The following is a 54,290-nucleotide window of genomic DNA, read 5'->3' as shown; positions in this document are numbered from 1 at the left end:
CGCTGCCACGACGCGCCCGCCTGTCGTCACCTCCGCCGCCTCCGGCCGAGACAGGTTTGAAGCCCGCTCCCGAACCTCTGGAAGCGCCTCAAGCGGGTGTCGCACCCCGAAGCGCAAGCCGACCAGTTCTACCGTCCGTCCCGGCTCGCCGCCGTGCAGGTAAACCCGTCGGTGAGCCTCCGCGAAGCGGTCGCCGAGGTCGGCGGCGGTGAGCGACGGGAGGTGGCCCGGGTCCACTGCGACGGGGATCTCAAAAGCCTGGCCAACGAAGCGCATGTCGATCTCCAGCGTGTGCTCCAGCGCACCCTCCAGCCCCATGGAGGCGAAAGCGCGCCCCGCGGCTTCCCGGAAGCGCCCGTGCTCGGCCAGCAGCGCGCCCGGTGCGTCGTTGTCGAGGGGCATGCGGCGGGTTACGCCCTGGGCCATGGCATAGTCCGCGGAGAGCAGTCCGAGAGCCGAGATGACACCGGGGTTCGGCGGGACCAGGATCTCCCGGATGCCGAGTTCCTCGGCGATCTCGGCCGCGAGCAGCGGGCCGGCGCCACCGAAGGGCAGGAGCGCATAGTCGCGGGGATCCCTGCCGCGCTCGGTCGAGACCAGCTGGATCGCGCGTACGATGTTCGCGACTGCGAGCCGGATCGCCGCGGCCGCGGCTTCCCGGACATTCATGCCGAGCCGCCCGGCGATGCTCTCGAAAGCCTTGTGCGCGGCATTGGCGTCAAGCTTCATGCCTCCGCCCAGAAAGGCGTCGGGCCGAATGGTGCCGCGGACCACATGGGCGTCGGTCACCGTCGGCTGGGTGCCACCGCGTCCATAGCAGGCCGGCCCGGGATCCGCACCGGCGCTGCGTGGGCCGACGCGGAGCATGCCACCGTCGTCGATCCATACGAGGCTGCCGCCGCCAGCACCCACGGTGTTGATGTCGAGCACGGGTGTCCGGATCGGCAGGCCGTCGACTTCGGTCTCCGGCGCCAAGGAGGGCAGGCCGTCGCGAACCAGCGCGACGTCGGTTGAGGTGCCTCCCATGTCGAAGGTGATCAGGTTGCCGCGCTCGGACCGACCGGCCTGCCGGATGGCCCCCACCACGCCTGCGGCGGGCCCGCTCAGCAGAGCGCTGATGGCGTTGCTACGCATGGCAACCGCCGGTATGCGGCCGCCATTGGATTGCATAACACTGAAATGACCAGAGAAACCGGCCTTGCCCAGCGCGGCCTCGAAGCGGTCCAGGTACCCATCGATCACAGGCTGAACGTAGGCAGACAGGGCGGTGGTCGAGGCGCGTTCGAATTCGCGGAACTCGGGGGCGACCTCGTGGCTGCATGCGATGCGCACGCCAGGGATGGCATCGGCGATGATCGCGCGGAGGCGCTTCTCGTGCACCGGTTCGGCATAGGCGGAGAGGAGGCAGATGGCCACCGCTCCGTAGCCGCCGGCGCGGAGCGCCGGAATCAGGTCACGCCGGACAGTCTCCTCATCCAGTGCGAGGAGGACCTCTCCTCCTGAGCCAATGCGCTCCACCACTTCGAAGCAGTCCCGCCGCCGGACGGGCGGGACGGGCTTCCGGTAATGCAGGTCGTAGATCTGGCGGCGGTCGTGCCGCTGCATGAACAGGATGTCACGGAACCCGGCGGTGGCGATGAAGGCGATCTCCGCGCCACGCCGCTCCAGGATGGCGTTGGTGGCGACGGTCGAGCCATGCACCAGGTCCGTCACCGCTCCTGGAGCGATCCCTGCGACCTCCAGCGCATTGAAGGCGCCGATGTCGGGGCTGCGCGGTGTCGACGGAACTTTGACCACACGCACTTCGCCTCGTTCGACCGCCACGAGATCCGTGAAGGTGCCCCCGACTTCGATGCCGACCCGCATGCTCTCTACTCGCCTCTGTTCGAGGAAAGCTTAACCATCTAAGGTGGCCATGCAACAAGAGTGAAAATTAGGCCTGAAATTTTCAATGCGTGATGAGACCATGGCTTCCCCGTCTGAATCTCAGGACCTGGGCACAACGGACAGCGAGGACCGTGCCACTTCCGTCGGGCGCAAGCTGCGCGCGATGCGTCAGCGCCGCGGCTGGACGCTGGCCGAGCTATCCACCCGCTGCGGTCTTTCCCTGGGTATGCTGAGCCAAGTCGAGCGCGGTCTGTCATCGCCCTCGATCCGCTCGCTGCAGAAGCTGGCAGGCATCTTCGGCATTCCGGTCGGCTGGTTCTTCAGCGATCCCGAACCTGCGGGAGCGGGACCCAACTGGGTGCTCCGGCGCCCTCAGCGGCGGGTGCTGGACCTGCCGGCGAAGGGAATCACGAAGGAACTGCTGGTCCCAGAGGGGGACGGCAGCATGGAGCTGATGATGATCACCGTGGAACCGGGTGGCTCCTCTGGCGAAGCGCCGTATTCTCACACCGGTGAGGACGCCGGCACGGTGATTGAGGGGATGCTGGAGTTGGAGGTCGACGGCGTCTGTTCCCTGCTGCAGACCGGGGACTCCTTCCGCTTCGCGAGTACCTTGCCTCACCGCTTCAGCAATCCAGGGACTCTTCGCTGTGTGGTGGTCTGGGCCGTGACGCCGCCGCTCTATTGACGACCGAAGTGCCAGAGCACGCAGGGAAAGCCGGCTCGAGCGGTGAGCGCCAGTGATCTCCGAACGGCGGCATCATCGCGTCATGCCCATCGTTCCGGGTGATCCGCGTGAACGCAGGACAGCAAGCTTCAGGACACTGATCCATGACCCCTTTGCCGCCTAGTCTCTATGCCGCAACCGCCCGCTCCGCCCCAGCGACGCCGCCGCTCGACGGCGACCGTCAGACGGACGTCGTGGTGATCGGCGCGGGGTTCACAGGCCTTTCGACGGCCCTGCACCTCGCGGAGCGCGGTGTCCGGGTCACCGTGCTGGAGGCCAATGAGCCGGGCTGGGGAGCGTCGGGACGCAATGGTGGGCAGGTCAATCCCGGCCTGAAGCCCGATCCCGACGAGGTGGAGGCAGCGTTCGGTCCAGACCTCGGTGCCCGCATGGTGCGCTTCGCCTGGAGCGCGCCGGAAGCCACCTTTTCATTGATCCGGCGCTGGCAGATCGACTGCGATGCGCGTCAGGGTGGAACTCTGCGCGCGGCGTATCGACCTGGACCGGCCGACGCCCTGCGACGGTCCACCGAGCAAGGCCTGCGCCGGAACTTCCCGGTGACGCTGCTGGACCGGGACGCGGCACGTGAGGCGACGGGGACCGATCGTTACAGCGCGGTGATGCGCGACGCGAGTGGTGGCGATCTCCAACCTCTGGATTACGCACGCGGCCTCGCCGGAGCGGCGATGCGTGCGGGCGCGTCGATCCACGGGAGAACCCGCGTTACCGGAATGCGCCGCGCGGAGGGCCGTTGGCAGGTCAGCGCCGCAACTGGCACTGTGACAGCCGAAACGGTCGTGATGGGCACCAACGGGTACACGGACGACCTGCTGCCGGGCCTGCGGCGCAGCATCGTGCCGGTCTTCAGCTCCATTGTTGCGACGGCCCCGTTGCCTGACGCGATGGCGGCCAGCATCATGCCGATGCGTGCTTCGCTGTACGAGAGCGGCCATATCACCGTCTATCTCCGGGTGGACGCGAACAATCGCCTTCTCATCGGTGGCCGGGGTCCGCAGCGCCCCATCGAGAACGCGACACCGGTTGCCTACCTGATGCGCTACGCCGAACGCCTTTGGCCGCAGGTGACCGGTGTCGCATGGACCCACGCCTGGAATGGTCAGCTGGCGATGACCAAGGATCACTATCCGCACGTCCACCAACCCGCGCCGGGTCTGGTGTGCTGCCTGGGCTACAATGGCCGTGGCGTGGCGTTGTCGACCGCGATGGGCCGGGAGATCGCGCGGCTTGCGATCGGGACACCCGCCACCGAGATCGACATGCCTGTGTCATCGATAAAGCCGATCCCTTTTCACGGGTGCTGGCGCCTCGGCGTCCTGGCAAAGGTTCTGGAAGGGCGCGTGAGAGACCGGTTCGGTCTCTGACAGCGGTTCGCTGAGGCTTCCGCGATGTGAGTTGGCGCAACCTGGGCACTCCAAAGTGCCTTTCAGAACCGCCCTGAAGCATGTCGAGGCGGATGAGGGAGCAGGCGAGCGGCGAGGGCCTGGTGGATGTTGAGCGGCGCACGTAGCCGGTGGCCAGGCGGCGAAAGCGATTGATTCGGGCGAATGCGCGCTCGATGATCTCGGTGCGGCCCTACCGTCCGCCCAAATTCTGAAAGGCGCTGCAGATCCCGCTCTAAAGGCGTATCGCCCGCTCCAAGCTTTCCCCCAACAGCGACGATGGATCCGGAAGGCGGCGACCGCTTCCGCAACCTCGTGGGGTCGTTTCCACCGGTCCGCGATCTGCTCTAGGCTTCTCCGTAAGAAATCCGGAGGCGCCGCCATGAAGCATCCCCTCGTCGCCCTTGTCCTCGCCCTGGTCCTCACACTGGGAATCGGCGCCGCGCAGGCCGAGGCGCAGGCTCCCGCCCCGCTGCCGCCGGTGCGCGAGATCGGCAGCCTGCATGTCGGGGGACGGGTCCGCGCCCTGGATGGCCTGCCGCTGCGCGACATGGTCCCGTCCCCCGGCGCGCCGCCCATCCGCACCGACCCCAACGGCGAGTTCATGGTCGAGGGGATGTACGCGCAGTACGTGAAGCTGGTGGAGCCGCGCGCCCGCCATCCCCTCCTGTTGTGGCATGGCGGCGGCCTGACCGGCGTGACCTGGGAGACGACGCCGGATGGCCGGCCCGGCTGGCAGATGTACTTCCTGCGCCAGGGCCACGATGTCTATGTCAGCGACGCGGTCGAGCGTGGCCGCGCCGGCTGGGCCCGGTTCCCGGAGATCTTTCCCGGCGAGCCCGTCTTCCGCACCATGGGCGAGGGCTGGGGCCTGTTCCGCGTCGGCCCGCAGGAGGGCTGGAGCGCCAACCCCGCCCGCCGCCGCGCCTTCCCGGACACGCTCTTTCCCGTGGCGGCCTGGGATGCCTTCACGCGCCAGTCGGTGCCGCGCTGGACCACGACCGACAGCCAGATCCAGGCGGCGTACAACGACTACGTCCGGGCGGTCTGCCCCTGTGTCATCATCGTGCACAGCCAGGGCGGCAACTTCGCCTTCAACGCGGCCCTCGCGGCGCCGGACAAGGTGCGCGCGGTGATCGCCATCGAGCCCTCCGGCACGCCCGGTCCGGGGACGGACGCGGCAGGCCTGCGGGATGTCCCCCACCTGATCGTCTGGGGCGACCACTTCCAGGACTCGCCGTTCTGGCAGCGCATCCGCGGCAATGTGGAGCGCTGGGCCGGCACCATCCGCGCGGCGGGTGGCCGCGCCGATGTCCTGGACCTGCCGGCCGAGGGCATCCGCGGCAACAGCCACATGCTGATGATGGACCGCAACAGCGACGCCGTGGCGGCGCGCATCCAGGCCTGGATGGAGGCGCGCGGGCTGATGCGCTGAGCGCCGCTGCCGCCGGGCGCCGTCAGTTCGCCGGCGTGGCGAAGAGCGCGTTGGTGTACCAGCTGGGTGAGGGATCGTAGCGGACGCGGTGGCGCAGCCCGGCCCAGTTGACCTTCAGGTACAGGATGGGGATGACGGCGACATCCTCCATCGCGCTGCGCATGGCCTGGGCCGTCAGCGCGTCGCGCCGCGTCCGGTCCATCGTCCGCAGGGCCTCCTGCAGCAGCGCGTCCATCGCCGGGTTGCTGTAGTGCTGGCGGTTGAAGGGTCCCATCCGCAGGGTGGGGTTGCGCGTCGCCACCACCTGCTGGAGCGTGATCGCCGCCAGGTTTGAGGCATAGGTCGTCATGAACATGGCGAAGTCGCGGTTGGTCGCGCGGGTGAAGAAGGTCGCCGTCGGCAGCACCTCCACCCGCGTCTGCACGCCGATCCTGTTCAGCCCCTGCGCCACCGCCTGCAGCACGTCGGTATCGCCGGGGAACCACCCGCTCGGGCCATGCAGGGTCATGCGGAAGCCGTTCGGGTAGCCCGCCTCGGCCAGCAGGGCGCGGGCCCTGGCGACATCATGCGGGATGGGCGGCTGGTCGGGGATGCGGCCGATCGCGATGGGCGGGGCGAACTGCTCGGCCGGCGTGCCCTGGCCCGCCAGCAGCCGGTCGACGACGCCCTGCCGGTTGATGGCCATCGACATGGCCCGTCGCACCCGGACGTCCCGCAGCGGGTTGGGCACCAGCGGGCGGCCTTCGTGATCGGTGACGAAGGGCGCCTCTTCCCGCACCGTGTCCGGGAAGAGATAGGCGGTGCCGTTGCTCTCCGTGCCGAAGACGGCGATGCGCGGATCGGCTTCCAGGCGGGCGACATCCTGGGTCGGCACGGCGTCGATCAGGTCCACATCGCCGGCGCTCAGGGCGGCGACGCGGGAGCCGGCATTGCTCATGAAGCGGATCTGCACCCGCTCCCACGGCGCCGCCTCGCCCCAGAAGGCCGGGTTGCGCGCGGCCTCCAGCCGGTTGCCCTGCTCGTAGGACAGATGCCGGTAGGCGCCGGTGCCGATCATCGCGCGGCCGTTGTTGAAATCCGCCGTGGTCGCCTGCCCGTGCAGGCGCCGGGACAGGATCAGCACGGCGGTGAGTTCCGCATCCAGGAAGGGCGTGGGCTCGCTGGTGGTGACACGGAGCGTCCGGCCATCGACGATCTCGACCCTCGAGACGGTGCGGACGGTGGAGGCGAAGGACCCCGGACTGTTCGGGACATCCGGCAGCCTGGCGAAGGAGAAGGCCACGTCCTCCGGCTGCAGCGGCGTGCCGTCATGGAACCGCACGCCCTCGCGCAGACGGAACTCCCAGGTCAGGTCATCGACGATGCGCCAGGATTCCGCCAGCCGCGGCACGATCTTCCCGGCATTGTCGAAATCGACCATCGGGTCGAAGACCTGCCGCAGGATCGCGTTGTTGCTGTTCGAACGATGGAAATGCGGGTCCATCGCCGTCGGCTCCGACTGCGTCGCGATCGTCAGCGTGTTCTGGCCCTGGGTGTTCTGGCCCTGGGCGGGAGCGGCCAGGAGGCAGCAGGCGAATCCCATGATGAATGCGCGCACCCGCAATCCTCCCGCTCCCGTCGCCCTCATCCTGTTGCAAGGGCTTCGGATCACTGTCCCGTGTCCGCGGCGGCACTGTCAATGCCGGTGGCCGGGCGCCGTTCCCGTTCGCGACGAAGGATGGAAGGCCAATGGAGGATGGAAACCCAGGAGCCAAGGAAACAGGGCTTGCGTCTCGCGCCCGCAATCTCCATGTTGGCGGGGTCAGCTCGTTAGTTCGGCCTGCTCTCCTTGCTCATGACTGAGCGCCGAGCCCGGTGTCCGTCTCCTCGCGAAGTTCGATCCTCCCTGCGATCCCGTGGGGTGGTTTTTCATTTTCATTCATGAATGGACAACACCATGGCTGTCGGTACTGTGAAGTGGTTCAACGCGACCAAGGGTTTCGGCTTCATCCAGCCGGATGACGGCTCCAAGGACGTCTTCCTGCACATCTCGGACGTCCAGCGTTCCGGCCTGCGCGAGCCGCGCGAGGGCGACAAGCTGGAGTACGACCTGCAGAAGGGCCAGCAGGGCAAGGTCTCTGCCGGCAACCTGCGCCAGGCCTGAGGCCTGAAGGTCCGGGACGGCCAGGCCGCCCCGGACCGCTGCCTGCCGCCGCATGGCGGGCCCTGTGGCCCGGCCCCGGCATGGCGACCGGCGCGGCGGACACCCGTGTGATGGCCAGGGGCGAGCGGGCCGCTCCCCGCCGGATTCTTCCGGGAATCCTCCCGCTCCGCGGAGACCCTCCATGCCGCCCCACAGCCTTTCGGTCGGACAGACCGTCGAACTCTTCCCAGGCAAGCTCGAGGCCAGTGCCGCGCGGGGCACCTATACGGTGGTTCGCCTGCTGCCGAATGACGGCGCGGATCGCGAATATCGCGTGCGCAACGTGCAGGATGGGCATGAGCGCGTGGTGCGCGAGAGCCAGCTGCGCGCCGGGGCCCGAAGCCTGTTCCGCGAGCCGAAGCATCCCTGACCGGGCCGTCGGCCGCGATCAGGCGCCCGGGATCAGGTGACGGGACGGAGCGGCGGCCTGCCGGTGTGAACGGCGGGCCCGCGTCATTCCTGTCCGCGCGACCCCCTTTTGCAAAGACCCGTCGCCAGCCAGTCCTGGCAGGAGTGCGTGATGCTCGACAACAAGAAGAAATCCTCCCCCGCCCCGATGGAGCCGCCACCCGAAGCCGAGGTGGAGTATCTGTCCAAGCGGCATCGTGTCTCGCCCGCCATCATTCGTGAGATCATCCGCCGCATCGGCTCCAGCGAGCGCTCGGCGGTGGAGCGCGAGATCCGCAAGGGCATGACCCGCCGCTGAGGCGGGCCCGGCCGGGGCGGATCGCTCCGCCGGATCGGGGCCGCGCCGTTCAGGGGCGCGGATGCCTGATGAAGCAGGTGGCGGAGGCGCTGGCCAGCAGCCGCCCGGACGAATCGCGCAAGGTGCCCTCGGCCGCGCCGATGGAGCGCGACAAGTGCGTGACCAGCGCCTCGGCCACCAGATCCTCATCGACCGGAACCGGCCGCAGCATCTTGATGCCGAGATCGACCGTGGCGTAGCTGAAGCCCGGATCCAGCATGCTGTGCACCGCGCAGCCCGTTACCGAATCGAGCACCGTTGCCGCGAAGCCGCCATGCACCCCTCCCATCGGGTTGAGGTGCCGCCGGTCGGCGCGTGCGTGCAGGATCACCCGGCCCTTCGCGACCTCCATCTCCTTCAGCCCCATCGTCTCGGCCATGGAGGCGCGCGGCAGGGTGCCGGCGGCCGTGGCCTGGAGAAGCTCCAGGCCGGAGAGCGCGGCGGGGTTCATGGACGCCTCCTGGGTTCGCCGCGCCAGTAGACCGGCTTGCCGGCCCCCTGCCAAGAGGGCGGCGCCCCGAACCGATCCCCGGGAGGAGCGGCCCTACTCGTGGGGGGGCTCGTCCGGGGAAGGGGCCGGCGCGGGACGGACACGGACCCGCTCGAGGCGGAAGCCCTGCGCGGCCACCACCTCGAAAGTCAGGCCCCCGGCTTCCACCTGGTCGCCCAGATGCGGCAGGCGGCGCAACCGGTCCATCAGCAGGCCGGAGACGGTGGCATAGCCGCCGGCCGAATCCGCCAGCCGGGTGCCGAGGCGCTGGTCCAGCGCGTGCAGGTCGAGATGCGCATCGACCAGCAGCGCGCCATCCTCCTCCGCCTCCAGCCGGGCGTGGTCGTCATCCTCGTCCTGGAAGTCGCCGGCGATGGCTTCGAAGATGTCGGTCGGCGTCGCCACGCCCTCCAGCGTGCCGTACTCGTCGATCACCAGGGCCATCTGCACGCGCGAGCCGCGCAACTGCTCCATCAGCCGCAGCACGTCGAGCTGGTCGTGCACCAGCAGGGGCGGGCGCACCGAGGCGGTGAAGTCGATCCGGCCCTCCTGCATCAGATCCCGCAACAGATCCTTGGCGAGCGCCACGCCGACGATCTCCTCGATCTGCCCGCGGGCGATCAGGTAGCGCGAATGGCCGGTGCGGAGCATGATCTCGCGGTGCTGCTCGGGCGTGCCGTCCGCGTCCAGCCAGATCACCTCGTTGCGCGGCGTCATGATCGAGCGGACGCTGCGCTCGCCGAGCGCCATGACGCCCTGGACCATGGAGCGTTCCTCCGGCTTGAAGACCTGCTCGGGCGCCTCGCCGTGCGTACCGTCGGGCGCCGCGTTCTCCTCGGCCTGGCCGCCGCCGAGCAGGCGCAGCACCGCCATGGCCGTGCGGTCCCGCAGGTCGCCGGTGGCCAGGCGCTTGGCATGGCCGCGCCGGGCGAGCTGGTTGAAGGCCTCGATCAGCACCGAGAAGCCGATGGCGGCGTAGAGGTAGCCCTTGGGGATATGGAAGCCGAGGCCTTCCGCGATCAGGCTGAAGCCGATCATCAGCAGGAAGCCGAGGCAGAGGATGATGACGGTCGGATGCGCCGAGACGAAGCGCATCAGCGGGCGGGAGGCCGCGATCATCACCACGATGGCGAAGGTCACGGCGATGTACATGATGGAGAGATGCTCCACCATGCCGACCGCCGTGATGACGCTGTCGAGCGAGAAGACCGCGTCGAGCACGACGATCTGCGCGACCACCTGCCAGAAGCTGGCATAGACCCTGGTCTCGCCCTTCGCGCCGTGGCCGCCCTCCAGCCGCTCGTGCAACTCGGTGGTCGCCTTGAACAGCAGGAAGAGGCCGCCGGTGACCAGGATCAGGCCCCGGCCGGTGATCTCCATCCCCGCCACGCTGAACAGCGGCGCCGTCAGCCCGACGATCCAGGAGATGCCCGCGAGCAGGCCGAGGCGCATGAGCAGCGCCAGGGTGAGGCCAATGATGCGGGCCTTGTTGCGCTGCTCGGGCGGCAGCTTGTCGGCCAGGATGGCAATGAAGATCAGGTTGTCGATGCCGAGCACCAGCTCGAGCACGATCAGCGTCCCAAGGCCCAGCCAAGCGGTGGGATCGGCGATCCATTCCATGGTTCAGCGCGGTTCCGTCATAAAGGGAAGGGCGGGATGCGGACGGGCGGCTCAGCCCCGGCCCAGGGCGAGGCGCTGGCGCATCCAGGCGCTGACCAGGGGGCGCAGGCGCTGATAGCCGATCCAGGCGAAGAGCGCGGCGCCGAACAGGGCGGCCAGGGTGAGGGGGTTAGGGTCCGGCCCGATCTGCCGCGCCAGCCAGCCGCCGACGGAGCCCGGCATCAGGATCAGCGGCGCCCAGACCAGGGCGGAGAGAATATTGGCGCTCTGGAAGGCGCTGTTGCGCATGCCGACGACGCCGGCGGCGAGCGGCGTCACGGCGCGCATCGGGCCGATGAAGCGGCCGAAGAAGACCGCCCACCAGCCCCAGCGGCGGAACACGACGACGGACCAGGCGTAGATCCGCCGGCAGGACCGGGGCAGGCGGCGGCGCACGGCATGCGGCCCGACCCAGCGGGCCAGCCAGTAGCCGGCCGCGTCGCCCAGGACGCCGCCGATGACGCAGCCGAGCAGCACCGGCCAGGGCGAGACGAGGCCGCTGCCGAGCAGGGCGCCGATGCCGAGCAGCAGGGCGGTGGAGGGCACCAGGATGCTGACGACCGGAAAGGATTCCAGAAAGGCGATGAGGAAGGTCGCGGGCGCCGCCCAGGCGGCATTCGCGGTCACCCAGGCCCCGAAGGCCGCGCTCCAATCGTCCAGCATGGCTGCTCGGTATCAGCTTCGCGAGGGCCATGCCAATGGTTTCGCTGTGAGCGCCGGGACGCAGGGTCGGCCCTGGGCACGGCGAGGCCTTATTCAACCTGTGATTGCCGATCCGGCCGATGCCGCGGGGCACGGCCGGATCACGGGCCTTTGCGGCGGGCCGGATTATGCCCGGTCGGCTTCCGCATTGCCGGGCCATGAAGAGTGTGCAACATTTCAATTTAATGACACTTGTTCGCCGCGGGAGACAGGCGCGCCTCGGGGGCCCGCTCCACGGCAACGGGAGAGAAATGTTCGGCGCCCCCTCCGGGAGCGCCGGTGCAAGGACTTCACGGCATGCTTGCAGCGCTCGACCTTCAGCTTTTCCAGGCCTTCAATGGCTGGGCGGGCCGAAGCTATGCTTTCGACCGCGCGGTGGTCAGCCTGACCAACATGCATCTGGTCAAGACGGCGCCGCTGATCGCCGCCTTCTGCTGGTACTGGTTCAATCCCGACAGACGGCGCGGCGGGCCGGATGACACGGAGCTGCGCCACAACCGCCATTTCCTGATCTTCTCCAGCCTGGCGGCGGCGGTGCTCGCCTGCGGCCTGTCGCGGCTGGTCCAGAACGTGATGTGGGAACGGCCGAGGCCGATCAACGATCCCACCCTCGGCGCCATCCGCCCGCTCGGGCTAAGCGAGGACTACCTCGCCAACTACAGCTCCTTTCCGAGCGACAACGCGGCGATGACCTTCGCCCTGGCCACGGGGCTGTTCCTCATCGCGCGCGGGCCGGGCATCGCCGCCTTCCTCTGGGCCCTTCTCGTCGCCTGCCTGCCGCGCGTCTTCGCCGGCTTCCACTATCCGAGCGACATCCTGGGCGGCGCGGTGCTGGGCGTGGCCGTGACCCTCCTGGTGGTGCGGCGGGCGTGGCTCCGGCGGCCCTATGAATGGGCCATCGGGCTGCACGACCGGCGCCCCGGCCTGTTCTACGCCGCCGGCTTCATCGCGGCCTACCAGATGACCACCTTCTTCGGCGACCTGCGGGAACTGGGCGAGAAGACCGCGATCTTCCTCCGCGCGACCCTCTGAGCCCGGCCGGGCGGGCGGTCCCCGCCCCCGCGCCTCAGCGGGAAGCGGCGCCGGTCAGGCGGACCAGCCGCTCCATCAGGATGACGTCGTCCCGCTGCAGCCGTGCCATCTCGGCGGCGCTGCCGCCGGCCGGCAGGTAGCCCAGCTCCTCCATCCGCCGCCGCGTCGCCGGCGTGCCCACCGAGGCGACGACGAAGGTGTGGCCATCCGGCGCGCTGCGCGCCACCGCCTCGGAGGCGAGGTTGCCGGCGGCGCCGACGCGGTTCTCGACGACGACCGGCTGCCCCAGCGGGGCGGCGATCGCATCGGCGATGAGCCGGGCGGAGATGTCGGTGCTGCCGCCCGGCGCGAAGCCCACCATCAGGCGAACCGGCCGGCCGGGCGACCAGCGCGCGGGGGAGGCGGGCTGCGCCCGCGCCAGGCCAGACCATGCCAGGGGAGAGCCTGCCAAGGGGGCGAGAGCCAGCGCCCGCGCGGCGTCGCGTCGTTTCATGGGTCGTTTCCTCCTGTCGCGGCTTATGGCGCCGCGACAGGACTATCCGACAGGCGGGCGGTGGGGAGAAGCCCTGCCCCGCCCGGGGACGCTACCCGGGGACGCTCAGGCCTCCGGCGCGTACTTGATGGCGCAGCCGTAGTTGCGCGTCACGGGCTGGGCCACCGGCCGGCCCTCGGCCACCGCCAGCATGGCGTCGCGCGCGAGCGGCTGCGCCTTCGGCACGTCCGCCACCTTGCTGGAGGGGATGCTGTCGATGCCACCCATGTAGCGCAGCACGCCCTCGGCATCGATGACGTACATATGCGGCGTCGTGGTGGCGGCATAGGCGCGGGCGATGCGGCTCATCGGATCGAGCAGCACGGCGGCGGGCGCGGCCTCGCGGCTGGCGGTCAGCGCCCTGGCCTGCTCCGGCGTGACATGCCCCTGCGCGCCCTCGGGCGAGGAGGCGATGGAGAGCCAGGCCACCCCCTTCCCGGCGGCGAGGCGCTGGATCTGCTGCATGTTGCCGCTCTCATAGTGCTTCCGCACGAAGGGGCAGTCGTGGTTGGTCCATTCCAGCACCACCACCTTGCCGCGGTAGTCGGCCAGGCTATGGGTCCTGCCGTCCTGATCCGGCGCCGAGAAGGCGGGGGCCGGGGCGCCGATGCTCGGCGCGGCCAGGGCCTGGCGGGACAGGAAGGGCAGGCTGGCGATGGCGGCGCTGGCCAGGCCGAGACGGGACAGGGCGGCGCGGCGGGGGATCGGCATCGTCATGACGGGTCGTCCTCTCTTCGGGTGCGTCGTCGGTTCGGTGGTGCTCCGGCCGGGATCAGCCCCGGCCGGAGGCGGAAGGTCCGGGCAGGGCCCGCAGCACGATCGCCTCGGTCAGGATCTGCGGCAGCACCTCCGGCTCGCCGCCACCGGGCGGATAGACGAGATAGAGCGGCACGCCCTCGCGCCCATGCCGGCGGAGCTGCGCGGCGATGGCCGGGCCGCCATCGGTCCAGTCGCCCTTCAGATAGGCGATGCCACGCTCCTGGAAGGCCTGGCGCACCGCGGCGCTGTCCAGCGCCACCCGCTCATTGACCTTGCAGGTGATGCACCAGGCGGCGGTCATGTTGACGAAGACCGGCCGCCCCTCGGCGCGCAGCGCGGCCAGCCGCGCCTCGGACCAGGGCTCGGCCGCCTCCGTGGCGGCGGCCGCCGCGGCGGGGGCGGGGCGCGCGCCGAGCTGCGGCAGCAGCGCCAGGGCGCCGAGGAGGGCCAGCGCGGCGCCGCCCCGGCCCAGCCAGTGCCCGCGCCGGCTCCGCGCCTGCTGCGCCGCGCCCAGCGCCCAGGCGCCGAAGCCGATGGCGAGCCCGCCCGCCAGCGCCGCCGCCAGCGCCGCGGGCCCGACCATCTGCGCCAGCACCCAGAGCAGCCAGAGCGCGGCGCCATACATCGGGAAGGCCAGGACCTGCTTCAGCCGCTCCATCCAGAGGCCGGGACGCGGCAGCAGCCGGGCGAGGCCGGGGGCCAGGGCCAGCAGCGCATAGGGCGCCGCCATGCCGAACCCCATGGCGGCGAAGACGGCGAGCGTCGCGGCCGGCGGCATGGCCATGGCGGCGCCGATGGCGGCGGCCATGAAGGGCGCGGTGCAGGGGGTGGCGACCAGCACGGCGAGGCCGCCGGTGGCAAAGCTGCCCAGATGCCCCCCGCGCGCGGCGAGGCCCGATCCGGCGCCCACCGGCCCGCCGATCTGGAACACGCCGGAGAGGTTGAGCCCGACCGCCAGCATCAGCCACCCCATGAGGGCCACGAAGACCGGCGAGGTGAACTGGAAGCCCCAGCCGGCCACGCCGCCGGCGGCGCGCAGCGCGATCATCGCCCCGGCCAGAACCAGGAAGGACAGCACCACCCCGGCGGTGTAGCTGGCGGCATGGCTGCGCACCGTGCCGCGCGCCGCGCCCGAGAGCTTCGCCACGGCCATGGCCTTCATCGCCAGGATCGGGAAGACGCAGGGCATCAGGTTCAGGATCAGCCCGCCCAGCGCCGCCGAGAGCAGCACCTGCCAGAGCGGCCACCCGGCCAGGGCCGGAGCCGCGCCGCCCAGGGCGGCCGGAACCGCGCCGGGCACGGCGGACACCGTGAAGGCGCTGCGCGTCCCCGCGGTGTCGGTGATCGTCACCACCCCCGCGAGCGGCCCCTCGGCCAGCGGCGCCGCGCCGCGCGTCAGGCCGAGGCGCAGCGATCCTTCCGCCACCTCCATCGGCTGCGGCCCGGCATGATCCAGCGCGCCCCATTCGGCGGGGAAGAACCAGGCCGCCTTCACCGTGGCCGGCGAGAGGTCGGGGCCATCCAGCCGCAGCGCGCCCTGCCGGTCCTCGAAGCCCAGGCTGGCGGCCCAGGGGCTGGGGCGGGGCAGGGCGGCCTCGGCCTCCCGGAAGGCGCCGGCCAGGGCGGGGTCGGGGCGCGGCGCCGCCTCCACCGGCAGGTCCAGGCGGAAGACGCCCTCCTCGGGGATGCAGACCTGCTCGCAGACCAGCCAGCTCGCCGTCGCCTCGAGGGTCAGGACATCGCCCGGCCGCAGATCCGCCGGCGGCGTCACCGTCAGCGGCAGCAGCACCTGGTTCTCGTAGCCGTAGTTGACCAGCGGGCCGAAGGGAATGCGGTCCGGCGCCGGCCAGTCGAAGCCGGTGGCGGCGGTGCCCTCCGGCCCCGTCAGCGCCAGCTCCGGCGGCGTGCCGGCATCGCCCGGATTGATCCAGTAGGTGTGCCAGCCGGGCGCCAGCACCTGCTTCAGGCCGAGGCGGAAGGGCTGGCCGGGCGCCACCGCCGAGAGCTCGGCGGCCAGGCTCATGGCGGTGCGCTCGCTGCGGACCGGCGCGCTCTCCAGCGCCAGCGCGGGCGTGCCGAGCGCCAGGAGCGCGGCCAGGGTCAGGGCGGGACGGAACATGACGGGATGGAAAGCCAATTCCGGCCCCGAAGGAAAGGGGCAAGAGGTGACGAAAGGTTGCGCCGCATCGCGACGCCCCTCCCGACGCCTCGTCCCGCCGCCTCTCAGGCGATCAGCACGCTGTCCTCCGACCAGCCCAGGAAGGCCACCGCGCCGGTCTGCGGCGTGTCGGTCCCGTCGGGCCGGTCATAGATCAGCAGCAGGTCCTCGCCCTCCGCGCCGATGGTGAAGCGGCCGGCGCCGGTCAGCGCGCCGCGCAGATAGGCATAGTCCCCGTCATGCAGCAGCGGCGCGCGCCCGCCGCCGGTGCCGGGCCAGGTGATGCCGGCCAGGTGAACCGGCGCCTCGCGCAGCGCCGCCTCCCCGCCGCCGCCGAGGATGACCCGCTCCCCGGCCTGGTAGTCGGTGATGACGTCGATCACGCCGCTGAGCGCGTCGCCCTCGGAAAGCGCGCCGTCGGTGTCGCCATGGGCCAGCAGGACGCTCTGGTTGTGCAGGGCGAAGCGGTCGGCGCCGCTGCCGCCCGTCAGGGTCACGCCGCTCTCGACGAGATGCGTGCGGGCCGGACCGGCGCTGAAGGACATCAGCAGGTCGTTGCCGCTGCCGCCGTCCAGCGTGGTGCGCCGGCTGTGCGAGGTCAGGGTGTCGTTGCCGCTGCCGCCGAAGGCGGCGTTGTCCAGGCCGATCGGGCCGCCCAGGATCAGCGTGTCGTTGCCGCCATCGCCGTAGATGCGGTGGTTGCTGCCGAAGGCCGAGATGCGGTCGTCCCCGGAGCCGCCGAAGGCGATGCCGTGGTGGCTCTCGCCAGGCTGGAACCGGTCGCCCAGGGTCAGCGTGTCATGGCCCTGATCGCCGAGCAGGGCGTTGCGGCCGCCGAGGGCGGTGAGCTGGTCGTCGCCCTGCCCGCCCATCAGCAGGTTGCCCAGCGCCTTCGCGGAGCCGGCGCCGGTGTCGGACAGGACGAGGTCGTTGCCACGGCCGGCGAAGACCACCTTCATCCGGCCCTGGACCTCGATCTCGTCGGCGCCGGCGGTGCCGAGGACGAGCGTGCCGTCCAGCCAGTCCCGCAACGGGTCGAGATCGGGCAGAAGGTCGATGGGGCGGAGCCGGAGAAGCGCCATGTCGGGAATCCTCCTCTGGGCCGGGTCCGCCTTCCATCGGGCGGCGGACCCGGCCGGTGATGAAGAGAATTCTAATTCAGCAATCCATGATTGTGGAAGTCGATAGGAATACAATTACACGTCAAGGTTGTGATGCCGTCATCCCGCCAGGGGAGAGTCCGCCAGGACCTGCAGATGGCCCAGCGAGCAGCGCTCCACCCGCGCCGCGACACCATAGACCTCAGCCAGGAGCGCCGGGGTGAGGGTGGCCTCCGGCGAGCCCTCGGCGTGCACCGTGCCGCCGGCGATGGCGATGACATGATCCGCGAACCGCGCGGCCAGGCCGAGATCGTGCACGACGATGATGGTGACGAGGCCCTTCTCCCAGGTCAGCGCCTGCACCAGCTGCATGACCTGGAGCTGGAAGCGCAGGTCCAGCGCGCTGGTCGGCTCGTCCAGCAGCAGCACCTCGGGCTGCCGCACCAGGGCCTGCGCCAGGCCGGCGAGCTGGCGCTGGCCGCCGGAGAGCCGGTCCAGCCCGGTCAGCGCCAGGTGGCCGATGCCGATCCGCTCCAGCAGGTCCAGCGCCCGCTCCGCCGCCAGCTTGGCGGAGATCAGCCCCTCGCCGCCGGCGGGACTGGCCTTCAGCGCGCTGACCAGCGTCTCGAGCACGGTCAGCGCCACGCCCTGCGGCAGGCTCTGCGGCATGTAGGCGATGTGCCGGGCGCGGCGCTCCAGCCGCTGCCCCACCATCTCCTGGCCGTTCAGCTTCACCGAGCCGCGCGCCGGCAGCAGTCCGGCCAGGCCGCGCAGCAGGGTCGACTTGCCGGCGCCGTTGGGGCCGACCAGGGCGGTGATATGGCCGCCCCGGAGCGGCTTCAGCGACACGTCCTGCAGGATGACGCGACGGCCATAGCCGAGGGTCAGGCGCTCGATCTCCAGCCGCAGGGGCGGGGCGGCGGGCCGCTCCGGCGCGGTCATGCCTGGGTTCTCCCGCGCGCTCACGCGAGGGCTCTCCCGCGCGCTCACGCGCGACGCCCCCGGGTGAAGACCAGCGCGACGAAGACCGGCACGCCGACCAGCGCGGTGACGATGCCGATCGGCACCAGCAGCCCGGGCACCAGCATCTTGCTGGCCAGGGAGGAGAGCGAGAGCAGCAGCGCGCCGCAGAGCGCGCTGGCCGGCAGGAAGAAGCGGTGATCCTCCCCCACCATCAGCCGCGCCGCATGCGGCCCGACCAGCCCGATGAAGCCGATGGTGCCGACGAAGGCGACCGAGACGCCGGAGAGCACGCTGACCCGGAACAACGCCCCGTCGCGCAGCCGGTTGGCATCGACACCGAAGGAGAGCGCCCGCTCCTCGCCCAGCCGCAGGGCGGTGAGCTTCCAGCTCGCCCGGGCGCAGAAGGGGATGGTGACGGCCAGCGCCAGGGCCATGACGCCGATCTTCGGCCAGGTGGCGCGCGCCAGGCTGCCCATGGACCAGAAGACCAGCTGCTGCAGCGCCTGCTCGGTGGCGATGAACTGCAGCAGGGCGACGGCCGCGTTGAAGGCGAAGACGAGCGCGATGCCGAAGAGCACCAGCGCCTCGACCCCCGCCCCGCGCAGCCTCGACAGGCTGCGCAGCAGCAGCACCGAGCCGAAGGCGAAGAGGAAGGCGTTGCCCGGCAGCAGCCAGCTCTGCGGCAGCCAGGGAATGCCGACGCCGATGACGATGGCCAGCGCCGCGCCCAGCGAGGCGGCGGAGGAGACGCCCAGGGTGAAGGGGCTGGCCAGCGGATTGTTCAGCACCGTCTGCATCTCCGCCCCGGCCAGCGCCAGGGCGGCGCCGACCAGCACGGCCATGACCGCGTAGGGCAGCCGCACGTCCCAGACGATGACGGAGACCGGCCCGGTCGCCGAGCCGGGGTCCAGCAGCACGCCCAGCACATCCGAGAGACCCAGGCGCGACGGGCCGGTGGCGACATCGAGCAGCAGCGAGGCCAGCGTCAGCAGCGCCAGCAGCACGAGCAGCGCCGTGCGGCGCCAGAGCAGGGCGCGGTAGCCATCCGAGGCGGTCGCCGTCACGGCGGCGCTCATTGCCGGCTCATCCGGATGGCGCCCGGGCGCGGCGGCGGCACGGGGTCCGGGCGGCGGGGGAGCGGCCGGGTGCGGCGGGGGCTGGGCGGCAAGAGCGCATCCTTCGGAGTGAGGCGGGGCCGGCGGCCTGATGGCGGGAGTCCCGGCAATCCATAATCATTCGCAACCGCCGCACCAAGCCCCATCCGCGGGCGGGGCGGCCGCGCGGCCGGCCCGGTTCAGCCGGCCTGGGGCGGCCGGCGGCCGACCTGCACCGCCAGATCCCGCTGCCGCCCCTCGCGCAGCAGGGTGATGCGGATGGTCTGGCCCGGCGGGGTGATGGCGACGCCGCGCGTCAGGGCGCGCACCGTCTCGACCCGCTCGCCGTTCAGCGCGGTGATGATGTCGCCGGGGCGCAGCCCGGCGCGGGCGGCGGGGCTGTTGCGCTCCAGGCTCTGCACCTGCACGCCGCGGTTGCGCCCGCCCGGCGTCGTCTCGCCGCCGACATCCTGGACCGCCACGCCGAGCCAGCCACGCTCCACCCGCCCGTCGCGCCGCAGCTGGTCGATCACGCCGCGCGCCAGGTCGGAAGGGGTGGCGAAGCCGATGCCGGCCGAGGCGCCGGAGGGCGAGTAGATGGCGGTGTTGATGCCGATCACCTCGCCGGCCGCGTTGAACAGCGGCCCGCCGGAATTGCCCGGGTTGATGGCGGCGTCGGTCTGGATGAAGTCATCGAAGGGTCCGGCGCCGATCTCGCGCCCGCGTGCCGAGACGATGCCGGAGGTGACGGTGCCGCCGAGGCCGAAGGGGTTGCCCGCCGCCAGCACCCACTGGCCCACGCGGATGCTGCCCGAGGCCCCCCAGGGGACGGCGGCGAGCGGCGCGCGCGGCTCGACGCGGAGCAGGGCGAGGTCGGTCAGCTCGTCCGTGCCGACGACCCGGGCCGGCAGCTCGGTGCCATCCTGCAGCGAGACGACGACCCGCGCGGCCTCGCCCACCACATGGTTGTTGGTGACGATATAGCCCGCCGGGTCGATGACGAAGCCGGAGCCCGCCCCCTGCACCTGCTGCCGCCCGCGGCGTTCGCGGAAGTAGCGCTCGAAGGGGGTGCCGCGCAGTTCGGGCGGGATCTGCGTCGTGGTCTGCTCGGTGAGCACGGCGATGTTCACCACCGCCGGCAGCACCCGCTCGGCCAGGTCGGCGAAATCGGGCATCAGGCCGCGCTGGGCCTGGGCCGGCACGCGGGCGCAGGCGGTGAGCAGGGCCAGGCTGGAGAGGCCGGCGAGGACGAGGCGGCGGGAGGCGGCGGGCTGGGGGGTGATCATCGTCTCATCCCTGGTGGCGGGCGCGGTGGGGGCTGCGGCTCTGACGTCACATTGAGCAAGGCCGGGCGTAAGGCAAGCCCGCGCGGGCGTGGCCGCCGCAAACCGCCCGCCTCGAACCACTTGTCTCAGACCGCCGCCCGCTGTCCCGGCTGCTCCGGCCAGTCGTGCCTGGGGTAGCGGCCGCGCATCTCCTTGCGCACCTCGGCCCAGGCGCCGCGCCAGAAGCCGGCGAGGTCGGCGGTGACGGCGATCGGCCGCCCGGCCGGGGAGAGCAGCGCCACCTGCAGCGGGATGCGCCCGCCGGCCAGCGGCGGCAGGCGCTCCAGGCCGAAGAGGTGCTGCGCCCGCGCCTCCAGCCGCGGCACCTCGCCGGTATAGTCGATGGCGGCCGAGCGCCCGCCGGGCAGGTCGAGGCGCGGCGGCAGCTCGGCATCGAGGCGCCGGGTCAGCGGGTGCGGCGGCAGGGCGCGCAGCATCGCCACCACGTCCAGGGCCTTCAGCTGCGACAGCCTGTTCAGCCCGGCGAGCCAGGGGACCAGCCAGGCGCCGCCCTCGCGGGCCAGCGCCTCGTCCGAGACCTCCGGCCAGGGCTCGCCCTCGGCGCGGCGCATCCAGGCGAGGCGGGCGCGGGTCTGCTCGGCGGCCTTGCTCCAGTCCAGGTCGCGCAGGCCGCGCGAAGCCGCCGCCCCGGCCAGGGCCGCCGCCACCGCGTCCGGGTCGGCCTGGGGCAGCGTCGCCTCCTCCAGCACCAGCGGGCCGAGGCGCAGCCGCCGCCGCGCCACCACGGCGTTCGTCCGGGGGTCGAAGGCGGCGCCCTCCTCGCGCACCAGGCGCTCGGGGAAGGCGGCCTCCAGCGCGGCGCGGGTCAGCGGCGCGGCCATGCGGATGCGCGCCTCGGTGCCGGCCAGCTCCAGGTCGGCCACTGCCAGCAGCGGCGCCCTGCCCAGCGGGTCGCTCGCCGGCAGCCGCGCGCCCTGCCCGCCGCTGGCGCCGGCGGCGGACAGGCCGGCGAGGCGGAAGGCGCCGTCCATGCCGCCGCGCTTCGCCGCCACGCGGTCGGGGAAGCCGGCGGCCAGCAGCAGGCCAGGGTCGCCATCCGGCGGCTCGGCGGCGGTGACGCCGAGGCGGCGGCGGTGCAGCGCCAGGGCGCGGCGGATGCGGCCGAGCGCGGCGCGGTCCGCCTGCGGGTCGTCGGCGCCTTCGAGGAGGTCAAGCCGCAGGCGGATATCGGCCGGCGCCTCGCGGCCACGGATCGGGTCGCGCTCCTCCAGCAGGGCGGCGAGGGCGGCGGCCAGCGCGGCCTCGCCCGGCGTGGCGGCGGCGGCCATCATCCGGGCGAGGCGCGGATGCGTGCCCAGCCGCGCCATGCGCCGGCCCATGGGCGTGATGCGGCCCTCGGCGTCCAGCGCATCGAGCTCGCGCAGCAGGGCGCGGGCGGCGGCCATGGCGCCGGCGGGCGGCGGGTCCAGGAAGGCCATCGCCGCCGGATCGGCGCCCCAGGCGGCGCAGTCCAGCGCCAGCCCCGACAGCTCGGATTCCAGGATCTCCGGCCGGTCCGCCGGCGGCAGGCCGCGATGCAGCGCCTCCGACCAGAGCCGGATGGCGAGGCCGGGCGCGGTGCGGCCGGCGCGGCCGGCGCGCTGCTCGGCGCTCGCGCGGGAGATGCGCAGCGTGGCCAGCCGCGACAGCCCGGTCGCGGGATCGAGGCGCGGCGCGCGGCGAAAGCCGCCATCGACGACGATCCGCACCCCCGGCACGGTCAGCGAGGTCTCGGCGATCGAGGTGGCCAGCACCACCTTGCGTCCGCCGCCGGGCCGATGATCCGGGTCCAGCGCCTTGTCCTGCTCGGCGGGCGGCAATTCGCCATGCAGCGGCAGCACGTCGGCGCCGAGGCCGCCCAGCCGCTCCATCGTGCGGCGGATCTCGCCCCAGCCGGGCAGGAAGGCCAGCACATCGCCCGGATGCGCCGCCAGCGCCTCGCGGATGGCCGCGGCCATCGCCTCGGGCAGGTCGCGCGGATCGCGCAGGTCCCGCTGGCGATACCGCACCGTGACGGGGAAGGCGCGGCCCAGGCTCTCGATCACCGGGGCCGGGCCGCCCTCGCCGCCCAGCAGCCGGGCGAAGCCCTCGGCCTCCAGCGTCGCGGACATGGCGAGCAGCCGCAACTCCGGCCGCAGCGCGCGTTGCAGGTCGAGGCAGAGCGCCAGGGCCAGGTCGGTGTCGAGGTTGCGCTCATGCGCCTCGTCGAACAGCACCGCGGCCACGCCCTCGAGGCCCGGGTCGGATTGCAGCCGCCGCACCAGCAGGCCCTCCGTCACCACCTCGATCCGCGTCGCCGCGGAGACGGCGCGGTCCAGCCGGGTGACGACGCCGGCCGTCTGCCCGAGCGGCTCGCCCAGCAGCTCGGCCATGCGGCGGGCGGCGGCACGGGCGGCGACGCGGCGCGGCTCCAGCACCAGGATCCGCTGCCCCGAGGCCCAGGGCTCGTCCAGCAGCCGCAGCGGCACGAGGGTCGTCTTGCCCGCGCCGGGGGGCGCCACCAGCACGGCATTGCCGCCGGCGCGCAGGGCCTCCGCCAGGCGCGGCAGGGCTTCGGAGACCGGAAGTTCGGGCAGGGGGGGCATGGCGGGCGGGCTTACCACGCGCCGCCGTGGCGCCCCAGCCCGGAGCGGCGCCATGCGGCGCGGGAGGGCCTCCCCCCGCTCTTCCGCTCCCCGTCCTGGAGCCCCGCCCTCAAGCCCCCCCCTTCCAGCCCCCCTGGCGCGAGCCTCGCCGAGGCGTCAATCTGTCCGGCCCTCATGGTCTGCCCGCGTGGCCTGCCGGCGGGGAAACACAGAGACTTGGGGACGTAGACACCATGCGCATTCTGCTGGTGGAGGATGATGCCGAGGTCAGCCGCTTCGTGAAGAAGGGGTTGCAGGAGGCCGGGCATACGGTGGAGCACGCGTCCAGCGGGCGCGACGGCCTGTTCCTTGCCGCCGGGGAGAGTTTCGATCTCCTGGTCCTGGACCGCATGCTGCCCGGTGGCGTCGATGGCGTCCGGCTCGTCGAGACGCTGCGGGGCCAGGGCAACCACACGCCCGTGCTGTTCCTCTCGGCCCTGGCCGGGGTGGACGAGCGGGTGAAGGGGCTGAAGGCCGGCGGTGACGACTATCTGGTCAAGCCCTTCGCCTTCGCCGAGCTGCTGGCGCGGGTCGAGGCGCTGGGCCGCCGACCGGCGGTCGACGCGCCGGCGACGCGGCTCAAGGTGGCCGATCTGGAGCTCGACCTGCTGTCCCGCACGGTGACGCGGGCCGGCAAGAAGATCGACATCCAGCCGCGCGAGTTCCGCCTGCTGGAGCACCTGATGCGCCATGCCGGACAGGTGGTGACGCGCACCATGCTGCTGGAGAAGGTCTGGGACTACCATTTCGACCCGCAGACCAACGTGATCGACGTGCATGTCTCCCGCCTGCGCCAGAAGCTGGACAAGGGGCACGACAAGCCGCTGATCCACACCGTGCGCAACGCCGGCTACATGATCCGCGCCGAGGGCTGACGAACGAAACCCAAGGCTTGAAGGTCATGCCGCACAACCGCCGGCGGCCGCAGCATCCGGGGCCGCTCTGGCGGCTGCTGTCCTCCGCCGGCTTCCGCTTCGCGCTGCTGTTCGCCACCCTGTTCCTCGGCGCCTGCCTCGCCTTCGCCGGCGTGCTCTGGTGGGGCACCGCGGGGACGCTGGAGCGGCAGACCGACGCGGCCATCCGCGCCGATGCCTCCGCCCTGCTCGAGCGCTGGCGCGATGCCGGCCCGCAGGCGGTGGCGGAGACCATCGAGGAGCGCCTGGCGCTCGATGCCGAGGCCCAGGCGCTGTACCGGCTGGAGACGCCGCGGGGCGAGCGGCTGGCCGGCAATCTCGCCACCCTGCCCGCCCAGGGGCCCGGCGAGGCGAGCTGGCACAGCCTGACCCTGGAGCATGACGACGACCCGCCCGGCGAGGCGCGGCTCTTCGTGCAGGCGCTGCCCGATGGCAGCCAGCTGGCGGTGGGGCGCGAGGTGGGCGAGAAGCAGCGGCTGCGCGCCCTGCTGACCGAGGGGCTGGCCTGGGCCGCCGGCGCCGCCCTGGTCTTCGCCGTGATCGGGGCGATGCTGATGCGCCGCGCGCTGGAGCGGCGCCTGGCCCCGGCCAGCCTGACCGCGGCCCGCATCGCCAACGGCGACCTGACGCAGCGCGTGCCGATCTCCCTGCATGACGACGAGTTCGACCGGCTCGGCGCCAGCATGAACGCCATGCTCGACCGCATCGCGCATCTCATGGAGGGGGTGCGCGGCGTCTCGGACGCCATCGCCCACGACCTGCGCACGCCGATCTCCCGGGCCCGCAGCGGCCTGGAGGAAACCCTCCTGGGCGAGAGCAGCGACGCCGAGGCGCTGCGCGGCGCGATCGAGCGCGGCATCGCCGACCTCGACAACGTCACCCGGGTGTTCCAGGCGGTGCTGCGCATCGCCGAGGTGGAGGCGGGCGCGCGCCGCGCCGCCTTCGCCCCGCTCGACCTCGCGGCGCTGCTGGCCGACGCGGCGGAGCTCTACGGCGCCTCGGCCGAGGCGCGCGGCCAGACGCTGCACACCGCCTGGCCGGCCAGCCTGCCGATGACCGGCGATCGCGACCTGCTGCTGCAGCTGGTGGCCAATCTGCTGGACAACGCGGTGAAGTTCACCCCGCCGGGTGGCGCCATCAGCCTGACGGCCGAGCCGGACGGGGAGGAGGTGCTGCTGCGCGTGGCCGATGAGGGACCCGGCCTCGCGCCGCAGGACCGGGCCCGGGTGGGCGAGCGCTTCTTCCGCACCGATACCGCCCGCGCCACGCCCGGCTCCGGCCTCGGCCTCTCCCTGGTGCGCGCGGTGGCGACGCTGCATGGCGGGCGGCTGTGGTTCGAGGATGCCGGCGGGCCGCCGGAACAGCCTGGCCTCGCCGTCCTGCTGCGCCTGCCGCTGGACGGGCCCCACCCCGCCACCTCCGGCGCGGTGGCGGCATGACGCTGGCTTCATGCCGCGCCCATCGGCGCGCAGGGCCGGTGGGCGCAGCATGGCGTCATGGTCCCGCGCCTGCCTCTGCTGATGACCGTCTGGCTGGCCGCCGCGCCGGGCGCGCTGGCGGCGGCGGAGCTTCGCCTGCTGCCGGTCAGCCAGGCGGATTGCGAGTCCCTGGCCGGCCGCTTCGACCGCCAGCCCGGCGCCGGGCGGGACGAACCTCGGGACCTGGCGGAGGAGGGGCTGCGGCTGTGCCGCGCCGGCCAGTTCCGCGCCGGGGCGCTGAAGCTGCGGCGCGCCATCCGTGCCGCGCATGCGCCGGCGCCCTCCGTCGACCGGCGCCTGCCCGAGGCCGCCCTGCGGCCGGCGACCGAGCTGCGCTGATCCCACCCCTGCCGGATCGTCACCGTCCAGGGGACCACGACCATGGGCATTGAGCGGACCGCCCCGCTGGCCGGCGCGGCCGCGCTCTGCTCCGGCATCGGCCTGGCCCGCTTCGCCTATGTTCCGGCCTTCCCCGCCATGGTCGCCGCCGGCTGGGTGGATGGCGGCGGCGCCGGCCTGCTCGGCGCGCTGAACCTGACCGGCTACCTGCTGGGGGCGCTGGGCGGGCGGCGCCTCGCCGGACGCCTCGGCGTGCCGGCCGCGCTCGACCTCGGCATGGCGCTGGTGGTGCTGTCCTGCCTGGCCTGCGCCTGGCCGGGTGGCCTGGCCTGGCTCGGACCCTGGCGCGGCCTCGCGGGTTTCGCCGGCGGCGTGCTGATGGCGCTGGCCGGGCCGGCGGTGCAGGCGGTGGTGCCGCCGGCGCGCCGCCCGGCGGCGGCGGGCACCGTGGTCTCCGGCGTCGGCGGGGGGGTGGTCCTGGGCGCCCTGGCGGTACCGGCGCTGCTGCCGCTCGGCGTCTCGTCGATCTGGCTGGGGCTGGGGCTGATGAGCCTGCTGCTCTGGCTGCCCCTGCGCCGCTACTGGCCCGCCCCGCCGGCGGAGGAGGTGGCGGCCGGGCCGGGCGCGGCGGCTCCGCCACGCCGCTGGCCGGGCGTGACCGGGCTGATGGTCGTCTACGGGCTGTCCGCCGCCGGCATGGTGCCGCCGATGATCTATCTCGCCGATCTCGGCATGCGCGGGCGCGGCCTCGGTGCCGCGGCCGTGGCGCTGCTCTGGGCGCTGTTCGGCCTCGGCGCCATGGCGGGCACCCTGCTGGGCGGGCGGATCGCCGGCCGGGCCGGGGGCATGCGGACCCTGGCGCTGTGGATGGGCGTGCAGGCCATCGCCCTCGGGGCCGCCCTGCTGCCCGGTGGCGCGGCCGTGCTGCTGGCGGCGCCGCTCAGCGGCTTCGCGGGCGTCGGCGCCAGCGCGGTGGCGCTGGCGGCCGCCCGCGAGCTGGCGGGGCCGGGGGCGGGCCTGGTCTGGAGCCGCGCGACGGTGCTCTACGCCCTGGCCCAGGCGGCCACCGGCTTCGTCCTGGCGGCCCTGTTCCGCGCCAGCGGGGAGGCGCATGCGGCGGTCTTCGGCGCCGGGCTGGGCCTGTCCCTGCTGGCCCTGCTCGCCGCCGCCCGGCTGGCCCGGAAGCGGGCCTGAAGGCCGCCGGGGCGGCGGAGGGCGCCTCCCGGGATCGGCTGTCTCAGTCGCCGAACAGCCTCCGCAGGTCGCCCACCGGCTGCCAGCGGGGCGACTGGTCCTTGTCCACCAGCACGGCCCGCACGCCCTCGGCGAAATCCGGGTGCTGCGTGATGGTCCGGGTCAGGATCAACTCCTGCTCCAGGCAGGCCGGCAGGTCCTGGGCGGCGCCGCGCCGCAGCAGTTCGATGGTCACCGCCACGCTGGTCGGCGAGACGCGGCGCAGGGTGGCGAGCTGCTCGCGCGCCCAGTCGGTGCCCTCGGCCTCCAGCGCGGCCTCGATGGCGGCGCGGTCGCCGGCGCCGAAGCAGCGCTCGATGGCCGGGCGCAGCGCCGTGACGCGACCCGGCGGCGGCGCCTCGGCGAATTCGTCCACCACGCCGGCCTCGCCCTTCTCCAGCAGGGCCTGGCGCAGCGCCGGCAGCTTCGCGCGCGGCACGAAATGCGTCGCCAGCCCGGCCTCCACCGCCTCGGCGCCCTTCAGCCGCGCGCCGGTCAACGCGATCCACAGACCCATGCCCGGGCTGCCCGGCAGGCGCGGCAGGACATAGCTGGTGCCGACGTCGGGGAAGAGGGCGATCGCCGTCTCCGGCATGGCCAGCAGGGCGTGCTCCGTCACCACCCGGTGGCTGCCATGCACCGAGACGCCGAGGCCGCCGCCCATGCAGATGCCGTCGATCAGGCTGATCCAGGGCTTGGGGAAGGTGGCGATGCCGCTGTTCACCGCGTATTCGCGCGAGAAGAAGGCCTCCACCGCCGCCGTGTCGCCGGCCAGCACGTCGCTCCGCACCTGCCGCACGTCGCCGCCGGCGCAGAAGGCCTTCTCGCCCGCGCCCTCCAGCAGCACCAGCCGCACCGCCGGGTCCTCCCGCCAGGCGCCGATGGCCTCGGCGAAGCCGTCGATCATGGCGAGGTCGAGCGCGTTCAGCGCGCGCGGGCGGTTCATCGTCAGGTGGCCCACGGCGCCCTCGCGGCGGCGGATCAGGCTGGGCTCGGCTGTGCTCATCGGCATGTCTCCTCGGCGGTTTCCTCGCCACAGCTTCGGGGCCGGGGCGGCAGTTGACAACCCGCCCCCCGCCCCGCGATGCAGGACGGGGAAGCCTGGTCGGGGGAATTGGGGAATGGCGGAGGCGCTGGTTCGCTTCGAGGGCGTGCGCAAGGCCTATGGGCCGGCCGCCTCGGGCTATGCGGTGCGGCATCTGGACCTGGAGGTGGCGAAGGGCGAGCTGCTGACGCTGCTCGGCCCCTCCGGCTCCGGCAAGACCACCACGCTGATGATGCTGGCCGGCTTCGAGCTGCCCAGCGAGGGCCGCATCCTGCTGGAGGGGCGCGACATCGCCCGGCTGCCGCCGCACCGGCGCGGCATCGGCGTGGTGTTCCAGTCCTACGCGCTGTTCCCGCACATGTCGGTGGCGGAGAATGTCGCCTTCCCGCTCGAGGTGCGCGGCGTGCCGCGGCCGGAGCGGGCCGAGCGGGTGAAGCGCGCGCTGGCCATGGTGCGGCTGGAGGGATTCGGGGACCGCCGCCCGGCGCAGCTCTCGGGCGGCCAGCAGCAGCGCATCGCGCTGGCCCGCGCCATGGTCTTCGAACCGCCCATCGTGCTGCTGGACGAGCCGCTGGGCGCGCTCGACAAGGCGCTGCGCGAGGAGATGCAGTACGAGATCCGCGGCATCCACCAGCGGCTCGGCGTCACCATGATGTATGTCACGCACGACCAGCAGGAGGCGCTGACGCTGTCGGACCGCATCGCCGTCTTCGAGGGCGGCGAGATCCGCCAGCTGGCCAGCCCGCGCCGCATCTACGAGGAGCCGGCCAATGCCTTCGTCGCCGGCTTCGTCGGCGAGAACAACCGCCTGCCCGGCCGTGTGCTGGCGCGGCAGGAGGGCGCCGTGCGGGTGGCGCTGGATTGCGGCGCCGAGGTGCTGGCGCGGCCGGTGGACTGCGAGGCGCCCGGCAGCCGCTGCGTCGTCGCGGTGCGGCCGGAGCGGGTGGCGGTGGCGCCGGTGGACGCCGAGGATCTGGGCGGGGATGCCCTGCCGGCGCGGCTGCTGGAGGCGATCTTCCAGGGCGACCATGTCCGGCTGCGCCTCTCGCTGGGCAGCGGCGGCGGGGAGATCCTGGCCAAGCGCGTCGTCGGCGGCGCCCGGCTGCCCGAGCCCGGGGAGACGGCGGCGGTGGCCTGGGACGCCGCACACGCCCACGCTTTCGCGGCCTGACCACGCCCCCCCCGCCCGGGGTCCTGGCCGGCTCCCTTCGGGCGCGGCGAAGGCTCGCTTCCGCGGAGTCGAATTGTGACGCGGTGATGCGCGCGCGATGGTCAGGGGGATATCCCCTGGCATGGAGGGCGCGGGATCATGTTCGGATGGCTGATACTGGCTGCCCTGTCCTTGGCCCTGCCTCCGGCCCTGCCCCTGGCCCCGATCGGCGCGCCGCCCGCGCGCGCCGAGGATCGCGCCGGGAATAGCGGGCCGGAACCCCGCCTGTTGGCGGCCATGCCCGCCGCCCGGCCGAGCGAGCCGACGCTGACGCTGTTTCTCCCCGGCGATCCGCACCGCGCGCCTTTTCCGCTGGTCGTGGCGGTTTCGGATTCGCTCGGTCCCGACGGCCGGGCGGACCGCATCACCGCCCTGCTGCTGGCGCGGGGCGTCGCGGTTCTCGATCTCGACCCCTTCATCGTCACCGATGGCCGCGGGCAGGCCCGGCGCCGCGACAGGGTGCCCGAGGCGGTCTCTCAGGCGGCGGACCTCGCCGCCCAGCACCCCGCCATCGACCCGGACAGGGTCGCCCTGCTGGGGTTCGGGGCGGGGGGCCGCGCCGCCTGGCTGGCGCGGCCTGGATCAGACACCATCCCCCGCTTCGTCGCCCGGGCCATTCTCTATCCGGGCTGCCGGGACCTGGTGGCGCAGGGACAGGCCGGCGCACCGGCTGATGCCTCGGCGGGCCTGTTGCTGATGCATGGAAGCCTGGACACGGAGAACGGCACCGAGGCCTGCGCGCGGCTGGTGCAGGGCCTGCCCGACCGGGGGCGGCTGCGGCATGTCAGCCTTCGTGGGGCGGGCTATGCCTGGGATCGTCCGGCGCCGCTGGGGGAGGGCGGCACGCTGCTGCCCGCGCCCGGCGGCGAGGGCCGTGTGCCGGCGGCGCCATGGACCTACATGGCGCGGTGCTCGGCGCGGATGGTGGCCGCCTGGCTGTCCGACGCGCTGGGTGCGCGTGGCGCGGTGGCCGCCGCCGCATGTCCCTGAACGCGCATGACCGGCCCGGGGCGCAGGCGGCGGCGCTGCGGCCGGAGCCTGCCGAATTCGCCTGCGAGGACGGGGTCGGGCTGCGCGGGCATCTCTGGCGCGCCGCCGGCGCCGGAGAGGGCGGCGCCATCCTCGTCAACGCGGCGACCGGCGTCCTGGCCCGCTACTATCACCGCTACGCCCGGTTCCTGGCCGGGCACGGCTTCGATGTCCTGACCTATGACTATCGTGGCATCGGCCTGTCGCGGCCGGAGCGCCTGAAGGGCTGCGGCTACCGCTGGCGCGACTGGGGGATGCAGGATTTCGCCGCCGCCCTGCGCTTCCTGCACGAGGCGACCGGCTGCCCCCGCCCGATGGTGGTGGGCCACAGCATCGGTGGCTTCCTGCCGGGCCTCGCCCCGAATGCGGCGATGATCGGCCGCATGCTGACGGTGGGGGCGCAGTATGCCTGGTGGGGCGATTACGCGCCGGAGCGCCGCCTGCGGCTTCTGCTCAAATGGCACGTCGCCATGCCCGTCGCGACGGCGCTCTGCGGCTACTTCCCCGGCCGCCGCCTCGGGTGGCTGGAGGACCTGCCGGCCGGCGTGGCGCAGGAGTGGAGCTTCCGCGGCCCCTGCTTCACGCGGAGCCACCCGCGCGCGGAGCGCCGCGACATCCTGGCCCGCATGGCCGCTGTGCAGGCACCGATCCTCGCCATCGCCGTGACGGATGACGAACTCGGCACGGTGCCGGCGGTGTGCCGCGCGCTCGGCTACTATACGGGCGCCGCCCGGCGGCTGGCGGTGCTGGACCCCGCCGGCTACGGCCAGACCGCCATCGGCCATTTCAGCCTTTTCCACGACCGGCATGCCGCCGACTTCTGGCCGGACACCCTGGCCTGGCTGCGCCACGGTGTCGATCCCTGGCCTGGTCGGACCATGGGCTTCCGGGCGCCCTGAGGCGCGACCGCGCGCGACGGGGCATCGGGCGCGGCGCCGCCCTCTCAGCCCGCCAGCCCCTCCCGCCGCAGCTCCGCCGTCAGCCGCTCCACGGCGCGGCCGAAGCGCTCCAGCATCTCCTCCACCTCGGCGGCGGCGATGATCAGGGGCGGCGAGAAGGCGATGGAGTCGTTCATCAGCGCGCGCAGGATCAGCCCCTCCTCCTCGGCCATCCGCACCAGGCGCGGACCCACCTTCAGCGCGGGGTCGAAGCTGCGCTTCGCGGCCTTGTCGGCGGCGAATTCGACCGCCGCCACGAGGCCGACGCCGCGCACCTCGCCGACCAGCGGATGGCCGGCGAAGCGCTCGCGCAGGCCGCGCTGCATCAGCGCGCCCATCGTGGCGGCGTGCTCGATGAGGTTCTCCTCGTCATAGATGCGCAGCGTCTCCAGCGCGACCGCGGCGGCGACCGGGTGGCCGGAATAGGTGAAGCCATGGCCCCAGGTGCCGACCTGGTCGCTGCCCTCGGCCAGGGCCTCATAGACGCGCTCGTTCACCATCACCGCCGAGATCGGCAGGAAGGAGGCCGAGAGCGCCTTGGCGCAGGTCAGGATGTCCGGCCGCAGGCCGAAGCTCTGGCTGCCCCAGTAGCGGCCGGTGCGGCCGAAGCCGCAGATCACCTCATCGGCCACCAGCAGCACGTCATGCTTGCGGAGCACCGCCTGGATCTTCTCGAAATAGGTCTCGGGCGGCACGATGCAGCCGCCCGCGCCCATCACCGGCTCAGCGAAGAAGGCGCCGACGGTCTCCGGCCTCTCCGCCTCGATCAACGCGTCCAGCTCGGCGGCGAGGCGGCTCGCGAAATCGGCCTCGCTCTCGCCGGGCTCGGCGAAGTGGTAGTGGTGTGGCGTGCCGACATGCAGGAAGCCCGGCAGCGGCAGGCCGAACAGCCTGTGGTTGGCCGGCAGGCCGGTCAGGCTGGCGGCGGCGGCGGTGATGCCGTGATAGGCGCGCTGCCGGGCGATGATCTTGCGCTTCTGCGGCCGGCCCAGCACGGTGTTGACATACCAGACCATCTTGATCGCGGTGTCGTTCGCCTCCGAGCCGGAATTGGCGAAGAACACCTTGCTCATCGGCACCGGCGCGCGCGCCAGCAGTGCCTCGGCCAGTTCGATATCCGGCATGTTTGAGCGGCCGGTGAAGCTGTGATACCAGGGCAGCCTGCGCATCTGCTCGGTGGCGGCGCGCAGCAGGCGCTCGTTGGAGAAGCCGAGCGAGGCGCACCAGAGCCCGGCCACCGCCTCCAGATACTCCCGGCCGGACTCGTCGCGGATGCGGATGCCCTCGCCGCCGGTGATGATCAGCGGGCCCTGCTCGCGATGCGCCTTGTGATTGGTCATCGGGTGCAGCAGCGAGGCGATATCCCGCGCGGCCGCGGAATTGGCGCCATGGGTGTCGGGCGGGGTCATGCGGGGTCTCTCCTGCGCTTCCACGGCAGGCTAGGCCAGTTCTTCCGCCCTGGCGACGGGGGGGCCATCCGCTCCCCCCCCCCGTCGCTCAGCGGCTCAGCAGCACGTCCGGCAGCCAGGTGACGATGACGGGGAAGACCGTCACCAGCACCACCGTCAGCACCAGCATCAGGAAGAAGGGCAGGGAGGCCCAGGCCACCTCGGTCTGCTCGCGTCCCGTCATGGTCTGCATGACGAAGAGGTTGAAGCCGACCGGCGGGGTGATCTCGGCGATCTCCACCAGCAGCACGATGAAGATGCCGAACCAGATCAGGTCGAAGCCGGCATGCTGCACCATCGGCACAACGATGGAGGTGGTGAGCACGATCATCGAGACGCCGTCGAGCGCCGTGCCCAGCACCACATAGACGGCGGTGAGCATCAGGATCAGGCCATAGGGGCCGAGGTCCATCGCAGCCACGGCCTCGGCCAGCGCGGCGGGGATGCCGGTCAGCGCCATGGCCTTGGTGAGATAGGCGGCGCCGGCCAGGATGAACATGATCATGCAGGAGAGGCGCGTCGCGCCCGACAGGCTCTCGATGAAGCTCTCCCAGGTCAGGCAGCGCGTCACCGCCGCCAGGACCAGCGAGCCGAGCACGCCGAAGGCGGCGGCCTCCGTCGCCGTCGCCCAGCCGACGAACATCGAGCCGATGACGGCGACGATCAGCAGGGCGCAGGGGATGAGCTGGGCCGACTGGCGCAGCTTCTCCCGCAGCGGCATGGACGGTCCCTTGGGCGGCTGCTTCGACGGGTTGAGCAGCGCCCAGACGGCGATATAGGCGCTGAACAGCACCATCACGAGAAGGCCGGGCAGGCAGCCGGCGAGAAAGACGCGCACGATCGAGACCTCGGCCGCCACGGCATAGACCACCATGATGATCGAGGGCGGGATCATGATGCCGAGCGTGCCCGAGGTGGCGAGACTGCCGATCGCCACATCCTCGTCATAGCCGCGCTTCTTCAGCTCCGGCAGGGCGATCTTGGAGACGGTGGCACAGGTCGCGGCGGAGGAGCCGGAGACCGAGCCGAAGATGCCGCAGGCCAGGATGTTGACGTGCAGCAGTCGTCCCGGGATGCGCCGCACCCAGGGCGAGAGGCCGTTGAACAGCTCTTCCGACAGCCGGGTGCGGAACAGGATCTCGCCCATCCAGACGAACATCGGCAGCGCCGCCAGCGTCCAGGAGCCGGTCGATTCCCAGAAGGCGCTGGCGAGGTAGGTGCCGGGCTGCGGGTGCACGAACCAGACGGCGACGAAGCCCACCACCGCCAGCGCCATGCCGATCCAGAGCCCGCCGGCCAGCAGAAGGCCGAGCAGCAGCAGAAGCAGGCCCGAAAGTTCCAGAAGATCCATGGGGTGTCCTCAGACCTCGGCCGAGAAGTCGCCGCGCGCGGCGCGTTCCATCGCGGCGACGACGTAGGCGGGCGTGTTGCCGCGCAGCACGGTCACGAGCTCGTCCAGCACCGCGACCAGCAGCAGCGCCGCTCCGGCCGGCATGGCGAGCTTCGGGATCCAGAGCGGCACCGGCAGCGCACCCTGGGCGAGGTCCTCGATCTCGTAGGAGAAGAGCACATCATCCAGCGTCCAGTAGAAGGCATAGGCGCAGCCGGCTGCCGCCAGCGCCAGCGCCACGCCCTCGGCGACGCGGCGGCGGGGCGGCGACAGCCGGTCGAGCAACAGCCCGACGCGGATCAACTCGCCCCTGCGGAAGGTATGGGCCAGGGCGAAGAAGGTCGTGGAGACGCAGAGATAGGCGCTGATGTCGTCGGCGCCCGGGAACTGGATCGCCAGGCCGCGCAGGATGACCTGCGCCATCATCACCAGGAAGATGCCGAGGAGGGAGAGGGCGGCGAGCGCCGCCGCCATCCGGTAGAGCGCATCGAGCGCCTGTCGCAGCATCTCTGCCGCCTCAGCCGGCGCGATAGGCGGCGATCAGCTTCTGGCCGTCCTCGCCGGTGCGGGAGACCCATTCGTCGGTCATGACGGCGCTGATCTTCTGCAGCCCCTCGATCAGCGCCGGCGTCGGCTGCTCGACCTTCAGGCCCCGCTTCTCCAGCGTGTCCTGCGCGATCTGCGTCGCCTCCTTCGACATCGCGAAGCCACGCTCCTCGGCGGCCGCGGCGGCGTCCTGGATCGCCTTCTGCTGCGCGGCCGGCAGGGCCTCGAAGGCGCGCCGGCCGATAAAGACGTGGTTCTGCGTGTAGGTGAAGTTCACCGGCGTGAAGACGCGCGCGTAGTCCCAGGCCTGCGTGTCCACGCCGGTGGCGGCGCTGGTCACCTGGGCGTTGATGACGCCGGTGGCGAAGGCCTGCGCCACCTCCGCCGACTGCACCAGGGTCGGCGTCGCCTGCAGCAGGGCCGCGAAGCGGTTCGTCATCGCGTTGAAGGCGCGGAAGCGGCTGCCCTTCAGCGCATCCAGGCTCGGCAGCGACTGGTTGCTGTAGAAGCCGCCCGGCGGCCAGGGCACGGCGTAGAGCGGCACCAGGCCGCTGCGCCTGAAGCGCGCCTCGATATAGGGGCGCGCCAGGTTGCGCAGCTTGCGCGCCGCCTCGAAGCTCGGCGCCAGCAGCGGAATGCCGTCCACCTCGAAGAAGGGGTCCTCGTTGCCATAGGCGGAGATCAGGATCTCGCCGAGCTGCACCTGACCCTGCTGCACGCCACGCTTGATCTGTGGCATGGGCAGCAGCGACCCGTTGGTGTGCAACTGGACCTGCAACGCGCCGCCGGTGGCCTTCTGCACCTCCTCCACGAACTGGCGGATGTTGCGGGTGTGGAAGTTGGTGTCCGGGTAGGCCGTGGCGAACTGCCATTTGGCCTGGGCGGACGCCCCGCGCGGGGCCAGGCCGGCCATCGCGGCGCCGGTGGCGGCCAGCAGGAGGCTGCGGCGCGTGGTCGTCATGCTGTGGTCTCCCGTGGTCATTGGGCCAGGATGCGGCGGGAAACTATCCGACCGCCGGCGCGCGGCAGGCAAGGGGCGATGCGGCGGTATTCCACCGCCGCCAGGCCGGCGGCGCCCACCGAAGCGCCATTTCCGGGAGGGATTGCCCGCCCGGCGGCCAGCCGGCGCGGCGGGACGGGCAGCGACCGGGAGCCCGCCGCTCCGCACCCTCTCAACAGGGCCGGCGATCTGCTCTAGGCTCGACTCCGGGCAGGCCGGCGCCGCGCCGGCCGCCCCCATCAGGAAGGGTCCAAAGAATGTTGCGGAGACATCTGGGCGCCATCGGGCTGTTCGCCGCGGGCCTGGCGCTTTTCCCGGCCCTGTCGACCGGCCCGGCCCTGGCGCAGGGGCGCGACCTGACCATCGTCTCCTGGGGCGGCGCCTATCAGGACGCGCAGCGGGAGATCTTCTTCCGCCCCTTCCAGCAGCAGAGCGGCGCGCGCCTCCTGGAGGAGACCTGGGACGGCGGTGTCGGTGTGCTGCGCGCCAAGATCCAGTCCGGCGCCAACAACTGGGACCTCGTTCAGGTGGAGAGCGAGGAGCTCCTGATCGGCTGCGAGGAAGGGCTGTTCGAGAAGATGGACTTCGCCGCCATCGGCGGCCGGGACCGCTACATCCCGCAGGCGGTCAGCGAATGCGGCGTCGGCAACATCCTCTATTCCTTCGTCCTCGCCTATGACCGGGCGCGCACCGCCGAGGGGCCCAAGAGCTGGGCCGAGTTCTTCGACACGAAGCTGTTCCCCGGCAAGCGCGGGCTGCGGCGCGGCCCCAAGACCACGCTGGAGATCGCCCTCCTGGCCGATGGCGTGGCGCCGGGCGAGGTCTACAAGCTGCTCGGCACCAATGCCGGGGTGGACCGCGCCTTCCGCAAGCTGGATTCGATCAAGCAGGACATCGTCTGGTGGGAGCGCGGCAGCCAGCCGGCGCAACTGCTGGCCAGCGGCGAGGTCGCCATGACCAACGCGTACAACGGCCGCATCACCGCCGCCAACCAGAATGACGGCCGCAATTTCGGCATCGCCTGGGCGCAGAATCTCTACACCCTGGATTCCTGGGTCATCATGAAGGACAGCCCGAACAAATCGCGGGCCCAGGCCTTCCTGAAGTTCGTCGGCGAGCCCCGGGTCGCGGCCGAGCTGCCGCCGCGCATTGCCTATGGCCCGACGGTGAAGGGCGCCAACGAGCTGGTCTCCCCGGAGGTGCTGGCCAACCTGCCGACGGCGCCGGCGAATGCCGCCAGCGCGCTCGAGATCAGTGACCGGTTCTGGCTCGACAATCTCGACAAGCTGAGTCAGCGCTTCAACAACTGGCTGTCGCGCTGACCTTGTCCGCGCGCTGGAAGGCGGCGGCGCTGGTCGCGCCGCTGCTGCTGTTCCTCCTGGCGGTCTTCATCCTGCCAATCGGCGCTTTTCTCCTGCGCGCCGTGCAGGAGAGCGATGTCGCGCCCGTGCTGCCGCGCACCGTCTCCGCCCTCGCCGGCTGGGACGGGGCGGGGCTGCCCGGCGACGACGCCTTCGCCGCCGTGATCGAGGATCTGCGCGAGGCGCGCGAGCGCGACCGGGCGGCGGGGGGCGGCGAGATCGCCCGCGCCTCTGCCCGGCTGAACGCCGACTGGCCGGGCTTCCGCAGCCTGCTGCCGATGACGGCGCGCCGTGTCGCGCAGGAGCTTGAGGGCGCCCCGCGCGAGGCCCTCGCCGGCATCAGCGAGGACTGGGCCACGCCCGAGCCCTGGGCCGCGATCCGCCGCGCCGGCGGGCCGGTTTCGGACTTCAACCTGCTCGCCGTGCTCGATCTGAAGCGGGACGCGGCGGGCCACATCGCCGCCGCGCCGCCGGACCAGGCGATCTTCCGCGGCATCCTGTGGCGCACCCTCTGGATCGGCGCCCTGGCGACGCTGCTCTGCCTCGCCATCGGCTATCCGCTGGCCTGGCTGATCGCGACGGCGCCGCCGCGCCTGGTGCCCTGGCTGCTGGCCGGCGTGCTGCTGCCCTTCTGGACCAGCCTGATCGTCCGCACCGCCGCCTGGATGGTGCTGCTGCAGCGCGAGGGCGTGCTGAACGCCGCGCTGCAGGCGCTGCGGCTGACCTCGGAGCCGCTGCCGCTGCTGTTCAACCGGGGCTCGGTGCTGCTGGCCATGGTGCATATCCTGCTGCCGTTCATGGTGCTGCCGATCTATGCCAGCCTGAAGGCGCTGGACTGGCGCCTGCCCCGCGCCGCGCGCTCGCTCGGCGCCTCGCCCTTGCGGGCCTTCCTGCGGGTCTCGCTGCCGCTCTCCCTGCCGGGGGTGGGGGCGGGCTGCCTGCTGGTCTTCATCCAGGCGCTGGGCTTCTACGTGACCCCGGCACTGCTCGGCGGGGCCAATGACCAGATGCTGCCCTATTTCGTCGCCTTCTATGCCTCGCGCACCGTCAACTGGGGCATGGCGGCGGCGCTCTCCTGCCTGATCCTGCTCGCCGTCGCCGTCATCCTGGCGGTCTATGGAAAGCTGATCGGCTTCTCGCGGATGCGTCCCGCATGATGGCGACCTCACGCCTCGCGCTCTGGATCTTCGGCCTGCTGGCGCTGGTCTTCCTGCTGGCGCCGGTGCTGCTGATCCTGCCGCTCTCCTTCTCGGCCGGGTCCTTCCTCTACTATCCGCTGCCCGGCCTGTCCTTCCGCTGGTACGCCGATTTCTGGACCTCCGGCTTCTGGCTGCCGGCGCTGTGGAACAGCCTGCGCCTCGGCACGGTGGCGGCGCTGCTCGCGGGCGTGCTCGGCACCCTGGCCGCCTTCGGCCTCTGGCGCGGCAACTTCCCCGGCCAGCGCCTGGTGATGGCGGTGCTGCTGGCGCCGATGGTGGTGCCGGTGGTCATCGTCGCCGTGGCGCTGCTGCTGGCCTTCGGGCCGCTGGGCCTGACCAACAGCTTCCTCGGCCTGGTGCTGGGTCACGCCGCGCTGGGCGCGCCCTTCGTCCTCGTCACCGTGCTGGCCGCGCTGCAGCAGTTCGACGCGGTGCAGCTCCGCGCCGCCGCCGCCTGCGGCGCCTCGCCGCTGCGGGCCTTCCTGCGCGTCTGCCTGCCGCAGATCATGCCCGGCGTGGCGGCCGGCGCCATCTTCGCCTTCGCCACCTCGCTCGACGAGGTGGTCGTGACGCTCTTTCTCGCCGGTCCGGCGCAGCGCACCCTGCCGCGGCAGATGTTCTCCGGGCTGAACGATTCCATCAGCCTGACCATCATGGCGGCGGCCATGGTGATGGTGCTGCTCTCGGCCCTGCTGCTGCTGGCGGTCACGCTGCTGCGCCGCAAGCGGTAGGCGCGCTCAATGCCCGGTGCCGGAGAGCAGGTTGATGACCAGCACCCCGGCCAGGATGAGCCCGATCCCGGCGAGGGCCGCGGCGTCCAGCCGCTGCCCGAAGCCGATCCAGCCGACCAGCGCGATCAGCACGATGCCGATGCCGGACCAGAGGGCATAGGCGATGCCCATCGGCAGGCCGCGCGTCAGGGCCTGCGCCAGGAACCAGAAGGCGCCGGCATAGCCCACCACCACCACCACCGAGGGCCACGGCCGGGTGAAGCCGCGCGAGGCGTTGAGGGCGGAGGTGGCGATGACCTCGAGCAGGATGGCGAGGCCCAGATACAGGTGCTGCATGCCCCGCTCCTGCCGGCGCCACCCGGGGCGGTCAAGTTGCGGAGGCGGGTGCATCCCCTCCGGCGGCGGCGAGTTACGGCCCTGTCATCCCTGGGAGAAGCACCATGACCCTCGCACCTCCGAGTCTCGGACCGAACCGTCGGGGCGCCCTGGCGCTGGGCGCCGCCCTGCTGGCCGCCGGCACCCTGGCCGCCCCGCGGCGCCTCTTCGCCCAGGCCGCGACCCCGCCGGCCTCCGGCCCCTATTCCCTGCCGGCGCTGCCCTATGCCGCCAATGCGCTGGAGCCGCATATCGACGCCGCCACCATGGAGCTTCATCACGGCAAGCATCACGCGGCCTATGTGACCAATCTGAACAACGCGCTGAAGGACCATGGCCAGCTCGCCGGCATGAAGCTGGAGGAGCTGCTCACCAAGCTTCCCGAGGCGCCGGAGGCGGTGCGCACGGCGCTGCGCAACAACGGCGGCGGCCATGCCAACCACGCCATGTTCTGGCAGATCATGGGCCCCGGTGGCGGCACGCCCTCCGGCGAGCTGGCCCAGGCGATCGACCGCGACCTGGGCGGCCTCGACAAGATGAAGACTGATTTCAACGCCGCCGGCGGACGCGTGTTCGGCTCGGGCTGGGTCTTCGTCACCGTCGACCGCGAGGGCAAGCTGGCCCTGACCTCGCGCCCGAACCAGGACACGCCGCTGATGGACGGCCAGCGGGTGCTGATGGGCAACGACGTCTGGGAGCACGCCTACTACCTGAAGTACAACAACCGCCGGCCCGAATATCTGGCGGCGTGGTGGAACGTGGTGGACTGGGCCAAGGTCGGGCAGCGCTACGCCGCCGCCAAGGCCGGCACGCTGGCGATCTAGGCCGGAGCGGGAACGGGGCGGGATCGGCCCCGGCCGGGTGGTCGGCGCCGATTCCGATGGAACGCCTCAGCCGAGGAAGAAGCGCCAGAGCAAGGGCAGCAGGAGCGCGCTGATCAGCGCGTTCAGCCCCATGGCCATGCCGCTGAAGGCCCCGGCGGTGGCGTTCACCGAGATCGCGCGCGCCGTGCCGATGCCGTGCGCGGCGGTGCCCATGGCCAGGCCCCGGGCGCGCCAGTCCCGCACCCGGGCAAGGTTCAGCATCGCCGGGCCGAGCGTCGCCCCGGTCACGCCCGAGCCCAGCACCACCGCCGCCGTCAGCCCCGGCAGGCCACCGATCTGCTCGGCGATGCCCATGGCCACCGGCATGGTGACGGAGCGGGGCGCCAGGCTGGCGGTCACCTCCGGCGCGGCCCGCAGCAGCAGCGCGAAGGCCACGCCGGAGAAGGCGGCGGCCAGTCCGCCGCAGGCGATCGCCAGCAGCGCGGCGAGGGCGGAGCTGCGCACATGGTGCCATTGCCGGTAGAGCGGCACGGCCAGCGCCACGGTGGCGGGCCCGAGCAGGAAGTGCACGAACTGCGCGCCCTGGAAATAGGCGCGGTAATCCACCCCGGCGGCGAGCAGCAGACCGGCGAGCAGGATGACGGCCAGCAGCACCGGATTGGCCACCGGATGCCAGCGGCACAGCGCGGCGAGGCGCAGCCCGGCCAGCCAGGCGAGGAGGGTGGCGGTCAGCGCCGCCAGCGGATCGCGCGCCAGATAGACCCAGATCTCGGTAAGGTCGACCATCAGCCGAGCCGCCGCATCAGAAGCTGGGCCAGCAGCCCGGTGACGGCGATGCCGATCAGCGTGCCGGCCAGGATCGCCAGGGCCAGCGGCGCCCAGTCCCGCGCCAGTTGCGGCAGGAAGACCACGATGCCGACCCCGGCGGGCACGAAGAGCAGGCCGAGATGGCGCAGCACCGCATCCGCCGTGCCGCCGAGACCGGGCGCGCCGGGATCGGTGCCGCCGGCGCCGGGGGACCAGCGGTCGCGCAGCAGCAACCCGGCGAAGAGCAGGGCCATGCCGAGGACTGGGCCGGGGACGGGCAGGTGCAGCGCGCGGGCCAGCAACTCGCCGAGCAACTGGCAGAGGAGGAGGATGGTCATGCCGCCGATCATGGCGCGGCACTCCATCGCAGGACGGCAGGCGGGCGCAGGACGGCAGGCTGGACAGGCACGGGCAGGCTCCCCGGTTGATGGTGCACTGCGCCTAGACTTCCTCCCCGCCCGCCTGGAACGCCATCCCCGCTTTGCGCGGGGCGGCGTCAAGAAAAACGGCAGGCTCCGGGGGGAGCCTGCCGTGAAGGTGGCCGTGCCGGGGAGGGGCACGGCGTGGTGCCAGGGAGAGTGTGGCACCGGGGAGGAGGACAGGGCCGGGGGGCGGCCCTGGCGCCATCATGGCGGGAACAGCCTGCCATTCCCTTAAGACGCGGCGGGAAATTGGCCGCGCCCCCTTGCCGGACGGCGCCGTCTCGCCAACCCTCCGGCGGGACAGGATCGGGAGGAGAGCAAGGTCATGACATCGCCGGCCAGGCCGCCAGCAACGCGGCTGCCACTCGCGGGGCTGCCGCTCACGGGACTAAAGGTGCTGGAACTCGGGCACTACATCGCGGGGCCCTTCGCCACCCGCCTGCTGGCCGACATGGGCGCCGAGGTGGTGAAGGTGGAGCCGCCCGAGGGCGACCCCATCCGCGGCTGGGGCAGCCGGCACAACGGGCATCCGGTCTGGTTCAGCATCCATGGCCGCAACAAGCTCTCCGTCACCCTCGACCTCAAGAACCCGCGCGACCAGGCGCGGCTGCTGAAGCTCGCCGCCCGCGCGGACGCGCTGGTGGAGAACTTCCGCCCCGGCTACCTGGAGCGCATCGGCCTCGGCCCCGACCGCCTGCGGGAGGCCAACCCGCGCCTCGTCATCGCCCGCGTCTCCGGCTACGGGCAGGACGGGCCCTACCGCGACAAGCCCGCCTTCGGCGCCATCGGGGAGGCCATGGGGGGTCTGCGGCACCTCACCGCCAATCCCGGCCAGACCGAGCTGCCGCCGCCACGCTGCGGCCTCTCGATCAGCGACGACCTGGCCGGGATGTATGCCGCCATGGCCGTGGTCTCGGCCTGCTGGGGGCGGGATGCGGGCGAGGGGGGCGGCGGGCGCACCATCGACATCAACCTGGTCGACAGCGTCTTCAGCCTGAGCGAGGGCATCCTTCCGGAATACGGGCTGACCGGGAAGATCCGGCAGCCGGCGGGCGCCGCCATCCCGACCGCGGCGCCGACCAACACCTATCCCTGCGCCGACGGCAAGTGGCTCTGCGTCGCCGGCAATTCGGACTTCATCTTCCGCCGGCTGATGGCCGCCATCGGCCGGCCGGATCTCGCCGACGATCCGCGCATGGCCGACAATGGCGGGCGTTGCGCCCATGCGGCGGAACTGGACGCCGCCATCGCCGACTGGACCCGCACCCTGCCCGCCCGCGAGGCGCAGGAGCGGCTGGAGGCGGTGGACGTGCCCTGCTCGCGCCTCTTCGATATCCGCGACATCGCCGAGGACCCGCATTTCCTCGCCCGCGATTCGGTGATGTCGGTCGATGACCCGCTGCTCGGCCCCGTGCTGCACCCGGCGGCGCCCTTCCGCTTCGACGGCGTCACCCCGCGCGAGATGGTGCGCTGGACGGGACCGGCCGCCGGGGCGCACAACGAACAGGTTTTCCAGGACTGGCTCGGGGAGGAGCAGCAGGCATGACGGACAGCGTCACCATCAGCGAGGTCGCCCCGCGCGACGGGCTGCAATCCATCGGCCCCTTCGTGCCGACCGAACGCAAGATCGAGATGGTCCGCGCGCTGCACGCGGCCGGGTTGCGGCGCATGGAGGTGGGCAGCTTCGTCAGCCCCCGGCACGTGCCGCAGATGGCCGACACGGCGGAGGTGCTGAAGGCGGCCAAGGCGCTGCCCGGCCTCGAATGCACCGTGCTGGTGCCGAACCGCAAGGGCTTCGACCTGGCCATGGCGGCGGGCGCCGACCGGCTCGGCTTCTTCATGTCCGTCACCGAGGCGCACAACAAGGCCAACCTGAACCGCAGCCGGGCCGAGAGCCTGGCCGAGCTCTCGGAGCTGGTGCGCGAGGGCGCGGCGGTGGGTGTCGCGATGCGCTTCAACCTCTCCTGCGCCTTCCACTGCCCCTTCGAGGGGGTGGTGCCGCAGGCGGCGGCGCTGGAGATGGTCGGGCGCGCCGCCGCGCTCGATCCGGGGATGGAGATCGGCATCGCCGACACCACCGGCAACGCCGCGCCCGATCAGGTGGCGGAGGTCTTCCGGCAGGCGCTGGCGCGGCACGGCAACCCGCTCGCCTACCACGGCCACGACACCTATGGCCTGGGCGTCGCCAATGCGCTGGCTGCCTTCGAGGCCGGCTGCCGGGTCTTCGACGGTGCCGCCGGCGGCCTGGGCGGCTGCCCCTTCGCCCCCGGCGCGACCGGCAACACCGCGACGGAGGACCTCGTCTGGATGTTCCACCGGATGGGCGTCGCGACCGGCATCGACTGGACGAGGCTGCTCGTCGCGGCCGATCTCTGCGCCGCCGTGCCCGGTGGCACGCCGGGCGGGCGGATGCGCGGCGTGCCGGCGGCGCGGGCGGCGTGACGCGGCGCCCCGCGGCGGGCCAGGGGTGGCGGTAGGCGGCCCGCGCGATGGCTGACAGGCGCCGTCCCGGCCTCCGCCGGCTCTGGCCGCTCATCCTGCCTCTCCTGCTCATGGCCTGCGGCGGTTCCCCTTCCGGCCCGGTGCTGGGCGCGGCGGCGCTGCGCGAGCCGGTCACCTGCGTGCCCTATGCCCGGGCGCGCTCCGGCATCGACCTGCGCGGCGATGCCTGGGAGTGGTGGGGGGCGGCCGCAGGGCGCTACGGGCGCGGCCGGGCCCCGCGGCCGGGCAGCATCCTGGTGATCGACCGCTCGGCCCGGCTGCGGGACGGGCATCTGGCGGTGGTCAGCCGCGTCCTCTCGGCGCGGGAGATCCGGGTGGACCACGCCAACTGGGCCAGCGGCCGGCTGAAGGGCCGCATCATGCGCGACCAACCGGTGCGCGACGTCTCGGCGGCGAATGACTGGTCCCTGGTCCGGGTCTGGTATCCGCCGGCCGACGGCTACGGCGTCACCAGCTATCCCGCCGCCGGCTTCATCCATCCCGGCGGCGCCTGGGCGGCGCGCTGAGGCGCGGGCCCCAGGGTGATGGGGGAGGGCGGCGGCCCGCGCAGGGGCGCCCCGCGCCGATCCGGCTGGACGCTGGGGCGGGACCATGCTGCAAGCGGTGCGACGACCGTTCCACCGGAGAGATCATTCCCATGCCGCGCCGCCGTTCCCTCCTCGCCCTGGGCACCGCCGCCTCGGCCGCCTCGCTGGCCTCATTCCCGATGGCGCGGGCGCAGTCCGGCTGGCCCGACCGGCCGGTGCGCTTCATCGTCCCCTTTCCCGGCGGCTCCTCGCCGGACCTGACGGGCCGGCTGGTGGCGCAGCACCTGGCCGATGTGCTGGGGCAGCCGGTGGTGGTGGAGAACAAGGCCGGCGCGGGCGGCAATATCGGCACCGACACGGTCGCCAAGGCGACGGACGGGCTGACCCTCGGGCTCTCGATCAACGGCCCGCTCTCCACCGCGCCCGCGCTCTACCGCGGCCTGCCCTACGACCCGCAGAAGGACCTGGCGATGATCTCGCTGCTGGTGCGGGGCGGCCAGGTCCTGGCGGTGAACCGGGATCTCCCGGTGACGGATTTCGCCGGCTTCGTCGCCCATGCCAGGGCCAATCCCGGAAAGCTCACCTTCGGCTCGGTCGGCGCCGGTTCGGGCGGGCATCTGGCCATGGAGGACATCAAGGGCCGGCTCGGCCTGACGCTGGAGCACGTGCCCTATCGCGGCTTCCCGCCCGCCGTGCTCGACCTGACGGCCGGGCGCATCAGCGCCATGGTGGTGACCGCGGCGGCCATCCTGCCGCAGCTCCGCGAGGGCACCGGCCGCGCTTTGGCGGTGACGACCGAGGCGCGCATGCCGCAGCTTCCCGAGGTGCCGACGCTGGTCGAGCTCGGGCTGGACGGCGCGGTCTCCTACGGATGGCAGGTGATGATCGCGCCGACGGGGACGCCGGCCGAGCGGGTCGCGCTGCTGGCGCGGGAGGCCCGCCGCGCCCTCTCCACCGAGCGGGCCCGGCAGGTCATGGAGGCGGCCGCCTTCGAGGTGGTGGCGGGGACGCCGGAGGAGGCGGCCGCCTATGTCGCCGCGGAGGCGGCCCGCTGGGGCGGGCTGATCCGCGATCTCGGCCTGAGCCTGGAGGGCTGAAGCCGCTGCGGGCGCCCATCGGGGCGCCCATCGGGGAGGGGGCGGACCCCCTCCCGCGGGCCGCTCAGTGCGTGCGCTCGGCCGGGTATTCCGGGGCCTTCTGGCCGCGGGTCTTCCACAGCGACAGCGCCACCGAGCCGGCGATGATGCCCGCCGTCGCCATCAGGGCATATTCCACCGGCACCGCCTTGCCGCCGGCGAACCAGTTGGCCAGCATCTTGGCGCCGACGATCATCAGCACGATCGACAGCCCGTGCTTGAGGTAGTGGAAGCGGTGGATGACGCCGGCCAGCGCGAAGTACATGGCGCGCAGGCCGAGGATGGCGAAGACGTTGGCCGTGTAGACGATGAAGGGGTCGGTCGAGACGGCGAAGATCGCCGGGATGCTGTCGAGGGCGAAGAGCAGGTCCGTCAGCTCGACCAGGATCAGCACCAGCAGCAGCGGCGTGACCATCAGCTTGCCGCCCTCGCGCACGGTGAAGGCCTTGCCGCGGAAGCCTTCCGTCACCGGCAGGCGGCGGCGCAGCCAGGCGAGGACCGGGCTCTCCGTGGGATCGGGCTCCTCATCGGCCGCGCGCAGCATCTTCCAGCCGCTCCAGATCAGGAACAGGCCGAAGAGCACCATGATCCAGTCGAACTCGCGCATCAGCGCGGTGCCCACCAGGATCATCACGCCGCGCATCACCAGCGCGCCCAGGATGCCCCAGAACAGCACCCGGTGCTGATAGGCCGGCGGCACGCCGAACTTGGCGAAGAGCAGGACGAAGACGAAGATGTTATCGACCGAGAGCGACCACTCGATGACATAGCCGGTGAGGAATTCCAGCGCCTTGGTGCTGCGCTCCTCCGGCGTCGCGCCATAGCTCATCCAGAGCCAGCCGAAGAACAGCAGGGCCAGCCCGATATAGGCGGCCGACTTGATCAGGGCGGTGCGGACCGGCACCGGGGCGGGGTCGCCATTGGCGTCCTTGCGGGCGAACAGACCGAGGTCGAGCGCCAGAAGCCCGAGCACGGCGGCGTTGAAGATCACCCAGAACCAGATTGAAGCTTCCACGTGGGACGGCTCCTCAGGAAAGGGGGCCCGTCCGGCGGCCGCAGATCATCCGCGGTCACAAGGGAAGATGCGCGTCCGGGCCCGATTGCGCGAGAAGTCGATCCGACATCGCGAAGGCGGCTGTTCGCCGCCAGGTCGCCAGAGGGGCCCGGATCCGTCTCCATGGATGAAGGAAAATTCACCTCAAGGCAAGCCTGATTTGTTTCCGCAGTTGTTTCCCGGCGCGAATCACGCCATCTCCCGGTTTGCGTGAGGCCGGTGCCGACACTACTGTCGGACACTGAGGAGACGCGGTCAGGCCGGCGGGGAGCATCCCTTCAGGTCGGTGGCCGCCCAAATGGATCGAGGCGTGGCTATGGGTTCCTTCAGCATCTGGCACTGGCTCGTTGTGCTGCTCGTCATCCTGCTGCTGTTCGGCGGCGGCAAGATCAGCGGTCTGATGGGCGACCTCGCGAAGGGCATCAAGTCCTTCAAGCAGAACATGAAGGAGGATGACGACAAGGATGCCTCCATGGCCGCCGATGCGCCCTCCCGGCCGGCCGGCAACCTCTCGGGCCCCGGTGTGAACCAGGCGCGCAACACCAGCACCGAGCCGAACACCTCCAACTCCTCGCACCCCGCCGCCTGATCCCGGGGCGGGGGCGGCCCGCCCCCACCGGCGGCACGAGGCCCGATCGCGGGGCCAGGCACGGATGCCCTCCGGCCTGGCCCTTGGGCTTTTCCGGCCGCCTGCCGCCTGTCCGGAAAGCGCCGGATATCCCGAAAACGTCATTCCTCCGCCATCCTCCGGCAGGCTTCGCCGCTGTATGCGGCGCCGTGCCCGATCCCGATCGCAGCCGACTCCGGGAGCCCATGCCCGATGCCCGTCTCCGCCCCTTCCGAGAGCGTCGTCCAGGATATCCTCCGCGCCGGCCGGCGCATGGACAGCCGCAACTGGGTGCCCGCCACGGCCGGCAATCTCTCCGTCCGGCTGGAGGGGGGGCGGGTCGCGGTGACGCGCTCGGGCTTCCACAAGGGCTTCCTCACGCCGGACGCGGTCATGGTGGTCGGCCTGGATGGCGCCGCGGAGGACCCGACGCTCCGGCCCTCGGCCGAGACCCTGCTGCATTGCGGCCTCTACCGCCGCTTCCCCGAGGCCGGGGCCGCGCTGCACGGCCATTCCATCGCCGCGACGGTGCTGTCGCGCCAGGCCGGCGAGGCGATCCGGCTGGAGGGCTACGAACTGCTGAAGGCCTTCCCCGGCCTCTCCACCCATGACGCCGCGGTCGAGCTGCCGGTCCTGGACAACGATCAGGACATCGCGCGGCTGCAGCGGGCGGTGGAGGCGCGGTGGGATCGCCTCTCGGGAATCGCCGCCGCTATTCCGCCGGGCTATTTGATCCGCGGGCACGGCGTCTATGTATGGGCGGACGGCATGGAGGCGGCTCTGGCGCGGCTGGAGGCGCTCGAATTCATGCTTGAGTGCGAACTGCAAGCCCGGAGGGTCCGATGAGCCTGTTGACCATCAAGGATGCCGAGACCGGCGCCGAGCTCCTGCGCTCCAGCGATCCGGCCGAGATCGCGGCGGCGCTGGCCCCGATCCAGGTCCGCTTCGAGCGCTGGGAGGTGGCGCCGCTGCCGGAGGGCGCCTCGGCCGAGGCCGTGCTGGAGGCCTATCGCCCGCAGCTCGACGCCCTCATGGCCGGCACCGGCGCGGGCACGGCGGATGTCATCCGGCTCACCACCGACCATCCGCAGAAGGAGGCGCTGCGCAGCAAGTTCCTCTCGGAGCATATCCACACCGAGGACGAGGTCCGCTTCTTCCACGAGGGCAGCGGCAACTTCATCATGCATGTCGACGGCAAGGTCTATGATGCCCATTGCACCCGGGGCGACCTGATCAGCGTGCCGGCCAACACCCGGCACTGGTTCGACGCCGGCACCGAGCCGCATGTCACGGCGCTGCGGATCTTCACCGACACCACCGGCTGGACGCCCCACTACACCGGCGCCGACATCGCCGAGCGCTTTCCCGCCGTGACCGGTTGAGCATGACCGCCGTCCTGCCACATGGCCCGGTCTCGGCCGTCCTGACCGATATCGAGGGCACCACCAGCGCCATCGCCTTCGTTAAGGAGACGCTGTTCCCCTATGCCGAGGCCCGGCTCGACGCCTTCCTGGACGCGCAGGAGGGCGAGCCGGAGGTGGCGGCCGCGCTCGCCGCCGCCGCCCGGGCCGCCGCGCCGGGCGAGCCGGTGCGCGCCGCGCTGCGCCGCTGGATGGCCGAGGACGCCAAGGTCGCCCCGCTCAAGACGCTGCAGGGGATGATCTGGCGGCAGGGCTACCTGGACGGCGAGATCCAGGGCCATCTCTGGCCGGATGTGGCGCCCTGCCTGCGGGCCTGGGCGCGGGCGGGCATCCTGCTCAACGTCTATTCCTCCGGATCGGTGGCGGCGCAGAAGCTGCTCTTCGCCCATTCCGTCGCCGGCGATCTGATGCCGCTGCTCAACGGCCTGTTCGACACCGCCGTGGGGGGCAAGCGGGAGGCCGCGAGCTACGCCGCCATCGCCCAGCGGTTGCAGATGCCGCCGGGCGAGATCCTGTTCCTCTCGGATGTGGCCGAGGAACTGGACGCGGCGGCGACGGCGGGTTTCGCCACCTGCCAGCTGGTGCGGCCGCGGGACGGCACCCGGCCCAGCGGCCGCCACGCCGAGGCGCCCGACTTCCCCGGCGTCGCCGGCCTTTTCGGCCTGCCGGTGCCGCGCCACCTGACCGGCGAAGCCGCCTGACCGCAGTCCTTCAGCAAGCCCTCGGGCGGGAGCCTTCCCCGGCATGATGACCATCTACACCGTGCTGGAGGGACGCGCCGTGCGGCGCGAGGGCATTCCGGAGCCGGCGGCGTTGCGCGCCGCGGTCTGGATCGACCTGCTCTCGCCGACGCCGGAGGAGGAGCAGGCCGTGCAGGCCGCCCTCGACCTCGAGATCCCGACGCGTGAGGAGATGCAGGAGATCGAGAGCTCCTCGCGCCTCTACAAGGAGGGGGAGGCCCTCTTCCTCACCGCCAACTTCCTCTATGGCGTGGACGAGGGGGAATATGGCTCGACCGCCATCAGCTTCGTGCTGGCGGAGAGCAATCTGGTCACCGTGCGCTATGCCACGCCCAAGGCCTTCACCTTGTTCGCCAACCGGGTGCTGCGCGCGCCGGCGCTGCTGGCCAGCCCGGACAGCGTGATGATCCATCTGTTCGAGCAGGTGGTCGACCGCCTGGCCGATGTGCTGGAGCGGATCGGCGCCGACATGGACCGGGCCAGCAAGGCCGCCTTCCGCAACGCCAACAGCGCGCAGCGCGTGAAGGTCAAGGCGCGCGACGCGGTGCTGAAGGACGTGCTGATCGCGCTCGGCCAGGTGGGCGAGGTCACCAGCCGCGCCAACGAGACCCTGCTCGGCCTCTCGCGCATCCTGACCTTCGTCGGCGCCGAGAAATCCTCGGCCGTGCGCAAGGAGAACCGGGTCGGCATCAAGACGCTGATGCGCGACGTCCGCTCGCTGATCGAGCACGCCGGCTTCCAGAACAACAAGGCCAACTTCCTGCTCGATGCGGTGCTCGGCATCATCAACATCGACCAGAACGGCATCATCAAGACCTTCACCGTGGCCAGCGTGGCGCTGATGCCGCCGACGCTGGTCGCCAGCATCTACGGCATGAACTTCGCCGAGATGCCCGAGCTGAAGCTGGCCTTCGGCTATCCGCTGGCCCTGCTGATCATGATCATCAGCGCGCTGCTGCCGGTGTTCTACTTCAAGCGCAAGGGCTGGCTCTGACGCGGCGTCGCCGAAGCGTCATCCTCCGCCGGCTTGACAGGAGGGGCGGCCCGGTCCTGCCTCGCTGCATGGTCGCGAATCCCTTCGAGCGCTTCATCGACCCCGTGGCGCCTCCCGGGGCGCCCGCCAGCCGCTGGCTCGGCACGCCGGTGCCGGAGGCGCCGCCGCCACCCGGGCTGCTCGGCTTCTACTGGTACTTCGTCCGCCAGGCGCGCCTGCTCTTCGCCCTTCTCTTCGGGGCCGGCCTGGCGGTGGCGCTGCTCGACGCGCTGATCCCGGTCTTCATCGGCCGCGTCGTGGGCCTTCTGGCGGAGCACGAGCCGGGGCGGCTCTTCGCGGAAAGCTGGCCCGCGCTGCTCGGCATGGCGGCCGTGCTGCTGATCGGCCGGCCGCTGGCCATCCTGGCGCAGAACCTGGTCGGGCAGATGGCGATCAATGCCGGCGTCACCAGCATGATCCGCTGGCAGAGCCACTGGCACGTGGTGCGCCAGGGCTGGGCCTTCTTCCAGGAGGATTTCGCCGGCCGCATCGCCAACCGCGTCATGCAGGCCGGGCCGGCGCTGCGGGAGAGCGTGGTGCAGTCGGTCAACGCGGTCTGGTACATCCTGGTCTACGGGACCGGCGCGGTGATCTACCTGGCCACCGCCGACCTCTGGCTGGCGCTGCCGATCCTGGTCTGGTTCGCCGCCTATTGCGCCCTGCTGCGCTTCATCGTGCCGCGCCTGCGCGACCGCGCCAGGGCGGCCTCCGAGCAGCGCAGCCTGCTCACCGGCCGCATCGTCGACAGCTACACCAATATCCTGACCCTGAAGCTCTTCGCCCGCGCCGAGGACGAGGACGCCTTCGTGCGCGAGGGCGTGCTCGGGCTGAACGCCGCCTTCCAGCGCCAGATGCGGCTGATCACCCTGAACGGCCTGCTGCTCTCCAGCCTGAACGCCGCCATGCTGGTGGCCATGGCGGCGATCGCGCTGACGCTGTGGGACCGCGGCGTCATCACCGTGGGGCTGGTGGCGGCGGCGCTGCCCATGGCCTGGCAGATCGCCAATATCTCCGGCTGGGTCGCCTTCAACGTCGCCGGCATCTTCGAGAACCTGGGCGTGGTGCAGGAGGCGAGCGGCAGCATCGCGGTGCCGCCCACCGCCGCCGACGCGCCCGATGCGCGGCCGCTCGTGGTGGCGCGGGGCGAGATCCGCTTCGAGCATGTGCGCTTCGCCTATGGCGGCACGCGCGGCGTGCTGCGCGACTTCGATCTGACGGTGCGGGCCGGCGAGCGGGTCGGGCTGGTCGGGCATTCCGGCGCCGGCAAAACGACGGCGATCAACCTGCTGCTGCGCTTCTTCGCGCCCGAGGGTGGGCGCATCCTGATCGACGGGCAGGACATCGCCGGCGTCACGCAGGAGAGCCTGCGCGGCGCCATCGGCGTGGTGACGCAGGACACCGCCCTGCTGCACCGCTCGATCCGCGACAACATCCGCTACGGCCGGCCGCGCGCCAGCCAGGCCGAGGTGGAGGCCGCGGCGCGCCTGGCCGAGGCGGACGGCTTCATCCGCGACCTGCGCGACTGGCGGGGCCGCAGCGGCTACGACGCGCATGCCGGCGAGCGCGGCGTGAAGCTCTCGGGCGGGCAGCGGCAGCGCGTGGCCATCGCCCGCGTGCTGCTCAAGGATGCGCCGATCCTGGTGCTGGACGAGGCCACCAGCGCCCTCGATTCCGAGGTGGAGGCGGCGATCCAGGGCCAGCTGGCGCGGCTCATGGCGGGCAAGACGGTGATCGCCATCGCCCATCGCCTGTCCACGCTGGCCAGCATGGACAGGCTGGTGGTGCTGGAGGAGGGGCGCGTGGTCGAGCAGGGCAGCCACGACGAACTGCTGGCCCGGGACGGTGCCTATGCCCGGCTGTGGAAGCGCCAGTCGGGCGGCTTCCTGGAGGGGTAGTCTTTGCGGGCCCGAGGCCGGTTGACCGCGAGGCGGCCCGCCCGGAAGCTGCGGTGCCGCAGAGGAGCCCCGCCATGCCCGCCACCCATCATCTCGACGCCAGTCCGGAGACGGTCCGCTTCGGCGCCTTCGATGCCGCCTTCGCGCCGGTGCTGACCGTCGCCTCGGGCGATCTGGTCGTCATGCAATGCGTCTCCGGCCCGGCCGAGGTGATGCCGCCCGCGCGGAGCGGCCTGGAGATCCCGCCGGCGCTGCGGGCGATCCACGCGGCGGTGGCGGAGGGCCGCCTGCCGCGCCTCGGTCCGCACCTCGTCACCGGGCCGGTGGCGGTGGAGGGCGCCGAGCCGGGCGATTGCCTGCGTATCGACATCGAGGCGATCGAGCTGGGCGCGGACTGGGGCTACAACCACTTCCGGCCGCTGGTCGGCACCCTGCCGGAGGATTTCCCCTATCGCCGCCTGGTGCACATCCCGGTGGACCGCGCCGCGATGACCTGCCGCCTTCCCTTCGGGCCCGAGCCGGATGCCGCGGGGCAGGGCGGCCTGACCCTGCCGCTCTCGCCCTTCTTCGGCGTCATGGGCGTGGCGCCGCCGGGCGAATGGGGGCAGATCTCGACCAAGGAGCCGCGCGCGCATGGCGGCAACCTGGACAACAAGGAACTGGTGGCGGGCAGCACCCTCTACCTGCCGGTGCACCGCCCGGGCGCGCTGTTCAGCGCCGGTGACGGCCACGGCGTGCAGGGCGATGGCGAGGTCTGCGTGACGGCGCTGGAGATGTGCCTGACGGGGCATTTCCGGCTCTCCCTGCTGAAGGGGGGCGGGCAGCGGGCCCCGGTCCTGGGCTTCCCGCGCGCCGAGACGCCGACGCATTTCATCAGCATGGGCATCCATGAGGATCTGGATCTGGCGATGAAGCAGGCCTTGCGCGAGATGATCGCCTTCATTACCTCCCGCAGTCGCCTGAGCGCGGCGGATGCGTATCAATTTTGCTCCCTGGCTGTCGATTTTCACGTCACTCAGACAGTAAATGGGGAGAAAGGCGTGCATGGACTTCTGCGCAAAGGCCTCCTGTTCTGATCGTGCGGGCGCGATTTCTGGCGCCGGCGACGGGATAACATCGTCGGGATTGGCGCCTTTTCACTTGCGCGCGTGGTTTTCCACAAGTTTTCGGAGTCGTTCGCCAATCCGCATCTTGTGCCGCCCCCCTGGGTTTCACTACCGTATCTGGTAGTAGGAGGCCGGTAATGGACTGGACAGCGGAAGCGATCGATGCCTTGCGCGCCCTTTGGGCGGAGGGCCATTCGACGGCCGAGATCGGCCGGCGGATGGGGATCTCCAAGAATGCCGTGGTCGGCAAGGCGCATCGCCTGAACCTGCCGGCGCGCCCGAGCCCGATCCGCCGCGAAGCGACGGAAGCCCCCCCGGCGCGCTCCCAGGTTGTCGCGGCCGCGCCGGTGCAGCCGCCCGTGGCCGAAAGGCCCGCGCCGCCGCCGCCCGCGCCGCCGCCGCCCGCGCCGCCCCCCGCTCCCACGCCTCTCATGGCGACGACCACCCTGGCCCCGGCCACCCGTCCGCTGGTGGCCGCACCGGAACTGGCGGTGCCCCGTGCCGCCCCGCCGCGCCGCGCGGTGCCGGCTCCCGCCACCGCGGTCGTGCGGCCCTTCCAGCGCAGCGGCGGCCGCAGCTGCTGCTGGCCCATCGGCGAGCCGGGCACGCCGGAGTTCCGCTTCTGCACGGCAGAGGCCATCCCCGGGAAGCCCTATTGCCCCGAGCATGCCGCCGTCGCCTATGTGAAGGCGCGCGACCGCCGTGAGGATGCCGCCTGACGCGAGCCCACCCTGGGAGAGGATGCGCGAAGGGCCCGGGAGCCGTCCTCCCGGGCCCTTCGCCGTTCCGGGGCGGGCGGGCTCAGCCCACCGCCGCCTCGCGCCGGCCGATCAGCCGGCGCCGCACCATGCCGGAGAGCGCGTCGATGGCGGCGACGGTCAGCACCATCAGGATGATGATGAAGGCCACCTCGTCCCAGTGCCGCACCTTGATGCGCTCGGCGATCTGCAGGCCGATGCCGCCGGCGCCGACCACGCCAAGGATGGCCGCCGAGCGGGTGTTGCTCTCGAAGAAGTAGAGCGCCTGCGCCAGCATCACCGGCAGCACCTGCGGCAGCACGCCATAGCGCAGGGCATGCAGCCGCCCGCCGCCGGCGGCGATGACGCCCTCGCTCTGCCGCTTCTCGGCATTCTCGATCGCCTCGGCGTAGAGCTTGGCCAGCACGG

At 72.2% G+C, this 54,290-nt stretch carries 53 protein-coding genes (2 of these 53 only partly in view); 30 read left to right on the top strand and 23 right to left on the bottom strand.

The window, feature by feature from the left end; translation table 11 throughout:
• Positions 1-1,866: the 5' portion of a hydantoinase/oxoprolinase family protein gene (locus ACF3NH_RS03735; protein WP_422921907.1), read on the bottom strand. It extends 150 nt beyond the left edge of the window; only the first 1,866 of its 2,016 coding nucleotides appear in the window; its start codon is at positions 1,864-1,866; its stop codon lies off the left edge, out of view.
• Positions 1,867-1,951: 85 nt separating this feature from the next.
• Here ACF3NH_RS03735 and ACF3NH_RS03730 point away from each other — a divergent pair, with 85 nt between their 5' ends.
• From ACF3NH_RS03730 to ACF3NH_RS03720, 3 genes are all read left to right on the top strand, one after another.
• Positions 1,952-2,575, top strand: a complete 624-nt coding sequence (locus ACF3NH_RS03730) for a cupin domain-containing protein (protein WP_198365695.1) — start codon at positions 1,952-1,954, stop codon at positions 2,573-2,575.
• Positions 2,576-2,718: 143 nt separating this feature from the next.
• Complete coding sequence (locus ACF3NH_RS03725; protein WP_422921906.1) at positions 2,719-3,996, top strand: NAD(P)/FAD-dependent oxidoreductase; 1,278 nt, start codon at positions 2,719-2,721, stop codon at positions 3,994-3,996.
• 400 nt (positions 3,997-4,396) lie between these two features.
• Positions 4,397-5,449, top strand: a complete 1,053-nt coding sequence (locus ACF3NH_RS03720; RefSeq protein ID WP_232477002.1) for an alpha/beta hydrolase — start codon at positions 4,397-4,399, stop codon at positions 5,447-5,449.
• 22 nt (positions 5,450-5,471) lie between these two features.
• On the opposite strand, the gene ACF3NH_RS03715 is transcribed toward ACF3NH_RS03720, so the two are convergent.
• Positions 5,472-7,046 carry an ABC transporter substrate-binding protein gene (locus ACF3NH_RS03715; RefSeq protein ID WP_422921905.1) on the bottom strand — a complete coding sequence of 525 codons (1,575 nt, stop codon included), beginning with the start codon at positions 7,044-7,046 and terminating at the stop codon, positions 5,472-5,474.
• 339 nt (positions 7,047-7,385) lie between these two features.
• Between ACF3NH_RS03715 and ACF3NH_RS03710 the strand changes: the two genes are divergently transcribed.
• The 3 genes from ACF3NH_RS03710 (at position 7,386) to ACF3NH_RS03700 (ending at position 8,337) form a co-directional block, all read left to right on the top strand.
• Positions 7,386-7,592, top strand: a complete 207-nt coding sequence (locus tag ACF3NH_RS03710; protein WP_198365698.1) for a cold-shock protein — start codon at positions 7,386-7,388, stop codon at positions 7,590-7,592.
• Positions 7,593-7,773: 181 nt separating this feature from the next.
• A complete protein-coding gene (locus ACF3NH_RS03705) occupies positions 7,774-8,001 on the top strand; it encodes a hypothetical protein (protein ID WP_198365699.1) in 228 nt (75 codons plus the stop codon).
• Positions 8,002-8,151: 150 nt separating this feature from the next.
• Entirely contained in the window at positions 8,152-8,337 is a 186-nt protein-coding gene (locus ACF3NH_RS03700) for a hypothetical protein (protein WP_198365700.1), read from the top strand.
• 49 nt (positions 8,338-8,386) lie between these two features.
• On the opposite strand, the gene ACF3NH_RS03695 is transcribed toward ACF3NH_RS03700, so the two are convergent.
• The 3 genes from ACF3NH_RS03695 to ACF3NH_RS03685 all read right to left on the bottom strand — a co-directional run bounded on the left by ACF3NH_RS03695 (position 8,387) and on the right by ACF3NH_RS03685 (position 11,188).
• Positions 8,387-8,827: a PaaI family thioesterase gene (locus ACF3NH_RS03695; RefSeq protein WP_198365701.1), complete on the bottom strand. Its 441-nt coding sequence runs from the start codon at positions 8,825-8,827 to the stop codon at positions 8,387-8,389.
• A gap of 93 nt (positions 8,828-8,920) precedes the next feature.
• A complete protein-coding gene (locus ACF3NH_RS03690; RefSeq protein ID WP_422921904.1) occupies positions 8,921-10,486 on the bottom strand; it encodes a TerC family protein in 1,566 nt (521 codons plus the stop codon).
• Between the two features lie 51 nt (positions 10,487-10,537).
• Positions 10,538-11,188, bottom strand: a complete 651-nt coding sequence (locus tag ACF3NH_RS03685) for a DedA family protein (RefSeq protein ID WP_422921903.1) — start codon at positions 11,186-11,188, stop codon at positions 10,538-10,540.
• A gap of 336 nt (positions 11,189-11,524) precedes the next feature.
• Here ACF3NH_RS03685 and ACF3NH_RS03680 point away from each other — a divergent pair, with 336 nt between their 5' ends.
• Positions 11,525-12,259 carry a phosphatase PAP2 family protein gene (locus ACF3NH_RS03680; RefSeq protein ID WP_422921902.1) on the top strand — a complete coding sequence of 245 codons (735 nt, stop codon included), beginning with the start codon at positions 11,525-11,527 and terminating at the stop codon, positions 12,257-12,259.
• Between the two features lie 34 nt (positions 12,260-12,293).
• Here the strand turns inward: ACF3NH_RS03680 and ACF3NH_RS03675 are convergent, their stop codons facing one another.
• From ACF3NH_RS03675 to hrpB, 8 genes are all read right to left on the bottom strand, one after another.
• Positions 12,294-12,752: a Bug family tripartite tricarboxylate transporter substrate binding protein gene (locus ACF3NH_RS03675; RefSeq protein ID WP_422921901.1), complete on the bottom strand. Its 459-nt coding sequence runs from the start codon at positions 12,750-12,752 to the stop codon at positions 12,294-12,296.
• Positions 12,753-12,857: 105 nt separating this feature from the next.
• Entirely contained in the window at positions 12,858-13,508 is a 651-nt protein-coding gene (locus ACF3NH_RS03670; RefSeq protein WP_198365706.1) for a thioredoxin family protein, read from the bottom strand.
• A 55-nt stretch (positions 13,509-13,563) separates the two neighbouring features.
• Entirely contained in the window at positions 13,564-15,669 is a 2,106-nt protein-coding gene (locus ACF3NH_RS03665; protein ID WP_422921900.1) for a protein-disulfide reductase DsbD family protein, read from the bottom strand.
• Between the two features lie 104 nt (positions 15,670-15,773).
• Entirely contained in the window at positions 15,774-16,790 is a 1,017-nt protein-coding gene (locus ACF3NH_RS03660) for a calcium-binding protein (protein WP_422921898.1), read from the bottom strand.
• Between the two features lie 138 nt (positions 16,791-16,928).
• Complete coding sequence (locus ACF3NH_RS03655; RefSeq protein WP_198365708.1) at positions 16,929-17,750, bottom strand: ABC transporter ATP-binding protein; 822 nt, start codon at positions 17,748-17,750, stop codon at positions 16,929-16,931.
• A gap of 44 nt (positions 17,751-17,794) precedes the next feature.
• Positions 17,795-18,847, bottom strand: a complete 1,053-nt coding sequence (locus ACF3NH_RS03650; protein WP_422921897.1) for a FecCD family ABC transporter permease — start codon at positions 18,845-18,847, stop codon at positions 17,795-17,797.
• Between the two features lie 218 nt (positions 18,848-19,065).
• A complete protein-coding gene (locus ACF3NH_RS03645) occupies positions 19,066-20,151 on the bottom strand; it encodes a S1C family serine protease (RefSeq protein ID WP_198365710.1) in 1,086 nt (361 codons plus the stop codon).
• Positions 20,152-20,276: 125 nt separating this feature from the next.
• A complete protein-coding gene (gene hrpB / locus ACF3NH_RS03640; protein WP_422921896.1) occupies positions 20,277-22,775 on the bottom strand; it encodes an ATP-dependent helicase HrpB in 2,499 nt (832 codons plus the stop codon).
• A gap of 233 nt (positions 22,776-23,008) precedes the next feature.
• Here hrpB and ACF3NH_RS03635 point away from each other — a divergent pair, with 233 nt between their 5' ends.
• The 4 genes from ACF3NH_RS03635 to ACF3NH_RS03620 are packed head-to-tail and all read left to right on the top strand — an operon-like array spanning position 23,009 to position 26,739.
• Entirely contained in the window at positions 23,009-23,689 is a 681-nt protein-coding gene (locus tag ACF3NH_RS03635; protein WP_198365712.1) for a response regulator transcription factor, read from the top strand.
• Between the two features lie 26 nt (positions 23,690-23,715).
• Positions 23,716-25,167 carry a sensor histidine kinase gene (locus ACF3NH_RS03630; protein WP_422921895.1) on the top strand — a complete coding sequence of 484 codons (1,452 nt, stop codon included), beginning with the start codon at positions 23,716-23,718 and terminating at the stop codon, positions 25,165-25,167.
• A gap of 57 nt (positions 25,168-25,224) precedes the next feature.
• Positions 25,225-25,545 carry a hypothetical protein gene (locus ACF3NH_RS03625; protein ID WP_198365714.1) on the top strand — a complete coding sequence of 107 codons (321 nt, stop codon included), beginning with the start codon at positions 25,225-25,227 and terminating at the stop codon, positions 25,543-25,545.
• Between the two features lie 42 nt (positions 25,546-25,587).
• Positions 25,588-26,739: a YbfB/YjiJ family MFS transporter gene (locus ACF3NH_RS03620; RefSeq protein ID WP_422921894.1), complete on the top strand. Its 1,152-nt coding sequence runs from the start codon at positions 25,588-25,590 to the stop codon at positions 26,737-26,739.
• Between the two features lie 43 nt (positions 26,740-26,782).
• Here the strand turns inward: ACF3NH_RS03620 and ACF3NH_RS03615 are convergent, their stop codons facing one another.
• Complete coding sequence (locus tag ACF3NH_RS03615; protein WP_422921893.1) at positions 26,783-27,784, bottom strand: enoyl-CoA hydratase/isomerase family protein; 1,002 nt, start codon at positions 27,782-27,784, stop codon at positions 26,783-26,785.
• A 115-nt stretch (positions 27,785-27,899) separates the two neighbouring features.
• Between ACF3NH_RS03615 and ACF3NH_RS03610 the strand changes: the two genes are divergently transcribed.
• The 3 genes from ACF3NH_RS03610 to ACF3NH_RS03600 all read left to right on the top strand — a co-directional run bounded on the left by ACF3NH_RS03610 (position 27,900) and on the right by ACF3NH_RS03600 (position 30,961).
• Positions 27,900-28,994, top strand: coding sequence for an ABC transporter ATP-binding protein (locus tag ACF3NH_RS03610; RefSeq protein ID WP_198365717.1), 1,095 nt, complete (start codon positions 27,900-27,902; stop codon positions 28,992-28,994).
• A gap of 138 nt (positions 28,995-29,132) precedes the next feature.
• On the top strand, positions 29,133-30,023 hold the full coding sequence (locus ACF3NH_RS03605; protein ID WP_422921892.1) for a dienelactone hydrolase family protein: 891 nt from the start codon (positions 29,133-29,135) through the stop codon (positions 30,021-30,023).
• Positions 30,014-30,961 carry an alpha/beta hydrolase family protein gene (locus tag ACF3NH_RS03600; RefSeq protein ID WP_422921891.1) on the top strand — a complete coding sequence of 316 codons (948 nt, stop codon included), beginning with the start codon at positions 30,014-30,016 and terminating at the stop codon, positions 30,959-30,961. Before ACF3NH_RS03605 ends, ACF3NH_RS03600 begins: the two co-directional genes overlap by 10 nt.
• Before the next feature lie 44 nt (positions 30,962-31,005).
• On the opposite strand, the gene ACF3NH_RS03595 is transcribed toward ACF3NH_RS03600, so the two are convergent.
• The 4 genes from ACF3NH_RS03595 to ACF3NH_RS03580 all read right to left on the bottom strand — a co-directional run bounded on the left by ACF3NH_RS03595 (position 31,006) and on the right by ACF3NH_RS03580 (position 35,345).
• On the bottom strand, positions 31,006-32,409 hold the full coding sequence (locus ACF3NH_RS03595; protein ID WP_422921890.1) for an aspartate aminotransferase family protein: 1,404 nt from the start codon (positions 32,407-32,409) through the stop codon (positions 31,006-31,008).
• Between the two features lie 88 nt (positions 32,410-32,497).
• Positions 32,498-33,799 carry a TRAP transporter large permease gene (locus tag ACF3NH_RS03590; protein ID WP_422921889.1) on the bottom strand — a complete coding sequence of 434 codons (1,302 nt, stop codon included), beginning with the start codon at positions 33,797-33,799 and terminating at the stop codon, positions 32,498-32,500.
• Between the two features lie 9 nt (positions 33,800-33,808).
• On the bottom strand, positions 33,809-34,345 hold the full coding sequence (locus tag ACF3NH_RS03585; RefSeq protein ID WP_422921888.1) for a TRAP transporter small permease: 537 nt from the start codon (positions 34,343-34,345) through the stop codon (positions 33,809-33,811).
• A 10-nt stretch (positions 34,346-34,355) separates the two neighbouring features.
• Positions 34,356-35,345 carry a TRAP transporter substrate-binding protein gene (locus ACF3NH_RS03580; RefSeq protein WP_198365722.1) on the bottom strand — a complete coding sequence of 330 codons (990 nt, stop codon included), beginning with the start codon at positions 35,343-35,345 and terminating at the stop codon, positions 34,356-34,358.
• Between the two features lie 296 nt (positions 35,346-35,641).
• Here ACF3NH_RS03580 and ACF3NH_RS03575 point away from each other — a divergent pair, with 296 nt between their 5' ends.
• The 3 genes from ACF3NH_RS03575 to ACF3NH_RS03565 are packed head-to-tail and all read left to right on the top strand — an operon-like array spanning position 35,642 to position 38,675.
• Positions 35,642-36,706 (top strand): ABC transporter substrate-binding protein, encoded by a 1,065-nt coding sequence (locus ACF3NH_RS03575; protein ID WP_198365723.1) that lies wholly within the window; start codon positions 35,642-35,644, stop codon positions 36,704-36,706.
• Positions 36,707-36,708: 2 nt separating this feature from the next.
• Positions 36,709-37,902 (top strand): ABC transporter permease, encoded by a 1,194-nt coding sequence (locus ACF3NH_RS03570; RefSeq protein ID WP_422921887.1) that lies wholly within the window; start codon positions 36,709-36,711, stop codon positions 37,900-37,902.
• Positions 37,899-38,675 carry an ABC transporter permease gene (locus ACF3NH_RS03565; protein WP_422921886.1) on the top strand — a complete coding sequence of 259 codons (777 nt, stop codon included), beginning with the start codon at positions 37,899-37,901 and terminating at the stop codon, positions 38,673-38,675. Before ACF3NH_RS03570 ends, ACF3NH_RS03565 begins: the two co-directional genes overlap by 4 nt.
• 6 nt (positions 38,676-38,681) lie before the next feature.
• Here ACF3NH_RS03565 and ACF3NH_RS03560 read toward each other — a convergent pair whose 3' ends face one another.
• Positions 38,682-39,011 carry a DMT family transporter gene (locus ACF3NH_RS03560; RefSeq protein ID WP_422921885.1) on the bottom strand — a complete coding sequence of 110 codons (330 nt, stop codon included), beginning with the start codon at positions 39,009-39,011 and terminating at the stop codon, positions 38,682-38,684.
• 104 nt (positions 39,012-39,115) lie between these two features.
• On the opposite strand from ACF3NH_RS03560, the gene ACF3NH_RS03555 reads away from it, so the two are divergent.
• Entirely contained in the window at positions 39,116-39,874 is a 759-nt protein-coding gene (locus ACF3NH_RS03555; RefSeq protein ID WP_198365726.1) for a superoxide dismutase, read from the top strand.
• 66 nt (positions 39,875-39,940) lie between these two features.
• Here ACF3NH_RS03555 and ACF3NH_RS03550 read toward each other — a convergent pair whose 3' ends face one another.
• A complete protein-coding gene (locus ACF3NH_RS03550; protein WP_198365727.1) occupies positions 39,941-40,660 on the bottom strand; it encodes an LrgB family protein in 720 nt (239 codons plus the stop codon).
• A complete protein-coding gene (locus ACF3NH_RS03545) occupies positions 40,660-41,019 on the bottom strand; it encodes a CidA/LrgA family protein (RefSeq protein WP_370591957.1) in 360 nt (119 codons plus the stop codon). The genes ACF3NH_RS03550 and ACF3NH_RS03545 overlap by 1 nt, the downstream gene beginning before the upstream one ends.
• 409 nt (positions 41,020-41,428) lie before the next feature.
• Between ACF3NH_RS03545 and ACF3NH_RS03540 the strand changes: the two genes are divergently transcribed.
• The 4 genes from ACF3NH_RS03540 to ACF3NH_RS03525 all read left to right on the top strand — a co-directional run bounded on the left by ACF3NH_RS03540 (position 41,429) and on the right by ACF3NH_RS03525 (position 45,229).
• Entirely contained in the window at positions 41,429-42,649 is a 1,221-nt protein-coding gene (locus ACF3NH_RS03540; protein WP_422921884.1) for a CaiB/BaiF CoA transferase family protein, read from the top strand.
• Positions 42,646-43,545 (top strand): hydroxymethylglutaryl-CoA lyase, encoded by a 900-nt coding sequence (locus ACF3NH_RS03535; protein WP_422921883.1) that lies wholly within the window; start codon positions 42,646-42,648, stop codon positions 43,543-43,545. The genes ACF3NH_RS03540 and ACF3NH_RS03535 overlap by 4 nt, the downstream gene beginning before the upstream one ends.
• Before the next feature lie 47 nt (positions 43,546-43,592).
• A complete protein-coding gene (locus ACF3NH_RS03530) occupies positions 43,593-44,111 on the top strand; it encodes a CHAP domain-containing protein (RefSeq protein WP_422921882.1) in 519 nt (172 codons plus the stop codon).
• Positions 44,112-44,242: 131 nt separating this feature from the next.
• On the top strand, positions 44,243-45,229 hold the full coding sequence (locus tag ACF3NH_RS03525) for a Bug family tripartite tricarboxylate transporter substrate binding protein (protein WP_422921881.1): 987 nt from the start codon (positions 44,243-44,245) through the stop codon (positions 45,227-45,229).
• A 64-nt stretch (positions 45,230-45,293) separates the two neighbouring features.
• On the opposite strand, the gene ACF3NH_RS03520 is transcribed toward ACF3NH_RS03525, so the two are convergent.
• Positions 45,294-46,283, bottom strand: coding sequence for a TerC family protein (locus tag ACF3NH_RS03520; protein ID WP_198365732.1), 990 nt, complete (start codon positions 46,281-46,283; stop codon positions 45,294-45,296).
• A gap of 355 nt (positions 46,284-46,638) precedes the next feature.
• Here ACF3NH_RS03520 and ACF3NH_RS03515 point away from each other — a divergent pair, with 355 nt between their 5' ends.
• The 8 genes from ACF3NH_RS03515 to ACF3NH_RS03480 all read left to right on the top strand — a co-directional run bounded on the left by ACF3NH_RS03515 (position 46,639) and on the right by ACF3NH_RS03480 (position 53,843).
• Positions 46,639-46,911 carry a twin-arginine translocase TatA/TatE family subunit gene (locus ACF3NH_RS03515; protein WP_198366172.1) on the top strand — a complete coding sequence of 91 codons (273 nt, stop codon included), beginning with the start codon at positions 46,639-46,641 and terminating at the stop codon, positions 46,909-46,911.
• 231 nt (positions 46,912-47,142) lie between these two features.
• The gene (locus ACF3NH_RS03510; RefSeq protein ID WP_198365733.1) at positions 47,143-47,775 is read left to right on the top strand and encodes a methylthioribulose 1-phosphate dehydratase; all 633 of its coding nucleotides are present in this window, start codon (positions 47,143-47,145) and stop codon (positions 47,773-47,775) included.
• Positions 47,772-48,311, top strand: a complete 540-nt coding sequence (locus ACF3NH_RS03505) for a 1,2-dihydroxy-3-keto-5-methylthiopentene dioxygenase (protein WP_422921880.1) — start codon at positions 47,772-47,774, stop codon at positions 48,309-48,311. Before ACF3NH_RS03510 ends, ACF3NH_RS03505 begins: the two co-directional genes overlap by 4 nt.
• A gap of 2 nt (positions 48,312-48,313) precedes the next feature.
• A complete protein-coding gene (gene mtnC, locus ACF3NH_RS03500) occupies positions 48,314-49,051 on the top strand; it encodes an acireductone synthase (RefSeq protein WP_422921879.1) in 738 nt (245 codons plus the stop codon).
• A 43-nt stretch (positions 49,052-49,094) separates the two neighbouring features.
• Entirely contained in the window at positions 49,095-50,084 is a 990-nt protein-coding gene (locus ACF3NH_RS03495; protein WP_198365736.1) for a magnesium transporter CorA family protein, read from the top strand.
• A 68-nt stretch (positions 50,085-50,152) separates the two neighbouring features.
• The gene (locus ACF3NH_RS03490) at positions 50,153-52,018 is read left to right on the top strand and encodes an ABC transporter ATP-binding protein (RefSeq protein ID WP_198365737.1); all 1,866 of its coding nucleotides are present in this window, start codon (positions 50,153-50,155) and stop codon (positions 52,016-52,018) included.
• A 74-nt stretch (positions 52,019-52,092) separates the two neighbouring features.
• On the top strand, positions 52,093-53,094 hold the full coding sequence (locus ACF3NH_RS03485) for an acetamidase/formamidase family protein (protein WP_198365738.1): 1,002 nt from the start codon (positions 52,093-52,095) through the stop codon (positions 53,092-53,094).
• A gap of 167 nt (positions 53,095-53,261) precedes the next feature.
• Positions 53,262-53,843 (top strand): GcrA family cell cycle regulator, encoded by a 582-nt coding sequence (locus ACF3NH_RS03480; protein WP_422921878.1) that lies wholly within the window; start codon positions 53,262-53,264, stop codon positions 53,841-53,843.
• 82 nt (positions 53,844-53,925) lie between these two features.
• Here ACF3NH_RS03480 and phnE read toward each other — a convergent pair whose 3' ends face one another.
• On the bottom strand, positions 53,926-54,290 hold the final stretch of the coding sequence (phnE, locus tag ACF3NH_RS03475; RefSeq protein WP_422921877.1) for a phosphonate ABC transporter, permease protein PhnE. 478 nt of this gene lie beyond the right edge of the window; only the last 365 of its 843 coding nucleotides appear in the window; the start codon falls outside the window, past its right edge; it ends in the stop codon at positions 53,926-53,928.

It is taken from the genome of Pseudoroseomonas sp. WGS1072 (genome assembly GCF_049340465.1).
GTDB lineage: Bacteria > Pseudomonadota > Alphaproteobacteria > Acetobacterales > Acetobacteraceae > Pseudoroseomonas.
Note: the sequence above shows the minus strand (reverse complement) of the source record. Positions and strands in the feature narration are given on the sequence as shown.

Excerpts from the sequence above, each read along its gene's own strand:
- ACF3NH_RS03730 (WP_198365695.1), top strand. The coding sequence starts at position 1,952 with ATGCGTGATGAGACCATGGCTTCCCCGTCTGAATCTCAGGACCTGGGC.
- ACF3NH_RS03725 (WP_422921906.1), top strand. The coding sequence starts at position 2,719 with ATGACCCCTTTGCCGCCTAGTCTCTATGCCGCAACCGCCCGCTCCGCC.
- ACF3NH_RS03720 (WP_232477002.1), top strand. The coding sequence starts at position 4,397 with ATGAAGCATCCCCTCGTCGCCCTTGTCCTCGCCCTGGTCCTCACACTG.
- ACF3NH_RS03710 (WP_198365698.1), top strand. The coding sequence starts at position 7,386 with ATGGCTGTCGGTACTGTGAAGTGGTTCAACGCGACCAAGGGTTTCGGC.
- ACF3NH_RS03705 (WP_198365699.1), top strand. The coding sequence starts at position 7,774 with ATGCCGCCCCACAGCCTTTCGGTCGGACAGACCGTCGAACTCTTCCCA.
- ACF3NH_RS03700 (WP_198365700.1), top strand. The coding sequence starts at position 8,152 with ATGCTCGACAACAAGAAGAAATCCTCCCCCGCCCCGATGGAGCCGCCA.
- ACF3NH_RS03695 (WP_198365701.1), bottom strand. The coding sequence starts at position 8,827 with ATGAACCCCGCCGCGCTCTCCGGCCTGGAGCTTCTCCAGGCCACGGCC.
- ACF3NH_RS03690 (WP_422921904.1), bottom strand. The coding sequence starts at position 10,486 with ATGGAATGGATCGCCGATCCCACCGCTTGGCTGGGCCTTGGGACGCTG.
- ACF3NH_RS03685 (WP_422921903.1), bottom strand. The coding sequence starts at position 11,188 with ATGCTGGACGATTGGAGCGCGGCCTTCGGGGCCTGGGTGACCGCGAAT.
- ACF3NH_RS03680 (WP_422921902.1), top strand. The coding sequence starts at position 11,525 with ATGCTTGCAGCGCTCGACCTTCAGCTTTTCCAGGCCTTCAATGGCTGG.
- ACF3NH_RS03675 (WP_422921901.1), bottom strand. The coding sequence starts at position 12,752 with ATGAAACGACGCGACGCCGCGCGGGCGCTGGCTCTCGCCCCCTTGGCA.
- ACF3NH_RS03670 (WP_198365706.1), bottom strand. The coding sequence starts at position 13,508 with ATGACGATGCCGATCCCCCGCCGCGCCGCCCTGTCCCGTCTCGGCCTG.
- ACF3NH_RS03665 (WP_422921900.1), bottom strand. The coding sequence starts at position 15,669 with ATGTTCCGTCCCGCCCTGACCCTGGCCGCGCTCCTGGCGCTCGGCACG.
- ACF3NH_RS03660 (WP_422921898.1), bottom strand. The coding sequence starts at position 16,790 with ATGGCGCTTCTCCGGCTCCGCCCCATCGACCTTCTGCCCGATCTCGAC.
- ACF3NH_RS03655 (WP_198365708.1), bottom strand. The coding sequence starts at position 17,750 with ATGACCGCGCCGGAGCGGCCCGCCGCCCCGCCCCTGCGGCTGGAGATC.
- ACF3NH_RS03650 (WP_422921897.1), bottom strand. The coding sequence starts at position 18,847 with ATGAGCGCCGCCGTGACGGCGACCGCCTCGGATGGCTACCGCGCCCTG.
- ACF3NH_RS03645 (WP_198365710.1), bottom strand. The coding sequence starts at position 20,151 with ATGATCACCCCCCAGCCCGCCGCCTCCCGCCGCCTCGTCCTCGCCGGC.
- hrpB (WP_422921896.1), bottom strand. The coding sequence starts at position 22,775 with ATGCCCCCCCTGCCCGAACTTCCGGTCTCCGAAGCCCTGCCGCGCCTG.
- ACF3NH_RS03635 (WP_198365712.1), top strand. The coding sequence starts at position 23,009 with ATGCGCATTCTGCTGGTGGAGGATGATGCCGAGGTCAGCCGCTTCGTG.
- ACF3NH_RS03630 (WP_422921895.1), top strand. The coding sequence starts at position 23,716 with ATGCCGCACAACCGCCGGCGGCCGCAGCATCCGGGGCCGCTCTGGCGG.
- ACF3NH_RS03625 (WP_198365714.1), top strand. The coding sequence starts at position 25,225 with ATGGTCCCGCGCCTGCCTCTGCTGATGACCGTCTGGCTGGCCGCCGCG.
- ACF3NH_RS03620 (WP_422921894.1), top strand. The coding sequence starts at position 25,588 with ATGGGCATTGAGCGGACCGCCCCGCTGGCCGGCGCGGCCGCGCTCTGC.
- ACF3NH_RS03615 (WP_422921893.1), bottom strand. The coding sequence starts at position 27,784 with ATGAGCACAGCCGAGCCCAGCCTGATCCGCCGCCGCGAGGGCGCCGTG.
- ACF3NH_RS03610 (WP_198365717.1), top strand. The coding sequence starts at position 27,900 with ATGGCGGAGGCGCTGGTTCGCTTCGAGGGCGTGCGCAAGGCCTATGGG.
- ACF3NH_RS03605 (WP_422921892.1), top strand. The coding sequence starts at position 29,133 with ATGTTCGGATGGCTGATACTGGCTGCCCTGTCCTTGGCCCTGCCTCCG.
- ACF3NH_RS03600 (WP_422921891.1), top strand. The coding sequence starts at position 30,014 with ATGTCCCTGAACGCGCATGACCGGCCCGGGGCGCAGGCGGCGGCGCTG.
- ACF3NH_RS03595 (WP_422921890.1), bottom strand. The coding sequence starts at position 32,409 with ATGACCCCGCCCGACACCCATGGCGCCAATTCCGCGGCCGCGCGGGAT.
- ACF3NH_RS03590 (WP_422921889.1), bottom strand. The coding sequence starts at position 33,799 with ATGGATCTTCTGGAACTTTCGGGCCTGCTTCTGCTGCTGCTCGGCCTT.
- ACF3NH_RS03585 (WP_422921888.1), bottom strand. The coding sequence starts at position 34,345 with ATGCTGCGACAGGCGCTCGATGCGCTCTACCGGATGGCGGCGGCGCTC.
- ACF3NH_RS03580 (WP_198365722.1), bottom strand. The coding sequence starts at position 35,345 with ATGACGACCACGCGCCGCAGCCTCCTGCTGGCCGCCACCGGCGCCGCG.
- ACF3NH_RS03575 (WP_198365723.1), top strand. The coding sequence starts at position 35,642 with ATGTTGCGGAGACATCTGGGCGCCATCGGGCTGTTCGCCGCGGGCCTG.
- ACF3NH_RS03565 (WP_422921886.1), top strand. The coding sequence starts at position 37,899 with ATGATGGCGACCTCACGCCTCGCGCTCTGGATCTTCGGCCTGCTGGCG.
- ACF3NH_RS03560 (WP_422921885.1), bottom strand. The coding sequence starts at position 39,011 with ATGCAGCACCTGTATCTGGGCCTCGCCATCCTGCTCGAGGTCATCGCC.
- ACF3NH_RS03555 (WP_198365726.1), top strand. The coding sequence starts at position 39,116 with ATGACCCTCGCACCTCCGAGTCTCGGACCGAACCGTCGGGGCGCCCTG.
- ACF3NH_RS03550 (WP_198365727.1), bottom strand. The coding sequence starts at position 40,660 with ATGGTCGACCTTACCGAGATCTGGGTCTATCTGGCGCGCGATCCGCTG.
- ACF3NH_RS03545 (WP_370591957.1), bottom strand. The coding sequence starts at position 41,019 with ATGACCATCCTCCTCCTCTGCCAGTTGCTCGGCGAGTTGCTGGCCCGC.
- ACF3NH_RS03540 (WP_422921884.1), top strand. The coding sequence starts at position 41,429 with ATGACATCGCCGGCCAGGCCGCCAGCAACGCGGCTGCCACTCGCGGGG.
- ACF3NH_RS03535 (WP_422921883.1), top strand. The coding sequence starts at position 42,646 with ATGACGGACAGCGTCACCATCAGCGAGGTCGCCCCGCGCGACGGGCTG.
- ACF3NH_RS03530 (WP_422921882.1), top strand. The coding sequence starts at position 43,593 with ATGGCTGACAGGCGCCGTCCCGGCCTCCGCCGGCTCTGGCCGCTCATC.
- ACF3NH_RS03525 (WP_422921881.1), top strand. The coding sequence starts at position 44,243 with ATGCCGCGCCGCCGTTCCCTCCTCGCCCTGGGCACCGCCGCCTCGGCC.
- ACF3NH_RS03515 (WP_198366172.1), top strand. The coding sequence starts at position 46,639 with ATGGGTTCCTTCAGCATCTGGCACTGGCTCGTTGTGCTGCTCGTCATC.
- ACF3NH_RS03510 (WP_198365733.1), top strand. The coding sequence starts at position 47,143 with ATGCCCGTCTCCGCCCCTTCCGAGAGCGTCGTCCAGGATATCCTCCGC.
- ACF3NH_RS03505 (WP_422921880.1), top strand. The coding sequence starts at position 47,772 with ATGAGCCTGTTGACCATCAAGGATGCCGAGACCGGCGCCGAGCTCCTG.
- mtnC (WP_422921879.1), top strand. The coding sequence starts at position 48,314 with ATGACCGCCGTCCTGCCACATGGCCCGGTCTCGGCCGTCCTGACCGAT.
- ACF3NH_RS03495 (WP_198365736.1), top strand. The coding sequence starts at position 49,095 with ATGATGACCATCTACACCGTGCTGGAGGGACGCGCCGTGCGGCGCGAG.
- ACF3NH_RS03490 (WP_198365737.1), top strand. The coding sequence starts at position 50,153 with ATGGTCGCGAATCCCTTCGAGCGCTTCATCGACCCCGTGGCGCCTCCC.
- ACF3NH_RS03485 (WP_198365738.1), top strand. The coding sequence starts at position 52,093 with ATGCCCGCCACCCATCATCTCGACGCCAGTCCGGAGACGGTCCGCTTC.
- ACF3NH_RS03480 (WP_422921878.1), top strand. The coding sequence starts at position 53,262 with ATGGACTGGACAGCGGAAGCGATCGATGCCTTGCGCGCCCTTTGGGCG.